The organism is Acerihabitans sp. (genome assembly GCF_036398755.1).
Taxonomy (GTDB): Bacteria; Pseudomonadota; Gammaproteobacteria; order Enterobacterales; family Enterobacteriaceae; genus Acerihabitans.
In genome coordinates this window covers 1-57,671 of record NZ_DASWOM010000020.1, presented here as the reverse complement: position 1 = coordinate 57,671, position 57,671 = coordinate 1, and the positions used below count along the sequence as shown (strand labels likewise).

Below are 57,671 nucleotides of genomic sequence, written 5' to 3'. Positions count from 1 at the left end.
TCCGTTTGTTCGCCCGGTCCACCCGCAGCCTGCGCCTGACGGCCGAAGGGGAACAGTACCTGCCCTTTGCCTGCGAGGCGTTGCGCAATCTGCGCGAAGGCCAGGATCGGCTGCATCAGGAACCGGCCGGCCTGCACGGGCTGCTGCAAATCGCCGCCCCGTCCGATTTGGGACGTAATGTATTGTTGCCCTGGATCACCGGGTTTCGCCAGGATCATCCCCATTTACAGGTACGGCTCTATTTATCCGATCAGGTGGCCGACGTGTTCAAGGATCCGGTGGATGTGGCCTTCCGTTACGGCATTATGGACGACGCCAGTTATGTCGCGCTGCCGCTGGCGGCGGAAAACCGCCGGGTGGTAGTGGCGTCGCCGGCGTATCTGGCGCGCCGCGGCCGCCCGACAATTCCCGCCGATCTGGCCGGGCATGATTGTCTGACGTTTGTGCTGCGCGGCCGCGTGTATGACAAGTGGCGATTTTATCCGGATGGGAAACCGCAGGCGGTAGGCGTAAGCGGCGGCCTGACCAGCGACGACGCGGAAGTGGTACGCCGTCTGGCCATTGCCGGCGAGGGGATCGCCTATAAGTCCTGGCTGGATGTGTGCCATGATGTGCGCGCCGGCAGGCTTGAGGTGGTGCTAAAAGCCTATGGCGGCGATCTTGTGCCGTTACATCTTATCTGTCCGCACCGGCGGCAATTTTCGCCGGCGGTACGCCTGCTGTACGAGCGGCTGAAGCCCGGCTGCGAGGCTTTGCAGCGCGAATATCTTGCCCTGTTTGACGGCGCGCCGAAGGAAAATCCGGCCACGGCCCGCCCGCGCGGGTCGGCGATAGCCGCTCGCCGGAATAATTCAGCCTAGCAGGCGCGCGGCGGCGATCAGCGCCTGGCCCAGCGCCAGCCCGCCGTCGCCGGCCGGCAGCCGGGCGGGTGACAGCACGCGCAGGCCGTGCAGTTCCCGCGCCAGCATGGTGTGAAACAACCGGTTATGCAGCACGCCGCCGGACAGGACCAGGGTGTTGATGCCATGGCGCGTCGCCGCCTGGCGCGCCATGGCGGCGAATCCGCGCGCCAGGGCCAGGTGGAAGCCATAGGCCCGTTCGGCCGGGCCGGCGCGCCAGGCCAGCCATTGCCGCCAGAAGGTCGCCATATCCAGCCGGTCATCCAGCAGCGGTATCGACACCGGGAGCATTACCGCCGGCTGTGCCGTGGCGCCCGGCGGCTGAACCGCCGGATCATCCATCAGCCCGGCGCCACGCCACGCCAGCGCTTCGAGCCGGCAGGCCGCCTCCCCTTCCCAGCTGGTTTCGCCGGCGCACAGCCCAAGCGCCGCCGCCACCGCGTCAAATAACCGCCCGGTGGAGGAGGCCGCGGGTGAGTTGATCCCGCGCGCCACCGCTCTGGCCAGCAGCTCGCCCGCGCCCGTCGGGATATTCGCGGCTTCGGGCAGATCGCGCCATTCGGGCACAAAGCGCAGCCACTGCGCCAGCAGGTTGCGCCAGGGCTGGCGCGCCGCCACATCGCCGCCCGGCAGGGCGACGGCGGGCAGGCCGCCTATCCATTGGCAACGGTGATAGTCCGCCATCAGGCATTCCCCCCCCCAGAGGACGCCCTCCTCCATGACGCCGTCCCGACGCGTAGCGCCGTAGCCCAGCCCGTCCAGGGCCAGCCCGATCACCGGCCCGCCGTCGAGCGGCCAGCCGTGTTCTCCCAGGCAGGCCGCCAAATGGGCGTGATGATGCAGGACCGTCATGACGGGCACCCTTCGCTCCGTCGCCAGCGCCTCACCCCAATGTCGGCCGAGATAGCCCGGATGCGCGTCCACCGCCACCGCCTCGGGGGTGAAATCCCAGATGGCGTTAAACAGCGTCAGCGCCTGTTGCCGCTGGCGCTGGATGCCTGCATCCGCCAGATCCCCCAGATGCTGGCTAAGCACCGCCTGTCCGTCGCGCAGCAGGCAGAAGACGTTTTTCAAATCCGCCCCCATGGCCAGTATGGCCGGCGCCTGGGCAAACCCTGCGGGCAACGCGATGGCGTCGGGCGCATAGCCACGGGAACGGCGCAGCATCTCCACGCCCCCGTCGGCGAGACGCACCAGGGAGTCGTCGGCGCGTTGGACGATATCGCGGTCGTGCAGCAGCCAGACGTCGGCGATGGCGGCCAGTTCCTCCAGAGCCTGCTGGTTATCCAGCGCCGGCGGCCGGCCGTTAAGATTGCCGGAGGTCATCACCAGCGGCCGTCCTGCCCGGCGCAGCAACAGATGCTGCAGCGGATTGGCCGGCAGCATCACGCCGATTTCATGCAGCCCCGGCGCTATGCCGGCGCACAGCGTAAGCGAATCCCCGGACGCTATCCCGGCGGGAGACGGGCCGCCGGGGCCGGAAGACGGGTCGCTCGGCGCGCCGGCAGCGGCAAGCCCGACGGGAAGGCCCGCGTCGGCGGCGGCGATGATCGCATTCGCCGGCGAGCCGGCCGGCAGCGGCGCCAGCACAATGGGCGCGGCGGCGGATTGCAGCAGCGTCACCAGCGCCGGCTCGACGTGACCGAGGCAGCGACGCAGCCAGTCGCTGTCCGGCATCATCACCGCCAGCGGTTTTGACGGCCGCCGTTTACGCGCGCGCAGCCGCGCCACCGCCGCCGCGTTGGTGGCGTCGCAGGCCAGGTGAAAACCGCCCAAACCTTTCACCGCCACAATGTCTCCGGCAAGCAGCCTGCGCGCCGCTTCGGTAATGGCGTCATCCGCGGCGGCCAGCCGCCCGCCGTGGCTGTCCGCCAGCCAAACCCGCGGACCGCAGACGGGGCAGGCGTTCGGCTGGGCGTGAAAACGGCGATCGGCGGGGTTTTGATATTCGGCCAGGCAATCAGGGCATTGGGGAAAGGCATCCATGGCGGTATTGGGCCGATCGTAAGGCATGCGGCGGATCAGGGTAAATCGCGGACCGCAGTGGGTACAGTTTATAAACGGGTAGCCAAAACGGCGGTTGGCGGGATCACGCAGCTCGGCCAGGCAGTCGACGCAGGTGGCCGCGTCCGGCACCACCTGGGTTTTCATGGCGCCGTCACGGCTGGCGATGATGGTAAAGGACCGCGGCCGGCGCAGCCACTGCCAGGGCAGAATTTCAATACTGTCGATGGCCGCAAGCCTGGGGCAGTCCCGGCGCAGCTGTGCGATAAACCGGCCGGCGTCGTCGCCCCACAGGCGCACCTCGACGCCGTCGGCGTTATTGCCGACGTCGCCGGTCAGTCCCAGGCGGTGGGCCACACGCCAAACCGCCGGCCGGAACCCTACCCCCTGAACCTTACCGGTAATGCGTAGCAGTATGCCGTTGTGAGCCATCGTCTTCTCCGCTTAGCAAATCCTCGGCAGCGGTTCGTCGTGCGGCAAATCAAGCAAGCGGCTGACGCCGTAAAGCCCGCGCAGCCGCACCTGTTTATCATCGCTCACCTTGCCGATAACCGCGGCGTCGCGTCCCAGCGGATGCGCGCGCAGCGCTTGCAGCGCCTGCTGCTCCGCCGCCGCGTCCACCACCAGTACCAGTTTGCCTTCATTGGCGAAATTCAGCGGTTCCAGCCCCAGCAGTTCGCACAGGCCGCGCACGGTATTTTTGACCGGCAGCGCCGACTCGTCAATGCTCATGCCGCACCGGCCGCCGCGGGCGAATTCATGCAGGATGGCGGTCACGCCGCCGCGCGTGGCGTCGCGCAGCGCGCGCACGCCGCTGATATCGCGCAGGGCGGCGATAAGCGGCGCCAGCACCGCGCAGTCGCTGACCAGATCCGCCTCCATGCCGAGATGTTCGCGCAGGTTAAGGATAGTGGCGCCATGATCCCCCAGCGTGCCGCTGACCAGGATGCTATCGCCGGCGCGGATGCGGGCGGCGCCCCAGTCGATGCCGGTTGGGATAACGCCCAGGCCGGCGGTATTGATAAACAGTTTATCCACCGCGCCGCGCGGCACCACCTTGGTGTCGCCGGTCACTATCTGGATACCGGCGTCGCGCGCGGTGACGGCCATGGAGCGGACCACCCGTTCCAGGGTCTCCAGGGCGAGTCCTTCCTCCAGGATAAAACCGCACGAGAGCCAGCGCGGGGTGGCGCCGCTGACCGCCAGATCGTTGGCGGTGCCGCATACCGCCAGCTTGCCGATATCGCCGCCGGGGAAAAACAGCGGATCAACCACATAGCTGTCGGTGGTAAACGCCAGCCGGTCGCCCAGGGCGGTCATTTCGCTCAGTTGCAGGCGGGCCTGATCTTCCCCGGTGCACAACAGCGGGTTATCGAATGCGCTGAGAAATACCCCGCTTATCAGCGCCTGCATGGCGCCGCCGCCGTTGCCGTGCGCCAGCGTAATCTGTTTGTTCATGCCTCACTCCGACGATATTGATACCAGGCGGCGCAAGCCCCCTCCGATGACACCATCAGCGCGCCGAAGGCGTTTTCCGGCGTGCAGACGCCGCCAAACAGCGGGCAGTCCGCCGGCTTGCAGCGTCCGGTCAGCACCGCGCCGCAGCAAGCGCGCGGGTCATCCGCCACGGGCTGCTGCGCGGGATGAAAGCGCAGCTCCGCGTCAAACGGCATCCAGTCCGGACGCAGGCTGACGCGGGAATCATCGATAACCCCCAGTCCGCGCCATTCGCTGGCGCCCGCGGTGATAAACACCTCATCCATGGCGCGCTGCGCCAGGTCGTTACCCTGCCCCGGCACCACGCGCCGGTATTGGTTTTCCACCGTGCAGCGTCCCTCGGCGTACTGTTCGATCAGCATCAGCAGGCCCTGCAGGATATCCCCCGGTTCAAAGCCGGTAACCACCACCGGCTTATGGCAGACATCGCTGATGTAGGCAAACGGCTGTTCGCCTATCACCATGCTGACATGGCCGGGGGCGATAAAACCGTCGATGCGCACATCAGGCTGCGCCAGCAGGCTTTTCAGCGTCGGCATCAGGGTGATGTGCTGGCAAAACAGGAAAAAGTTTTCCACCCCCTCGGCGCGCGCCTGTTGCAGGGTAACGGCGGTGGCGGGCATGGTGGTTTCAAAACCGATGCCGAAAAACACCACCTGCCGGTCGGGATGCGCCCTGGCAATGGCCAGCGCGTCAAGCGGCGACCAGACCATGCGCACATCGGCGCCTTGCTGGCGGGCGGTCAGCAGCGATCCGTTGCGGCCGGGCACGCGCATGGCGTCGCCGAAGGTGCAAAAAATGACTTCGGGCCACCGGGCGATTTCCAGACAGGCGTCGATGCGCCCGGCCGGCAGCACGCAGACCGGACATCCCGGTCCGTGGATAAATTCCAGCGACGGCGGCAACAGCTGGTCGAGGCCGAATTTAAAAATGGCGTGGGTATGGCCGCCGCACACCTCCATGATTTGCAGGGGCCGGGCCTGGGTAAAGCCGGTAGCGGGCATACGCTCGGCGATGCGGGCGACCAGGCCGCGCACCAGCTCGGGCCTGCGGTATTCGTCAACGAACCGCATCGGCCTCGCCTCCGCGCAGGAAATAACCGACGTCCGGCTCGACCTCGCCCATCGCCTGGAGCGCCGCCAGGGTTTCCCTGGCTTCGTGCTCGTCAAGCAGGCTCATGGCGAACCCGACATGCACCAGGATCCATTGGCCGGGAAGCGCGGCCATGGCGGCCGCGTCGGCGCAGACCAGCCGCACGTTAACCTGGCGTTTGACCCCGCACACATCGACCCAGGCGTTGCCCGGGCTGTCGTTGGCAAGCGCGATGACCTGGCCGGGGATGCCTATGCACATGGCTGCTCCTCCGCGCCCACACCGGCCCGGCCCCCGGCCAGCTGTTCATTCAGCCAGCCCATCCAGGCCTCCATGCCCTCGCCGGTGGTGGCCGACACCATCAGCACCGCAATCGCCGGATTAACCCGGCGGGCGTTGGCGATACAGGTATCGACATCAAACCGCACCCAAGGCAGTAAATCGGTTTTATTGAGGATCATCAGCCCGGCGGCGGCGAACATATGGGGATACTTCAGCGGCTTGTCCTCCCCTTCGGTGACCGACAGCACCACCACTTTCAGATGTTCGCCCAGATCAAAACCGGCCGGGCACACCAGGTTGCCGACGTTTTCGATAAACAACAGGCTGTTATCCGGCGGCGCCAGACGCTGGAAGGCGTCATGGATCATTTGCGCGTCGAGATGGCAGCCTTTGCCGGTGTTGACCTGGATGGCCGGGGCGCCGGTGGCGCGGATGCGTTCGGCGTCGTTGGTGGTTTGCTGATCGCCCTCGATGACCGCGCAGCTTACCCGGTCCCGCAGCCGCAGCAGCGTTTCGGTCAGCAGGGTGGTTTTGCCCGAGCCGGGGCTTGAGACCAGGTTCAGCGCCAGGATATGCCGTGTCTGAAATTGCGTCCGGTTGCGCGCCGCCAGCCGGTTGTTTTTATCCAGCACGTCAATCTCAATTTCCACCATGCGGCGCTGGCTAAGACCGGGGGCATGGTTGCCCGCCGGGCCTTGGCCGTAATCGAGCAAGCCTTGTGGGCTTGACTGCGGGTGGAACGCCGTACCGTCGGTGTCTCCGGCGTGATAAACCTCATGCCGGTCGCCGGGATCGATGTGATATCCGGCGGCCGGTGACGGCGGCGTTTGCCCCGGCGCCAGGTTGTAATAATGATTATGCACGTCGCCGTGATAGTGATGGTGGATTACCGTCGCGGGCGCGGCGCCGGCCCCGCCCAGGCTGATACGCCGCAGCCCCGGCGCGTCGGCATGGGCGGCGTCATGGCGAGCGTGGCTATGGCCGTGATCGCCATGGGCATGGCTGTGTTCGGCATGGCCGTGATCGCCATGGGCATGGCTATGTTCGGCATGGCCGTGGTCATCATGAGGGTGGTTATGATCATGATAATCCTCGTCGCCTTCAATATGACGTTCGCCTTTGGCGCAACCGCAGGTACTGCACATGGCAAGTCTCCTAACCTCTGGAATAAGTCCAGTATAACGTTACGCCACTTCCAGCCGTTTGATCTGGATGTGGTCATGGGCGTCTGTTTGCAGACGATGGCCGCCGCACAGCGGGCAGACCGGCAGCGGCGCCTCGGGCAGCCGGACCTGGCACAGGCAGCGCTCGCACCAGGCCTCGGCCGGCTGCTGCTCGATATGCAGCACGCATCCCTCGGCCGCCGTGCCCCGGCACACCATATCGAAGCAGAAATGCAGGGATTCGGCCTCCACGCAGGAAAAAGCGCCGATGGACAGCCACACGCCGGTCACGCGCCGCGCGCCGTTTAATCGCGCCTGCTGCTCCAGAATTTCCAGCGTGTTCTGCGCCAGGGTTAACTCATGCATGGATGGCTCCGCTTAAGGGCGCCTGGGCGCCCGGTCAATACCCAGCGCGCGCCGCCGGAGGCGGCAAAACGGGGCGGCGTTCGCCCGCGACGTTGCCGGGCGAAGGACCCGGGCCGGTATATAACAAGTCTATGCAAAGGGGATGCCAGATCTGAAACGTCGATGTGAATAATTTAAGTTTTAAAATCAGATAATTACCTTAGGTCGCGACGGCGTTACCGCCCTCACGGCGACCGGCGCCGGCACGTCGACACTTATGACGACACCCCCGATACCCCGGAGGTCGACACTAATGACGATATTGGCCTCGCCCACGCGTTTTTTTCTTAACCGCTAACCCGCCGATGCCCGCGCCTTGGGCCTTGCCGGCTATAACCCTACCACTGGCATGGATTATGCTTTAGTCGCGGTCATCGATTACGCATGCAGCCTGACTGTCATCCGTTTCTCCTGGAGGAGAGGGTTATGAACCGCTTTGTTATCGCGGAACCACAGCTTTGTATTGGATGTAACACCTGTATGGCCGCCTGTAGCCAGGCGCATAAGGCCGTGGGGTTGCAGTCGCATCCCAGGCTGACGGTGACCCGCACCGATCTGCATACCGCGCCGATGCTGTGTCGCCATTGCGAAGACGCGCCCTGCGCCCGCGTCTGTCCGGTCAACGCCATTACCCATGGCCCGGACGCCATCGAACTCAATGAAAGCCTGTGCATCGGCTGCAAACTGTGCGGGCTGGCCTGTCCGTTCGGCGCCATTACCCCCGCCGGCAGCACGCCGGTGAACATCCCCACGCTGTTCGAGAACTTTATTCCCTCGCGTCAGTTGGCCGACGTGCCGGAAAGCCCGCAGAACATGAATCCGTTCCTGGCCTGGAACGCCGGGGTGAGGAGCGTGGCGGTGAAATGCGACCTGTGCGCTTTCCTGCCCGACGGCCCGCAGTGCATCAAGGTCTGTCCGACCGACGCGCTGGTGCTGGTGGACGACGGCGCGGTGGAACAGGCCAGCCGGCGCAGGCGCAACTACGCGGCGCGCTGGCTGTCGTCCGATCTGGATTTTATTTCCCCCACCACACCGGAGCAGGAATAAACATGGGCGCCTTACAATTACTCAGCGGTTCGCTCGGGCTGTATGTTATCGGCGGCATCCTGTCGCTGCTGCTGGCGCGCCGTGAAGCGCTGGCGATATGGGTCGCCGGCCTGACGGCGATGGCCGGCGGGGTGCTAGGCCTGGCGGCGGCCGCCCCGGTATTGCTTGGCGGCGAAACGCTGACCTGGGCCGCGGCCGGCCCCTTTCCTTTTGCCGCCCTCAGCGTGCGCCTGGACGGCCTGGCGGCGTTTATGCTGCTGGTGATTTCGCTGCTGGTGACCGTCTGCGCCCTGTATTCCATCGCCTATGTACGCGAATATATCGGCCGCGGCGCGGCGGCGATGGGTTTCTTTATGAACCTGTTTATCGCCTCGATGGTCGCGCTGGTGGTGATGGACAACGCCTTCTGGTTTATCGTTTTCTTCGAAATGATGTCGCTGGCGTCCTGGTTCCTGGTGATTGCCGATCAGGACGAGGAGTCGGTTAACGCCGGGCTGCTGTACTTTTTTATCGCCCATGCCGGTTCGGTGCTAATCATGGTGTCGTTCTTCCTGATGTGGCGCCAGAGCGGCAGCCTGGAGTTTGCGTCGTTCCGCGGCCTGTCGCTCTCGCCCGCCGGCGCCTCGGCGGTGTTCCTGCTGGCGTTTTTCGGCTTCGGCGCCAAGGCCGGCATGCTGCCGCTGCACAGCTGGCTGCCGCGCGCGCATCCCGCCGCGCCGTCGCACGCCTCGGCGCTGATGTCCGGCGTGATGGTGAAAATCGGTATTTTCGGCATCATCAAGGTCGGCATCGACCTGCTGGGCGCCAGCCAGCTGTGGTGGGGCATCCTGGTGCTGGCCTTCGGCGCGGTGTCCTCGGTGCTCGGGGTGCTGTACGCGTTGGCGGAGCATGATATCAAACGACTGTTGGCGTGGCACACGGTGGAAAACATCGGCATCATCCTGATGGGGGTGGGCGTCGGCATGGTGGGCATCGCCGCCCATCATCCGGTGCTGGCCGCCCTCGGGCTGCTCGGCGCGCTCTATCATTTGCTTAACCACGCGGTGTTCAAAGGACTGCTGTTTCTCGGCGCCGGCGCCATTATCTGGCGGGTGCACAGCCGGGATATGGAAAAAATGGGCGGTCTCGGCCGCCTGATGCCGCTGACCGCGCTGGCGTTTCTTATCGGCTGTATGGCCATCTCGGCGCTGCCGCCGCTCAACGGCTTCGTCAGCGAGTGGTACACCTATCAATCCCTGTTCACCATGAGTCACGACGGCGGTTTTATCATGCGCCTGACCGGTCCGGTGGCGATGGTGATGCTGGCCCTCACCGGCGCGCTGGCGGCCATGTGTTTCGTCAAGGTCTACGGCATCAGCTTTTGCGGCGCGGCCAGGAGCGAAAAGGCCGCCCAGGCGCGCGAGGTGCCCTGGCAGATGACGGCGGCCATGCTGCTGCTCGCGCTGTTATGCGTAGCGCTTGGCGCCGGCGCCTCCCTGGTGGCGCCGGTGCTGGCCACCGTCGCCGCCGGGCTGAGCCATAGCCATGATTTCACCGTGGTCCAGGGCACGCTGCTGGTGCCGCAGCAGGCCGGACAGGCCATGCTGTCGCCGCTGATGATGTTTATCCTGCTGTTGGCCCTGCCGCTGGTCCCGCTGGTGATTTACCTGCTGCGCAAAGGCGCCCAGCCCGGCTTTCGCCGCGGCGGCGACCCCTGGGCCTGCGGTTACGCCTGGGAGCCGATGATGGCCATGTCCGCCGGCGGTTTTACCCAACCGCTGCGCGTGATGTTCGCCACCCTTTACGGGCTGCGGCGCCGGCTTGATCCGACGCCCCGGCTTAAGCAGGCGCTTGAGCGCGCCACGCTTGGCGCGGGCCGCGTCGAGCCGTTCTGGGATGAGGACATCATCAATCCATTGGTGCGTATCACCCAGCGTCTGGGAGTGCAGGTCCAGGTATTGCAGGGAGGGGACTTTCGCATCTACTGCCTGTACGTGGTCGCCGCGCTGGTCATCCTGCTGCTTGTCACCGCCCTCTGAGGAGAGAGACCATGTTGATACAACCATTGCCGTCGCTGACCATGGGGCTGTTCGCCCTGGTCCAGGCGCTGCTGCTGCTGGCGATGACGCCGCTGCTGACCGGCCTGTCGCGGCAAATCCGCGCCCGCATGCATTCCCGGCGCGGACCGGGCCTGTGGCAGGATTACCGCGATATCGCCAAGCTGCTCAAACGCCAGGACGTGGCGCCGGAACAGGCGGGGCCGGTATTTCGCGTGATGCCCTATGTGCTGCTGGGCAGTATGCTGCTGGTCGCCATGACGCTGCCGGTATTCACCCGATTCTCGCCGTTCGGCGCGGCGGGGGATCTGATCGCCCTGCTGTATCTGTTCGCGCTGTTCCGGTTCTTCTTTTCGCTGTCGGGGCTGGATACCGGCAGCACCTTCGCCGGCATCGGCGCCAGCCGCGAGCTGACGCTGGGCGTACTGGTGGAGCCGACCCTGATCCTGGCGCTGCTGGTGGTGGCGCTGATTACCGGGTCCACCAATATCGGCGCCATCAGCGCCGCATTGTCCGACGGCTGGATCTCCCCCACCGCCACCTTCCTGGCGCTGCTGGCCTGCGGCTTCGCCACCTTTATCGAAATGGGCAAGATTCCGTTCGACGTGGCGGAAGCGGAGCAGGAACTGCAGGAAGGTCCGCTGACCGAGTACGGCGGTTCCGGCCTGGCGCTGGTGAAATGGGGCATCGGGCTTAAGCAGGTGGTGATGGCCGAACTGTTTCTGGCGGTATTTATTCCTTTCGGCAAAGTCACGGAACTGACCGCGCCGTCGCTTCTCTGGGCGCTGGTGGCCGCGGTTATCAAGCTGGTCGTGGTGTTTATCCTCGCATCCCTATTGGAAAACAGCCTGGCGCGCGGGCGCTTTTTATTGATTCCGCGCGTGACCTGGCTGGGGTTCGGCGTCGCCGCGCTGTCCTTTGTTTTTTACCTCACCGGACTTTAAGGAGCCAGGAAATTCATTATGGAGAATATAGCCCTTGCGACTGTTCTGGTCCCGTTTGTCGGCGCGCTGCTGACCGCCTGCCTGCCCCAACGCATGGCGAAATGGCTTTGCACCCTGTTTGCGCTGCTGACAACGCTCGGCACGCTATGGCTGGCGCAGGCGTTTTTCAGCGGCGGCAAGACTGACGCCACCTATACCCTGTTGTCCTACGGCGACGCGGCGCTGATAGGCATAACCGTCGACCGCATCAGCACTCTTATCCTGTTCGCGGTGGTGTTCCTCGGCCTGCTGGTGAGCCTGTATTCGACCGGCTACCTCACCAACGGCAACCGGGAGCATCCGCACGAAGGCACCAATCGTTATTACGCCTTCCTGCTGGTGTTTATCGGCGCCATGGCGGGACTGGTGCTGTCGTCCACCCTGCTCGGCCAACTGCTGTTTTTTGAAATCACCGGCGGCTGCTCCTGGGCGCTTATCGGTTATTACAATACGCCGAAGGCCCAACGCTCGGCCATGAAGGCATTGCTGATTACCCACTTCGCCTCCATCGGCCTGTACCTGGCGGCGGCGACGCTGTTTATCACCACCGGCACTTTCGCCCTCAGCGCCCTGGGCCAACTGCACGGCGCCCCGGCGCTGGTGGTGTTCGGCGGCATCCTGGTGGCCGCCTGGGGCAAGTCCGCCCAATTGCCGCTTCAAGCCTGGCTGCCGGACGCGATGGAAGCGCCGACCCCGGTCAGCGCCTATCTGCACGCCGCGTCCATGGTCAAGGTCGGGGTGTATATTTTCGCCCGCGCCATCTTATCCGGCGGCGACGTGCCGCATATTATCGGCTGGATAGGCATGGTGATGGCGGTGGTCACCATGATCTACGGTTTTATGATGTACCTGCCGCAAAAGGATATGAAGCGGCTACTGGCCTGGTCCACCATTACCCAACTGGCGTATATTTTTTTCGCCCTGTCGCTGGCGATATTCGGCTCGAAGGAGGCCTTTTACGGCGGCATCGCCTACATCTTCAACCACGCCTTCGCCAAGAGCCTGTTTTTCCTGGTGGCCGGCGCCTTCAGCTACAGCTGCGGCACCCGCATGCTGCCCAGACTTAAGGGCGTCATCGGCAAGATGCCGCTGCTGGGCATCGGTTTTTGCGTGGCGGCATTGGCCATTACCGGCGTCCCGCCGTTCAACGGTTTTTTCAGCAAGTTCCCGATTTTCGCCGCCGGCTTCGCCCTGTCAAGCCAGTATTGGGTGCTGACGCCGCTGATGATCCTGGTGTTGATTGAGTCCGTCGCCAGCTTCGCCTGGCTGCTTTTTTGGTTCGGACGGGTGGTTCCGGGCAAACCCAGCGAAGCGGTGGCGCAGGCCGCGCCGCTGCCGCTGGCCATGCGCGCGGTGCTGGTGGTTCTGATCGTGATGTCGCTGTGCTCCAGCTTTATTGCCGTCGCCTGGCTTGGATAAGGAACAAATTTATGACCGGATCGTTGATTGTCAATAATCTCGCGGGGCTGATGATTGTCACCTCGCTGCTGGTGATCGCCGCCAAACGGCCCACCGCCTCGGCCTGGCTGTACGCCCTGCAATCGTTGGTGCTGGTGCTGATTTTCATCACCCTCGCCCGTACCCTGCAGGCGCAGCAGCTCTATCTGTGGGCGATAAGCGCCTTCGTCACCAAAGTGGTGCTGGTGCCGTTTATCATGTACCGGGCTTTTCGCAAGCTCGACGATCCGCGCGCCGATGGCGGCATTATCAGCCCGTCGCTGCTGATACTGGCGGCGGCGGCCATTATCGTGTTGTGTTATTTCATCGTGGCGCCGGTGCGCCTGCCGATGGTGGCGGAGCTGAAACCGGCGCTGGCGGTTTCCCTCGGCCATTTTCTGATCGGGCTGTTGTGCATCGTCACCCAGCGCAACATCCTTAAGCAGGCCTTCGGTTACTGCCTGATGGAAAACGGCGCCCACCTGACGCTGGCGCTGCTGGCCAACCGCGCGCCGGAGCTGGTGGAGGTGGGCATCGCCACCGACGCCATCTTTGCGGTCATCGTCATGGCGGTGCTGGCGCGCAGGATTTTTTACACGCTCAACACGCTGGATGTTAAACAACTGACGGCGCTGAAGGGATGAATGACATGACTAACTCGCAACTGCTGTTCGCCCTGCTGGCAACACCGCTTGCCACCTCCCTGCTGGCGTTCGCCTGCCTGATGCTGGGAAAACAGGCCAGGCGGGCGACCACGCTTATCCATACCCTGGGCATTACGGTGATGTGCGTGCTGTCCCTGCTGATGGTGTACCGCGCCATGGGCGCCGGCACGCTGACCGTAGCGCACCGCTGGCTGTACATCGACGGGCTGACGGTGCCGTTCCTGCTGGTGATCGGCGTGCTGGGATTTATTACCGGCCTTTACTCGCTGGGCTATATGCGCAACGAAGTCGATCACGGCGAGATCACGGTGCCGACGCTGTGCGTTTATTACGGTTTCTTTCATCTGTTCGTGTTTACCATGCTGCTGGCGGTCACCAGCAACAACCTGATCATGATGTGGGTCTCGATCGAGGCCACCACCCTCAGTTCCACGTTCCTGGTCGGCCTGTACGGCCAGCGCTCGTCGCTGGAGGCCGCCTGGAAATACATGATTATCTGCACCGTGGGCGTGGCGTTCGGCCTCTTCGGTACGGTACTGGTGTACGCCAATGCCGCAAGCGTCATGGCCGACCCCGGCAACGCCATTTTCTGGACCTCGGTCATGGAGCGTGCCGACCTGCTGGACCCGACCCTGATGCATCTGGCGTTTATTTTTGTGCTGATTGGCTTTGGCACCAAAAGCGGCCTGTTCCCGATGCACGCCTGGCTGCCGGATGCGCACAGCGAGGCGCCCAGCCCCACCAGCGCCCTGCTGTCGGCGGTATTGCTGAAATGCGCGCTGCTGGTGATCCTGCGCTATTACATCCTGATCAACCGCACCATCGGCAATCAGTTTACCCAGCCGCTGTTCCTGTTGTTTGGTTTTCTTTCCGTGGCGGTGGCGGCGTTTTTCATTATTTCCCAACATGACATCAAACGGAAACTGGCCTACCACAGCGTGCAGAATATGGGGCTGATTGCCGTGGGCATCGGTTTCGGCGGGCCCATCGGCGTGCTGGCCGCGCTGCTGCACGTGATCAACCATAGCCTGGCCAAGGGCCTGCTGTTCTGCGTGTCGGGCAATATCCTGCTGAAATACGGCACCCGCGATATGAACGCGGTGAAAGGCATGATCAAGGTCATGCCGGTAAGCGCCATGCTGTTGGCCGGCGGCGCGCTCGGTCTCGGCGGCATCCCGCCGTTCAACGTGTTCATCAGCGAATTCCTGGTGGTGACCGCCGGCATCCAGGCGCAGCACATCGTCCTGGCGGTGCTGCTGCTGCTGATCCTGACCGTGGTGCTCAGCGGCCTGGTCCGGCTGGTGGCCGCCACGGTGTTCGGCGACGCGCCCAAGGAAATCGCCCGCGGCGAACTGGGGCTGATGACCGTGCTGCCGACCTCGGCGCTGCTGGTGATGATGCTTATCATGGGCATCTATATCCCCCGGCCGGTGGTGACCATGCTGGAATCGGCGACGCGCATCGTGCTGGATTTACCCGCCGGTTCAACCCAACCCATTTTGCATTTACCGTGGTTATCCCCGGCTGCCGTCGCCGACGGCCAGCCTGCGGTGACGGCATCTGCGATCCTATCGACACCGTCAGGAGTAAAAAAGTGACTCACGAATCCTCTGCAGCCGACACGCAATACAGCGGTGAGAAGCTGGGCGCGACCTATGTTGCCAATCTGCGGCAAAAATTCCCCGCCGCTATCCTTGACGATGCCTGGCAAACGCGCGATCAGATAACCGTCACGGTAAAAGTCAACGCCTTGCCCGATGTGGTTGAGTACCTCTACTACAACCAGGGCGGCTGGCTGTCGGTGCTGTTCGGCAATGACGAGCGCACCCTGTGCGGCGATTACGCCGTCTATTACGTGCTGTCGATGGAACAGGGCGAGAAGTGTTGGGTGATAGTCAAGGCGCTGGTGAGCGCCACCACCCTGGAATTCCCGTCGGTGACGCCGCGCGTGCCGGCGGCGGTATGGGGCGAGCGCGAAATCCGCGATATGTACGGCCTGATCCCGGTGGGCCTGCCGGACGAGCGCCGCCTGGTGCTGCCCGACGATTGGCCGGAAGATCTCTATCCGCTGCGCAAGGACAGCATGGACTACCGCCAGCGCCCGACGCCGACCACCGAAACCGAAACCTACCCCTTCGAGAACGACGCCGCCGGCGAGACCCGGGTGGTGCCCATCGGCCCGCTGCATATCACCTCCGACGAACCGGGCCATTTCCGGCTATTCGTCGACGGCGAGCAGATTGTCGACGCCGACTATCGGCTGTTCTACGTTCACCGCGGCATGGAAAAGCTGGCGGAAACCCGTATGGGGTATAACGAGGTGACCTTCCTGTCGGACCGGGTGTGCGGCATCTGCGGCTTTACCCACAGCGTGGCCTATACCAACTCGGTGGAAAACGCGCTGGGCATCGTGGTGCCGCCGCGCGCCCACGCCATCCGCAGCATCCTGCTGGAGGTGGAGCGGCTGCACAGCCATCTGCTGAACATCGGCCTGTCCAGCCACTTCGTCGGCTTTGACACCGGTTTTATGCAGTTCTTCCGCGTGCGCGAGAAAGCCATGACCATGGCGGAACTGCTGACCGGCGCCCGCAAAACCTACGGCATGAACCTGATAGGCGGCATCCGGCGCGATATCCTCAAGGAACAGCGGCAGAAAACGCTGCTGCTGGTGGCCGAAATGCGCGCCGACTTCGTCCAGTTGGTGGATATGCTGCTCAGCACGCCGAACATGGCGCAGCGCACCCAAGGCATCGGCCGGCTTGACCCGAAAATCGCCCGCGACTTCAGCCCGGTGGGACCGATGATCCGCGCCAGCGGCTTTAAGCGCGACCTGCGTTTCGACCATCCCTACGCCAACTACGCCAACCTGCCGAAAACGCTGTTTACCCTGGACGGATGCGACGTCTATTCCCGGGTGATGGTGCGGGTAAAAGAGGTGCTGGACTCGCTGGCGATGATCGAGTACGGGCTGGACAACCTGCCCGGCGGCCCGCTGCTTACCGAGGGTTTTACCTATCAGCCGCATAAGTTCGCGCTCGGATTTTCCGAGGCGCCGCGCGGCGAGGATGTGCACTGGAGCATGCTGGGCGATAACCAGAAGCTGTTCCGCTGGCGCTGCCGGGCCGCCACCTACGCCAATTGGCCGGTGCTGCGCTATATGCTGCGCGGCAACAACATCTCCGACGCGCCGCTTATCATCGGCAGCCTTGATCCCTGCTACTCCTGCACCGATCGCGTGACGCTGGTGGATATCAACAAGCGGCGGGCGAAAACCGTGCCTTACCAAGAGCTGGAGCGCTATGGCATTGAACGCACCCATTCGCCGCTTAAGTAGAGGGTTGAACGATGTTCAAACTGTTTAAAACCATCCTGAAAGCCGGCGAGCCGACGGTTAAATACCCGTTCAAGCCGCTTGAGGTGATGCCGGGATTTCGCGGCAAGCCGCAGTACGACCCCACGCAGTGTATTGCCTGCGCCGCCTGCACCAGCGTTTGCCCGGCCAATGCCCTGACCATGGAAACCGACCTGGCGTCCGGCGAGCGGCGCTGGCAGCTGTTCCTCGGCCGCTGTATTTTCTGCGGCCGCTGCGAGGAGGTCTGCCCGACCCGCGCCATCGTGCTATCGGAAGAGTTTGAAATGGCGGTGGCGCAAAAAGCGGATTTGTATGTCAACGCCACCTTTACCCTGCAGGAATGCCGGGTATGCCATCAACCCTTTACCGCCAGAAAATCCATCGATTACACCCTGGCGCTGCTGGCGCATTCCGGTCTCGACGCCGGGGCGCTGGACGCGCTGCGCCCGCAGTTTGAAACCTGCCCGGACTGTAAGCGCCACCAGAACCTGCAAAGCAACCGCGACCTGCGCCTATCGCGCGACTCGGGGAGGGAAAGCCAATGAGCCAGCAAGACGTCCCGCTGCAACACCATGTCAGCATCCCCGTGACGCCGGACCCGCATACCCTGGCGTTGAAAAAGACGCTGCTCAAGAACATCAAGCGCTCGGCCTACGTCTACCGGGTGGACTGCGGCGGCTGCAACGGCTGTGAAATCGAGATTTTCGCCGCCATTACCCCGCTGTTCGACGCCGAACGTTTCGGCATCAAGGTGGTGGCCTCGCCGCGCCACGCGGATATCCTGCTGTTTACCGGCGCGGTCACCCGGGCGATGCGGGTGCCGGCGCTGCGCGCCTATGCCGCGGCGCCGGATCCGAAAATCTGCATTTCCTACGGCGCCTGCGGCTGCGGCGGCGGCATTTTCCACGATCTTTACTGCGTGTGGAGCGGCAGCGAAAGCATCGTGCCCATCGATGTGTGGATCCCCGGCTGCCCGCCCACGCCCGCCGCCACCATCTATGGTTTTGCCGTGGCGCTCGGCCTGCTGGAACAAAAGCTGAAAGGCGAATCGCACCTGGAGCAGCCGGACGAAAAAGCGGCGCTGCTGCTGCCGGACGTGCCGCTGCATACCCGGGTGCTTATCGAGCGCGACGCGCGGCGCATGGCGGGCTATCGCGCGGGCCGGGAAATCAGCGACACCCTGCTGTCGCTGCTGCCCGGCGCCACGCCCGCGGTATTGGCGCAGCGGGTGGACGATTGGCTGCGGCGCGCCGACGACCCGCGTTTGCGGGATATCGTCGCGCAACTGATGCTGACCCTGAACAGCGAGGCCCATCATGGCTGACGTTTATATGACACCGGACAGCGAGGCCCATCATGGCTGAGGTCTATTTCTGGTCGCTGCGCCAGAAGTTCCTCGACAGCGACGACGATATGCCCCCCCAGGCCAAACAGGTGATGTATTACTCCCTGGCCATCGGCCACCATGTGGGGGTCATTGACTGCCTGAACAAGGAATTTATCTGCCCGCTGGAACAATACGAGCAGTGGATCGCCCTGCTGCCGGAAGGCGAGGCGCGGCGCAAAATGCACGGCCTGCTGACCTTTGGCGAAATCGTTATCGACAGCACCCATACCGACCTGCTGGCCAACGCCTTTGCGCCGCTGCGCGCAAACCAGCCGGCTCCGTTCGGGACATGGAGCGCCCGGTTGATCGGCCTGCTGGCTGAAATAGCGGCCGAGCCGGCCATTTACCTGATTGTGCGGAGAGTGTTATGACCGTTGACGACCACGCCGGCGACAGAAACGGCAAGGCTGTGCCGGCCGGTCGCGGCCACGCCGATGACGTCTGCGACAGCGTAGTGCTGACCGTCGGCAACAGCCTGATGGGCGACGACGGCGCTGGGCCGCTGCTTGCGGACCTGATGACCCGCGCGCCCGTGGCCGGCTGGACGGTGGTCAACGGCGGATCCGCGCCGGAAAACGTGGTCCACCGGGTACGCGCCCTGCGCCCCAAACGGGTATTGGTGGTGGACGCCGCCGACATGTCGCTCAAACCCGGCGAGCTGCGGCTGGTGGATCCCGCCATCATCGCCGATATGTTTATCATGAGCACCCATAATCTTCCGCTGAGCTTTGTGATCGATCAATTAAAGGAAGACGTGGAAGAGGTATTGTTTATCGGTATCCAACCCGATGTGGTGGCGTTTTATTTTCCCATGACCGCGCCGGTGAAAGCGGCGGTCGATCACCTGTACGCACAATTGACGCACTGGCGGGGCGACGGCGGTTTTAGCTGGCTGGCATCCGCGGAAGAAGATGCCTGAGGACCGCGTCCCTTATGGCAGGTTTCCGGGGGCCGATCTGATCCGTTTATCCACCCCGGCTTTTAGCCGCGTCGACGCGGCGGGTTTTGCGCCGCGGCGCGCCTGGGCGCCGGCACGCATTGCCTTCGGGCGAGGATATCGACACCACTCCCGGTCGACACTTTTGTCGAACAGTTCGCCAGCGGATCTGACGATAGCGGCGCCGGCGGACATATCATATTGCCCCTGACGAAATCAGGCCTATTTAATTCGTTATTTTTCAATATCTTAAAAAATAAGCCCGGCCTATGCAAACTGGCATAAACCATGCTTTATATAGGGATATAATCTCGCCCATTCCACCGGGCCGAGAACCATGACCGATGGAACCGCGAGGAGAAATGAATGAACCGGTTCGTAATTGCCGATCCACAAAAATGCATTGGCTGCTTCACATGTGAAGTCGCCTGCGTTATGGCGCACAACGGCGATCGCCCAGGCGCGCTGAATCACGACAACTTTTTGCCGCGCCTTAAGGTGATGAAAGAGTGGAATATCAGCACGCCGGTGCTGTGCCGCCAGTGCGAGGACGCCCCGTGCGCCAATGCCTGTCCCAACGGCGCCATTATCCACGCGGAGGATTCCATCCAGGTACTGCAGGAAAAATGCATCGGCTGCAAGACCTGCGCCGTCGCCTGTCCGTATGGCGCCATGGACATCGTCACGCGGCACGTTTATGACGAGCGTTATCCGCTGTCCGGGCAAAGCGTCAAGGCGGAAGCGCAGAAATGCGATCTGTGCGCGGGCCGCGCCGAGGGCCAGGCCTGCGTTAACGTGTGTCCCACCGACGCGCTGGTGTTGATGACCCATGAAACCGTCGAAATGATGAAACTGAAAAAACGGCAGCGGGCCGCGTTGGAAGGCTTTGGCGCCGTCCTGTCATGACCGCTTATTTTATTAATCCTTGGATGATAGATAAAAATCCTCCACAAGGGGTATGGCATAATGCATAAAGCACTCACCGTATGTCCGTACTGTGGCTCCGGCTGCAAGATCAACCTGTTGGTTGAAAACGGTAATGTTGTCGGCGCGGAAGCGGCGGACGGCGTGACCAATCAGGGTCAGCTCTGCCTTAAGGGGTATTACGGCTGGGATTTCCTCAATGACACCCGTCTGCTGACCCCCCGGCTGCGCAGCCCGATGATCCGCCGCGAAAAAGGCGGCAAACTGGAAGAAGTATCCTGGGACGAGGCGATCGAATACACCAGTTCCCGCCTGCGCGATATCAAGCAGAAGTATGGCGCCAAGGCCATTATGCAAACCGGTTCGTCGCGCGGCACCGGCAATGAAACCAATTACGTGATGCAAAAATTCGCCCGCGCGGTCATCGGCAATAACAATGTCGACTGTTGCGCCCGCGTCTGCCACGGCCCGTCGGTGTCCGGCCTGCAGGTCACGCTTGGCAACGGCGCCATGAGCAACTCCATTTGCGAGATTGAAGATACCAAGTGCCTGCTGGTGTTCGGCTACAACGCGGCCGATTCCCACCCTATCGTGGCGCGGCGCATCCTGAAGGCCAAGCAGAAAGGCGCCAAGGTGATCGTCTGCGATCCCAGGCGCATCGAAACCGCCCGCCTGGCCGACCTGTGGCTGCCGCTGAAAAACGGCTCCAATATGGCGCTGGTGAACGCCTTCGCCCACGTGCTGATTAACGAAGGTCTGTATGACGCCGACTATGTGGCGCGCCATACCGAAGGTTTTGACGAATACCGCGCCATCGTCGCCAAATATACGCCGGAATACGCCGAGGAGATAACCGGCCTGCCGGCGCAGCAGATCCGTGAAGCCATGCGCATGTACGCCGCCGCGCCCACCGCCACCATTTTATGGGGCATGGGCGTGACCCAATGGGGCCAGGCGGTGGATGTGGTGAAAGGGCTTTCCGGTCTGGCGCTGCTGACCGGCAACCTGGGCAAACCCAATGTCGGGGTCGGGCCGGTGCGCGGGCAGAACAATGTACAGGGCGCCTGCGATATGGGCGCGCTGCCGAATATGTTCCCCGGCTACCAGCCGGTTACCGATCCGGCGGCACGGGAAAAATTCGCCCGCGCCTGGGGTGTGGAAACGCTTGATCCGCAACCCGGTTTTACCCTGACCGACGTGCCGCACAAGATCCTCAACGGCGAAATCCACGCCAACTATGTCATGGGCGAGGATCCGTTGCAGACCGAACCGGATCTGTCGGTCATGCGTCAGGCGTTTAAGCAGCTGGACCTGCTGATCGTGCAGGATATCTTTATGACCAAGACGGCGTCGGAAGCCGACGTTATCCTGCCCGCCACGTCCTGGGGCGAGCATGAGGGGGTATACACCGCGGCGGACCGGGGTTTCCAGTATTTTGAGAAAGCCGTCGAACCCAAGTATAACGTTAAGACGGACTGGCAAATCATCAGCCTGCTGGCCACCGCGTTGGGTTATCCGATGCATTACAACAATACCCGGGAAATCTGGGACGAACTGCGCGGCCTGTGCCCGCTGTATGCCGGCGCCACCTACGAAAAGCTGGCCGGATTCGGCTATATTCCCTGGCCGTGCACCGAGGAAAGCAGTCCGGGCACGCCGTGGCTTTACGCGGGCAATAAGTTTGACCGTCCGGGCGGTAAGGGCCTGCTGTTCGCCGCCGAGTGGCGCGCGCCTATGGATCTGGTGGACGGCGATTTCCCGCTGGTGCTCTGTACCGTGCGCGAGGTGGGTCATTATTCCTGCCGCTCGATGACCGGCAACTGTACCGCACTGGCCACCCTGGCCGACGAACCGGGCTATGTGCAGATCAACCCGAAGGATGCCGAGCTGCTGGGCATCCGCGATCAGCAACTGGTATGGGTAACGTCGCGCCGCGGCAAGGTGATTACCCGGGCGTCGGTAAGCGAGCGCATTAACCTGGGCGCGGTGTATATGACTTACCAGTGGTGGATTGGCGCTTGTAATGAGCTGACCATTGATCATCTCGATCCTATCTCTAAAACGCCGGAATATAAGTATTGCGCGGTGAAACTGGAGGCGATTGCCGATCAGCGCTGGGCGGAAAGCTATGTGCAGACGGAATACAGCCAGCTGAAGGCGCGGCTGCGCAATGCGGTGGATGACGCTATCGTTCCCGCCTGATAGCTGGGGGAGGTTGGTGGCGGTGCCGGGTCTGCGTTTAGGATAGGCCGGTGCCGGTGCCGGGTCTGCGTTTGGGGTAGGCCGGTGCCGGGTTTCGCTTGCCATGCGTTGGGGGGGTATAGGTATTGCCGGGTGCCGGCAAGCGACCAGAAGGGGCGCCCGCGCGCCCCTTCTGGACTTCCCCGCGCCCGGCAGGTCGCGCGTCGCTGCGCGATGCCTTCCGCCGCCTATGCCCCCGTTATGCACCGGCCCGGTTAGCGCTCCCTGCGCTACCGGGCCTTTCGCCGCTCCCGGCGGCTCATGCCGGGGTCAGAGGCGACGTCAGCGCGCTTTATGCCGGGACCTATGTCGCTGTTAAAAATGTATTTTATGCGGTAATTGCGACGCTGTTGCTTGAGATAAGGCCTGGCTTGAAAATCCGGTTATTTGTTTTATATACAGTTGGTATAGTGGGAAGCAGATTGCGCCATCACAAAATCATGCAACCCCGTGGTAAGACTGTAAGGCAAAAATAGGCGGTTTCTGGTATCTGGCAACAGACACTGGGTATCAGGCATGTGGGTATCAGGCTTTGGGCTTTGGGCTTTGGGCTTTGGGCTTTGGGCTTTGGGCTTTGGGCTTTGGGTATCAGGCTTTGGGTATCAGGCTTTGGGTATTGGGTATTGGGTATTGGGTATTAGTCATTGAACATTCAGTTTTTTCACTTGGCCCAAAACCAATTCTGCAATTTTTCCCGATTAGCGCATAGCGCGCAGAACCTGAAAAAGTCATTGTGCCAACAGGCGATGGTGTTGACCTTGTGCCGGCATAGAGTGCGCCGGCGGCGCACATCGCGGCTGGATGAGCCGCCGGGAGCGGCGAAAGCCCGGAAGCGCCGGGAGCGCTAACCGGGCGGTCCAACAGCCGGGATGAGGCGCTGCCGGGGACCGCGCAGCGGCGCACGATCTGCCGGACGCACGGGGATCAAAGGGGGCCGGGCGAACGGCTCCCTTTGTCGCTTGCCGGCGCCCGGCGATACATATCACCACCGAACGCATGGCAAGCGAAACCCTCACCGGCGTAACATAAATACCACCGGAACCAACTCCCCCGGCGTAACATAAATACCCCCGGAACTAACCCCCGCCCCGGCGGCGCCAGATCCCGCGCCAGGCCGGCCACCCCTTCGAGCGAGGCCATCTCGCGATGGCCCGTATAAGGTCAGAAATCGTAGCCTAGGGTCACCACCAGCGAACGTTCCGCCCCCCAATAGCAATAGCCGGTGCCGTAACAGGCGGCTACGTATTTCCGGTCGGTGAGGTTATTGGCGTTGAGCTGTACATAGGCCCCCTTCCACCCTGGGTTCCAGGCGGCGAGATCGGCGCGCGCCGAGAGATCCAGCAGGGTTGTCGAGGGTACGCGCAACGTATTTTCATTGTCCGCCCATTGCCTGCCGATATAACGCACCCCGGCCCCCAGGTTAATACCGTAATCGGCCCGATACTGCGCCCACAGCGACGCCATCTGATCCGGCGTGACATAGGGCGTATTACCGTTGTTGCCGTCCACCGCGTCCCTGAACCGCACACGGTTATAGGTATAGCCGGCAATGCCGGCCAGACGCTCGGTAAGCTGCGCGCGCGCCTCCAGTTCAATCCCCTGGGAACGCACCTTGCCCGCCGGCACATAATAGCTGCCCTGCACGATACGATTGGCCACGTCTTTTTGCGTCAGGTCGTAAAACGCCAGAGTATACAGCGAGGACGTCCCCGGCGGCTGGTATTTCACCCCGGCTTCATACTGCTCGCTGGTGGTCGGTTTAAGCAAATTCCCGTCGGCGCCGGACAGCGCCTGGGGAGTAATGGCCTGACTGTAGCTGACATAGGGCGAGACGCCGCTGTCAAAGGCATAGAGCAGCGAACCGCGGCCGCTGACGTGGTCATCCTGGCGCCGGTAGGTGGTATCGGTATTAAGGGTAGTATTTTTCGCCACGATGCGATCGTAGCGTCCCGACAGATCCAGATGCCATTTATCCAGCGTCATTTCATCCTGCAGGTAGACGCCGCTCTGGGAGTAGCGGCGTTTGGCGTCGACGCGCGTGACGCCCGGCACGCTAAGGCCGTAGTCGGTAAACAGGCCCGGCCCGCCGCTGATGCCGGTTAGCGGATTGAGCTGGGTGGCATAGGCGCTGTCGTCCCACAGATCATTGACGTATTCATGGTATTCGGCGCCCAGTACCAGGCTGTGCCGGACCTCGCCGGTGCTGAAGTCGGCCACCAGTTGGTTATCCATGGCGTAGGCGGCAAGCGAAGAGGATTCGCCGGAATAATACCGATTGAGCGCCGAGCGATCGGGGTTCCAGCCAATCTGGTACACCTGCTGCTGGTCGACGTTGGCATGGGTATAGCTGCCGTTGGAACGAAACGACCAAACGTCGTCAAAGCTGTGATCAAATTCATAGCCGTAAATTTGCTGGCGGCGTTTGAATTCATTCAGGCTGCTTTCGCCGTCGAAGAACCCCCGGCTCAGCTTCGAGCCGCTGCTGGCGTACAGGCTGCCGTCCGCCGGCACCGCGCTGTGATAGCCTCCCGAGGGGTCTTTTTGCAGATAGGCTTTCAACAGCAGCGAGGTACTGTCATCCGGCTGCCACAGCAGCGACGGCGCGATGGCATAGCGTTCCTCGCGCTGGCGATCGTACTGGGTGTCGCTATTGCGCGTGATGCCGGTAAGGCGGAAGGCCCACTGATCGCTGAGGGCATCGGTATAGTCGAACGCCGCGCCGGTGGTGGCGTTATTACCGGCCATCAGTTTGACATGCCCTTCGCTGGCGAAGCGGGGCCGTTTGGACGTCATCATCACCAGGCCGCCGGGGATGGTCTGGCCATACAGCGCCGACGATGGACCGCGGATCACATCGATACGTTCCAGGAACCAGGGATCGATTTGCAGATTGTTATAGCTACCGCCGTCGCTCATCAGCCGCAGGCCGTCCAGAAAGGTATTATTGGTATCCCCGCCGTGAAATCCGCGCAGTGACACGGTTTCGTACCGCGTCGCGCCGCCGGCGAAGTTGGTAAACACCCCCGGGGTATAATTCAGGGCGCTGTTTACCGTCAGGGCGCCCTGATCGTCCATTTGCCGACGTGTCACCACCGATACCGACTGCCCGGTGGTGATCAACGGCTTATCGGTCTTGGTGGCGCCGCGGCTGGTTTTGGCGGTGTAGCCGCTGGCCGGCGAATCGGCGGTGTCGGCGGGCTGGGCGGCGGTGACCACCAAGGTCTCGCCGGCATAGGAGAACATCGGTGCCGTAAACGCCAGCGAACACATCAGCGTGGAACGCTTTAAGCTGAATACCCTTCTCATTTTATCTTTCCATTGACAGGTGAATAATGCTGAAACGCAATGAGAATTATTATCTTTATTAATTAGTGATTCAAGAAATAATTTCACACATTTAACTTTTCCAGACTATCGCGCGGCGGGCGGTTTACGGCTCAAGTTTTACGTGGCGGGGGGAACGTATGGGAAACCGGGCGCCATGACGCCCGTCCGAGGTAGTCGGCCGGTAGGCCGAATGACAGGATACCGCTGAGGGATTAACGCCGGTTATGCCGTTCAGAGGCTTTGTTTTTACCTCTTTTCACGGCTTCTTCTCGCAGGTCTTCTTCCAGTTCATCGCGTTTTTCCCGTTCTTCCGCACCTTCATTCGACGCCAGGCGCGTGGTATCCGATGACGAATGGGCGACATAAAGCGCCAGCAGCGCGGCGGCGAACTCATCGTCCAACGTGTAGAAATAGCACTCGGGCACGTTAAGGATGCGGGCGAACGCGCAGCAGGTTTCAAAATTGGGACGATAAATCCCGTTTTCATACTGACTAATCCGGGAACGGGCGGTGGACTCATCGATACCAGCCATGACCGCCAATTTCTCCTGTGTCAGCTTGGCCCTATGCCGGGCTTCTTTCAGGCGTTTTGGAATCATTTCAATACATTAGTAATGTTAACTTGATTATCTGTTTAGCATCACTTAACATCACAGTTGTTTAGAATAACTAAACACTTGCTAAGAACAGAACACACACCAGGGTTAGGGCCGGCAATTGCCGGCTCGTTTTGGTGCGTTTGCTCACACCTCCCGTCCATTGATTAAAAGTTTCACGTGAAGTTAAAAATACTAATTTTCAGTCGCTTATATAAAAAACCTTTTTTCTCTCCCCTTATCCCCGCTGATAGATACATTATTAACTTTAGGCCCGCTGGCGGTTTATGCCAGGCGGCGAAAAATTTTGTCGATCAAATTTTGTGCGCGGGATCAAAAGCCTCAGGGGGCCGGTCGCCCTGGCGCTAATAAGAAGCAGGGCTAAGAGCGCATGCCGACGACTTCCACGATGCCACCCGCCGCCAGCCGCAACGCTTATAATCAAAACAACGTTTTATTTTATTTGATAAAAATATCATTTTTTTAAAATGCATGATGCCGGTCACAACCGGCGACCGGTAAAGTTGGATAGGATTGCCGCTCTTTAAGTCAGTCATCGGTAAGGAATAACCATGAAAAAATTAGCAGGCGCGGCCCTTCTGTCATTATTGTTGAGCGGCAGCTGTTTCGCCCAAAGCGCGGATACCACCGCGGTAGCCAAGGCGGTTGAAACCATGCGCCAGGCCATGGTCAGCGCGAAAAAAGCCGATCTGGAAAAAGTGGGCGCCCCGACGCTGACCTACGGTCACTCCAGCGGTAAAATCCAGAACAATGCCGAGTTTGTCGATGCCATCGTCACCGGCCAATCCAAATTCCTGACGCTGGATCTTAAAGACCAGACCGTGCAGGTCGACGGCGATGTCGCCATCGTCCGGCATATCCTGCAGGCCAAAACCGCGGACGGCGGCAAGCCGGGAGAAGTTAACATCGGCGTGATGCAGGTTTGGCAGAAAAATGCCTCCGGCGCCTGGAAACTCCTGGCGCGCCAGGCTTATACCTTGCCTAAATAATTTTCCTCCTGCGCGGCTCCCAACCATGAGGGCCGCAGCGTGCCTTGTCCCGCGTCACGACTTTTCTCTGTAAAAAAAGTGTAACTTTTTGTCAAAAAAAGGCTACCCATGCCCTTGGCGCAAGGCGGCGGCTAAATTTATTTATTCAATTAAATCAAATTATTATAAATTCCTCTGTATTTTAACGCCCTGCCATTCCGCTTTCCAGCCGGCCCCCGGCGGACCGGACGATCGCGTGTGGTCACAAAATTGTAATGATCCCTCGCGCCGGCGCGGATAAATTGCTATAAAAATACCTATCGAGCACCGCTTACCGGAAGACCGCCTTGAGACGCTGCTGCTTAACCCGGGGGTTTTTCCCTTGTTGCCGGAAGGAGGGAGAACAATGCCTGCGGAAACTTTGTCGATAGCATTATTTTTGGCGTCGGTTATTATTTATTCAGCCAAGGGCAAAAAAAATAAATATTTATTTTCTCTGGTGCTGTTTTTTTTAGGCATTTATATTCTGCTCAATTTAATCCGGGTAGCCAGTAATTATTTTACCGGCGCCGGCATTAATGACTCGGTGTTATATACCCTGACCAGCAGTTTGACCGGCGCCGGGTTGGGCAAATATATTTTGCCTTTTGCCGGCTTCCTGCTGGCGTCCGTGCTGGTGTTCGCCCTCATGTCCTGGCTGCTGCTATTGAGAAAGGCGGGCGGCGGGCGGGCGGCCTACAGCCTGCTGGCCCTGTTGTTGTCCATCGTCGCGGTGATTGCCACGCCGGCCAGCGGAGAAATCGCCGGACTGGTCAAATCCCAGCTGGCAAGCGGCGATACGGATTTCAACACCTACTACAGAACCCCCAGTAAACCTCTGCCGGCCAACAGTCCCAACCTGATTTATATTTACGCCGAAAGCCTGGAAAGAACCTATTTTGACGCGGATACTTTTGCCGGTTTAACCACCGCGCTCAGCGGCCAAAAAGATAACTCCATCGATTTCAGCAATACCAGCCAATTGCCCGGCACCGGCTATACCATTGCCGGCATGGTGGCGTCCCAGTGCGGCATTCCTTTATTCGCCCCCTTCGACGGCAACGCCTCGAGTTCATTATCGACCTTTTATCCCCACGACACCTGTCTGGGGGATATCCTGCACGCTTCGGGTTATGATACCTATTTTTACCAGGGGGCCGACCTGGCGTTTGCCGGTAAAGGCCTGTTCCTGAAGTCCCATGGTTTTGAGCATATATATGGCTTCCAGGAATTGAGGGAACTGGTCAAGGATCCTGATTACCGTAACGAATGGGGCTGGTACGACGATACCCTACTGGACCTGGTGTATGATAAGTTCCTGGCGTTATCACAAAAAAATCAGCGGTTTGCCTTATTCGCGCTGACCGTGGACACCCATCATCCCGACGGATATCTTTCTCAATCCTGCACCAACCGTTCCTATGAATATGATAATACGGAAAACAGCTCGCTAAGCGCGGTGGCCTGTAGTCAGGAGCATATTGCCCGGCTTATCCAACGCATCCGCGAGTCCGGCTATTTTAAAAATACGGTGATCGTGGTGTCTTCCGATCATCTGGCCATGAATAATACCGCCTACGATATTCTGAACCAGCACGACAGAAAGGATCTGTTCTTTATCGTGCGCGGCGATACCGAACAGCGCCAGGTCAGCAATGTTAAACGCAGCACGCTGGATAACGGCGCCACCGTGCTGGATGTGCTGGGAGGAGATAACTATATCGGCCTGGGCAGGAGCAGTTTGTCCTCCACGTCGTTGTCGAGCTATTTTCTCAATATCGACGACAAAATAACCGCATGGATACCCGATGTGATCCGGCAATGGGATTTCCCGACCACGATAAAAAAATATAAAATCGATGTTAATGAGAAAACCATTGGCTTCTCCGGCGTCAAATTCAAGATTCCGCTAATTTTAAAAATTGATCAACATAATATCGAGCCTATGTTTGACGTCTATTTATCCGCGCCGTTAAAACAGCAGTTGGCCAAGCTGAATGCCAAGGATAAATTTTTATGGATTGACGACTGCAATAAAATGGCCGATATCTGGGATCCGTCGCTGAGCGAGGTGACCAACTATTGCGTCGCCGTCGGCAACCTGAGCACCCAGCCGAAAATCGTGCAAATCGATTCCGAAGTGTATCGCGGCAAAGTGTCGTTTAAAAAACTGCCGCCGGGCGACGAGGCGCAGTTTGAACAGACCGTCGGCCGGCTGAACCTATCCAATCCGGTAATCAATTAACCTGGTTACCCATTCGGGCTGTCCCGCGATAACGTTTTACTCACACCGGCTTAATGCTTCGGCAATAAGCCGAGCTGATAAGGTCAGAAGGGTGATTTATCAGCCTGGCTTTTTCAGCGGGTTAATAAACCATCAATAACGTGCGCGATAATATTAATATCCCTCGATTTAAGAAATAATTATTATTCTTATTCACGCCGCGCCTCAACCGCCGGGTTTTGCCCTACTGCGAGGAATAAACGCCCTTGACACGCGGGCCTGAAAAGGTCATAAGTTTTTCTTATGCTTAGCGGTGATAAACATATGCTTTTTTATACGTGGTTAATTATCTTTGCCTATGCAATATTCCTCTTCAGAAAACCACGCTGCTGGAATAACACCAACAAGTGGTTAAATTATATTAAAATTATATCAAGGAAAAGCAAATGGCCTTATTCATTAATAGCCGTCATTCAGCATTATCGCTGTTGACTGTTTTAGCCCTGGGCAGTGTCGCCTCGGTCGCCGCTCACGCCGATCAATTGGCCGATATCAAGCAGGCCGGCGTTATTCGCGTCGCCACCTTCGATTCCAATCCGCCGTTTGGTTCCGTGGATGCCAAAACCCATAATATCGTCGGCTACGACGTGGACTTCGCCAAGGCGCTGGCCTCGTCCCTGGGCGTTAAACTGGAGCTGGTGCCGACCAATCCGGCCAACCGCATTCCGCTGCTGCAATCGGGCAAAGCCGATATTATCGTGGCCGATATCACCATCACCCCGGAACGGGCCAAGGTCATCGATTTTTCCATACCTTATTTTGTGACCGGGCAGCAGTTCCTGGTGCCGGTGAATGCGCCGGATAAACTGGACGGCTATGCCAACGCCCGTATCGGCGCGGTGAAGGGCACTACCGGCGAGCAGGAACTGCATCATCGTTTCCCGAACGCGCGCGTCCTGTCCTATGACGATATCCCGCTGGCGCTGACGGCGCTGCGCAACGGCAACGTTCAGGCCATTACCCAGGACAGTACCATCCTGGCCGGGCTGCTGGACGGCGCGCCGGATAAAGCCAAATACAAGGTGCTGCCGGAGCTGCTGAGTAAAGAGGAGATCGGCGTCGGGGTGAAGAAAGACGAGACCGCGCTGCTCTCGTTCGTTAACGGCGAACTGCTGAAACTGGAAAAAAACGGCCAGGCCACCTCCATTTATAATACGTGGTTCGGTCCCCAGACCAAATCGCCGCAACCACGTTTGTTTACTATTACAGCGAAATAATCGGGCTGAATTAATGCAATCCCAGTACGACAATCCGCAAGCATCCGCCGCCCCGGCGGCGGATTCCCCTGCCCCACCGTTTCCCCCCGCGGTCGAATTTCGCCAGGCAGATAAATATTTCGGGCCGCATCAGGTGATCCATCAGGTGGATTTCCTGGTCGGGCGCGGCGAGGTGGTGGCTATATGCGGCCCCTCGGGGTCGGGCAAATCCACCCTGATTCGCCTGATCAACCAGCTTGAAACCTTAAGCGGCGGTGAAATCCTGATCGACGGGCGTCCCACCTCGGCGTTGACGGGCCGCGCGCTGCGCGAATTGCGCACCCATATCGGTTTTGTGTTCCAGCAATTTAACCTTTACGGCCATCTTGACGCCCTGGACAATGTCGGCATGGCGCTGGTGGCCGTACACGGCTGGACCAGGGCGAAAGCCCATGCCAAGGCGCAAACCCTGCTGGAGCGGGTGGGTTTGGGCGATAAGGCGTCTTTTTTGCCGGCGCAGCTGTCCGGCGGCCAGCAGCAGCGGGTGGCGATTGCCCGCGCCCTGGCCACCGACCCAACCCTTATCCTGTTTGATGAACCGACCTCGGCGCTGGACCCGGAGATGATCGGTGAAGTGCTGCAGGTCATGCAGGAACTGGCCCACAGCGGCATCACCATGATAGTGGTCACCCACGAGATGAGCTTTGCCCGCGAGATTGCCGACCGGGTGGTGTTTATGGACGGCGGCGTGATTCTGGAGCAGGCCGACCCGGAGACCTTTTTCACCGCGCCGGTTCATCCGCGCGCGCGGCGTTTTTTGCAGAAGGTGCTTAATCCGCTGCATGCGCGCCTGGAGGAAAGCTGATGGCCGGGCACCTGGATTGGGCCGGCGTGCTGACCGGCCAGCCCTGGCAATGGATCCTGTCTGGTTTTGCCGCCACCTTGTATGTCACCCTGTTCGGCTGCCTGGCGGCGACGCTGATAACGCTGCTGCTGCTGGCGCTGCGCCTGGCGCCGGGACGGTTAGGCCGCGCCCTGGCGGCGGCGTATGTGTCGGTGTTTCGCAACACGCCGCTGCTGGTGCAGTTATTGTTCTGGTATTTTGCCGCCTGGGGCGCGTTGCCGCAGAGCGCGCGTTTTTATATCGGCGATATGCACGCCTGGTCGGTACTGCCGGGCAACGTTCTGTGGCTGGCGCCGGAGTTCCTTTGCGCCGCCTGGGGCCTGGCCCTGTTCTGCGCGGCGTTTTTGCTGGAAGAAATCCAGGCGGGGCTGAATTCCGTGCCGCGGGGGCAAACCGAGGCCGCGCTGTCGCAGGGGCTCAGCCAATGGCAAATCCTGCGCCGGGTGCTGTTGCCGCAGGGGCTGCTTAACGCCTGGCAACCCCTGGTGGGGCAATACCTGAACCTGATGAAGCTCTCGTCGCTGGCAAGCGGCATCAGCTTTGCCGAACTGACCTATCAGATAGGACGGGTGGAGAGCTATAACGCCCACGCGCTGGAGGGTTTTGCCGTGGGAACCGGGCTCTATCTGCTGCTGGGGGTGGCGATGGGATCGCTGTTGATGTTGGCGGGTCCCAAGCGGGGCGACAAAAGGCAGCCGCTGCTGCCGACCGCCGATGTCGATGCGCCGCCCCCCGGCGGACCGATAAGCGGAGCTCGCCATGACCTTTAATACCGACGTGATCCTCAATAACCTGACCTATCTGCTGTGGGGTCGTTTGGCCGACGGCCAGCCGGGCGGCGTGATGCTGACGCTGATTATGGCGCTGTGCGGCGGCGTGCTGGCGCTGGTCATCGGCGTCGCGCTGGCATGCCTGGCATGGCGCTATCAGGGGTGGACGCGCCGGGCGCTGTTTATCTGGGCCGAAATCATCCGCGGCATTCCGCTGATTTTTGTCATCTTCTGGATGTTTTTCCTGTTGCCCATCCTGTTCGGCGGCTCGATACCCGGTCCGCTGACGGTGATCCTGGCCCTGGCCTGGTTTACCTCGGCGGCGGTCATGCATACCACTCTCGCCGGCCTGAACGCCCTGCCGCCGGGCCAGGTGGAGGCGGGACTGGCCTCGGGACTGGGGGAATGGCAGATCCTGCGCCGGATTCTATTACCGCAGGCAATGCCTAACCTGCTGCCGTCCTATATCGGGCTAATGGTCTCACTGGTCAAGGACACCTCGCTGGCCTTTATCGTTAACGTGCCGGAGCTGACCACCGTGGCCGGCCAGGTCAATAACCGCGAGCAAATCTATCCCACCGAGATATTTGTCTTTATCGGCGTGATTTATTACCTGCTGTGTTACGGCCTGTCCCTGCTGGCCACCAGACTGGGCGCGCCCAGGCCGCTGCCGCGCTAAAGGCCGGGATGCCGCGGCGGCCGCCTCCCCTACCCCCGGCGGGACCGGGAACGTAGGCCGCCGCGCGGCGGCCTACGTTGTTTACCGCATAGAGCGCCGGGCCTCGGTGCGCACCCGGTGCAATACCTGTTGTTTGATATCGCTATAACCGGGGGACTGCGCCAGGGTCTCGATATCCCGATCCGGGCCAAAGGGCAGCGCCACCTCTTCGGCGATTTTGCCCGGCCGCGCCGACATCACCAGGATGCGGTCGGCGAGAAACAGCGCCTCCTCCACATCGTGGGTGACAAACAGGATCGTCGTGCCGGTCTGCTTCCAGGCCTCCCGCAGCAGCTCTTGCATCATCATCCGGGTTTGCGCGTCCAGCGCTCCGAAGGGTTCGTCCATCAGCAGCACCTCAGGGTCGGGCAGCCAGGCCCGCGCCAGCGCCACCCGCTGTTTCATGCCGCCGGACAATTGCCAGGTCGCATGCCGTTCAAAACCCGCCAGTCCGACCCGGTTCAGCCAGGCATTGGCGTCGCCATTGGCCGCCGCTTTTTTCCGCCCGGCCATGCGCGCGCCGAAGGTAACGTTGTCCAGTACCGACAGCCAGGGGAATAAATTGGGCTGCTGGAATACCATGCCCCGGCTCGGATGCGGTCCCTTGACCGGCCGACCCGCGCACAGAACGCGCCCTTGCCGCACCGGGATAAAACCGGCAATCAGGTTCAGGATGGTGGATTTTCCGCAGCCGGAAGGGCCGAGCAACACCACGAATTCCCCTTTGGCAAGCGTCAGGGAAACGTCCTCCAGCACCGTCAGGACGCCCTGTTTCCCGGCAAAGGACAGCGTAATATGGTCAACGTCGATATGCGCCGTCATGCGTTCTTTCCCGCCCAGGGCACCAGCCATTTTTGCAGTCCCACGATCGCCAGATCCAGTAGATAGCCGATGGCGCCGAGCAGCAGGATGCCGATCATCACGATATCGGTGCGCAGGTACGCGCTGGCGTTGATCACCATCCAGCCCAGGCCCGATGTGGCCGCCACCAGTTCGGCGGCAATCAGCGACGTCCAGCCGACGCCGATGGATAACCGCACGCTGGTAAAAAGTTCGGGCAGGGTATCGGGCAGCACCACGCGCCAGAAAATCTGCCGGCGCGAGGCGCCGAGGGTCTGCGCGACAAGGATCCTGGCGTTGCCGATGCGCTCCACCGCGGCGGCGGCGCCCACCACCACGCTCAGGAAGGTGGCGATAAAAATCAGGAAAAATTTTGACGACTCGCCAATCCCCAGCCAGACCACCGCCAGCGGGATCAGGGCAATCTTCGGCAACGGCCGCAGAAACTGCACAAACGGATTAAGCGCGGCGGCGACCGGCTCCGACAGCCCCATCAACAGTCCCAGCGGGATGCCGCAGACAATGGCGACGGCAAAGGCGCTCAGCGCCCGCGCCAGGCTGACCGCGATATGTTGCCAAAGCGGTACCTGGCGATAGCCGTCATGCCACAGCTCAACCGAGGTTTGCGCCAGATCGGATAACGGCGGCAGCAGCAACGGATCGACCCACCGGCGTTCCCCGGCGACTTGCCAGAGCAGAAAAAACAGCGTCACCGAAATGACGCTGATGGCGATATGATTGACAACTTTCATGGCGGTTTTTATTTACCCGCGGCCTGGCGAATATAGCTGGAATCAATCGCATCGTTCCAGGTGGCCGGAATATCGCGTTGACGCACCTCGCCGGTGCTTTCCAGGAAATGAGCGGTTTTATTTACCGCCTGGCCGATGCCGCTGCGATCGGTATCGGTGCCGTCGCCCAACCAGGCGGCGGTGCCCTGTTCGGTGATGGACGGGTATTCCAGGCCCGCCAGGGTATTGGTGGCGGTGGTCACCGGCGCGCCCACTTCCCTGGCGACGATTGCCGCGGCGGCCTCGGGATCGCGGCGGAACTCATCCACTTTTTGCTGATGCACCTTCAGGAAGCTGGTCACCACCTGGGGATATTGCCGGGCAAACGCGGTGCGCACCACATAGTTGTTATAAATCAGATAACCGTCTTTCTGCAGATCCTTGGTGGCAAAAACCTGATGGCCGCCCGAGGCTTCCAGCTCCTGGGCAAAGGGCGCCCAGACATACCCGGCGTCGATATCGCCCCGCTTCCAGGCGGCCACCATTTCCGCCGGACGCAGCGGGATCAGGGTGATCTTGGCGCGGTCGAGCTTATGCACGGCAATCGCCGCTTCCAACGCATACTGGGAGGTAGAGTTAGGCGGATAGCCGACCCGTTTGCCTTCGATATCCTGCAAACCATTAATGCCCTGCTTGCCAATCAGGCGTTCATAAGTGGCAATCACCCCCGAAACGCCGACGATTTTCACCGGCAGCTTGCGCACAATGCCGGCGGTGGCCGGACTGGAGCCAAAATTGGCGATATCGATGGCATCGCTTGCGAAATAGCTCAGCGCGTCGGCGCCCGAAGCGAACTGCACCCATTTCACCTTGGTGCCCAACGCTTTTTCCAGGCTGCCGTCCGCCTTCGCCAGCATTAACACCTGGGAGCCGCCGCTATAGGCTATGCGCACTTCGTCCGGCACCGCCGCGGCCAATGCCGGGGATAATGAAATTAACCAGCTGGCCGCGCCAAGCGCCGCCGTCATTATTTTACGCATAATAATTCCTATAAATGATAACGAGTCATTTTATTGTGAGGGTCTTAGCAAGACGCACAGTATAAAGGCAAAGCATCAATCTCATTTAGCTAATATATGAATGTTTAAAGTGAATAACCGGCAATACGCTTGCCGCTGCGCTAAAGTTCGGCGACATGAACAATAATTCAGCAATCGCGGCCAATAATTGATCGAATTTTTTACCGACATTGAGAAAAACGGTGCGCCACTTTAACAAAATCACGTTATCTATTTGAAATTTAATCTTTTTATATTTACGACTTGGTTATAACCAAATAATGTAACGCCAAAGACCGGGCGGCGGCGCTTTATACCTTCTCTTTGTCATTAATAACCTATTGGCAACAAGGGCGCGGAAATTCACTAAGGTTATGCGCTATTTTCATTTTAAGCTCAAATACAAAGTGGTGTATGGTTTTAAGCCATGCCCTCACGCTACTTATCTCTTTATGAGGTTAATCATGTCCACCGATAACGTGATAAAACGGATTGACGATGCCATCGACCGGCAGCGGGAAAACTATATTGCCGTCAGCAAGGATATACATGCCCATCCGGAAACCGGCAATAATGAATATTACGCCAATAACATCCTTACCGGCCTGCTGACCCAGGCGGGATTTACCGTGACGTCCAGCGTGGCCGGCCATGAAACCGCATTTTACGCCGTCCGGGACAGCGGCAAACCCGGGCCGACCGTAGCCTATCTGGCGGAATACGATGCCCTGATAGGCATCGGCCACGCCTGCGGACACAATATTATCGGCGTGACCAGCGTCGCCGCCGCCATTGCGCTGGCGGAAACCTTGGCGGAAACCGGCGGCAGGATCGTGGTGCTGGGCACCCCGGCGGAAGAAGGCGGTTTAAAAGGGCCGGGCGGCCTTAACGGCAATGTCAAAGCCCGATTTGTCGAACATGGCTTCCTGCGCCAGGTCGATGTCGCCCTGATGATCCATCCCGCCGGCCGCACGCGCCTGTCCGGCCCGTCGCTTGCCAACAATCATCTGTATTTTAATTTTTACGGCAAGCCTTCCCACGCCGGCAGTTCCCCACATCTGGGTATCAACGCCCTGGACGCCGTGGTACTGCTTTATAACGGCATCAGCGTGCTGCGCCAGCAACTGCCCGCAAGCGTCAGGGTGCACGGCATTATTACCGACGGCGGCCAGGCGCCGAACGTCATCCCGGAATTCGCCGCGGCGCATTATTACATCCGCGCCAATACCCGCGAGGAAGTGATAGCCCTGGAACCGCGCATCCGCGCCATTGCCGAGGGGGCGGCGCTGGCCACCGGCACGCGCGTCGAGATTGAACACCAGGTGGGACCGCGCGATTTTCGCATAAACCAGGCCCTTAACACCCTGCTGCTCGACGTGCTGACCGCCCATGGCGAACAGGTGGATCTGACGCCCAAGGACGGACTGGGCTCCACCGACGCCGGCGATATCAGCCATGCCGTCCCGACCGCGCATCCTTATATCAAGATAGGCCCCGACGATCTTATCGGCCATACGGTGGCGTTTCGCGAGGCCGCCAATTCACCGCGGGGCTATCAGGCGCTGGTCACCGGCGCCCGGGTATTGGCTAAAACCGGCTACCGGCTGCTGACCGACGCGGCGCTGCTACAGCGGGTAAAACAGGAATTTGCCCAACAGCAAGCGCAACCGGCGCCGCCGCTAACGGCAAACGTCGCCTGATCGGGCCTCTTTTCCGGCTGCGCATAGGCTAACGGTGGATAGGCTGGGGCCGCTCATGCCCACCAGCACGGTTCGCCGCCTCACTCACTTTTTTGGCAAGGATGATTTGAATGCACACCTCGCGGTTTAACGCTGCCCTGTTGTTACTGTGCGCGGCCCTGCCCGGATACCCCGCGGCGGCGCAGGCCGCCCCGGCCACCGGCGGCGGCACCCTGAATATCGCCTATGGCAACCGGCCCGGCACCCTGGATCCTTATCTGACCACCAATAACGCCACGTCGGATGTCGACCGCCATATTTTCGAAGAGCTGTTTGTGATTAATGATAAATTCGAGCCGGTGCCGGAGCTGGTCGATCATTACCAGCTCAGCGAGGATCGGCTGGTTTATACCTTTACCCTGCGCGACCATATTGTCTTTCAAAACGGCCAGCCGCTGACCGCGGACGACGTGGTCGCCTCAATGAACCGCTGGCTGGCGCTGTCCACCCAGGGAAAAGCCAATCTGCCGGGCGCCGGTTTTGCCAAAATCGACCCGTTAACCGTGCGATTAACCCTGAAAACGCCGTCGCTCATCACGCTCAATATCCTGGCCGATGTGAAGAATATTGCCGCCATCATGCCGAAAAGCATCATCGATAAGGCCAATGAGAGCAAAAGTCCGGTGACCGAGCTTATCGGCACCGGTCCCTATAAGCTGGCGGAATTTAAACAAGGCGAATATTTGCACCTCGCCCGTTTTGACGGCTATGTCTCCCGCAGTGAACCGTCCAGCGGCCTGTCGGGTGAAAAGCACGCCTATGTGAAAGATATTTTTTTCCGCTATGTTACCGATGAATCCACGCGGCTGGCCGGCGCGCTGACCGGCGAATACGACCTGGTATTCAACCTGCCCAAGGACAATATCGACCAGCTTAAACAGGCGCCGGGCATCCAGTTATTCGCCCCGGCATCCGGCGGTTCGCTTATCACCTATTTGTTTAACAAAAAAACCGGTCCGTTTGCCGACGCCAAACTGCGCCAGGCGTTCAACACCGCGCTGGATGTCGACAACGTGCTGCTGGCCGGCTACAGCGACGCGCGTTTCTTCAGCGCCGATTCATCCCTGGGATTTCCGCAGCAGGTGGATTGGTATAGCGGTGCCGGCAAGCCTTTCTATAACATCCATAAGCTCGACGAGGCCCGCAGGCTGGTCAAGGAGTCCGGTTACCAGGGGCAGGAGGTGGTGATCATCGCCACCAAGGAATATGCCGAGCTCTACAACCTGGCGGTAGTCGCCCAACAGGTGCTCAAGCAAATCGGCGTAAAGTCCCGGTTGGACGTCTATGACTGGCCAACGGTCCTGCAGCGCCGCCAGGATCCGAAAAACTTCGATCTCTGCGCCCTGGAATTTTCCATGCGCCAGGTACTACATCAATACCCGTTCCTCGACTCGCGGGCTAATTTCCCCGGCTGGTCCAACAGTCCCGACATCGACCAGGTGCTGGATCAAATCAAGCAGGCCCCTTCGCTGAAACAGGCCAAACCGCTGGTGGACAAACTGCACGTGCTGACCTGGCAATACCTGCCGGTGATTGTGCTGGGCCATACCCAGCCGGAACCCATCGCCATCAAGGACGGCGTCAAGGGCTACGCTGATTTGATCGGCCCGATCCTATGGAATGTGCAGGTAGCGGATAAATAATGTTGGCGCTCCCAGGTTTTGTCGCGGCCCGCCGCCGGCCCGGTAACGGCCGGCAAGGATAAGCAGATGCTATGGTATGCGTTGCACCGGCTGTTGGCGTTGATCCCGGTACTGCTGGTGGTGGCGGTGGTGGTATTCTGCCTGGTGCATCTTGCGCCGGGCGATCCGGTGCTGGTCATTCTCGGCAATGACGCCAGGCCGGACGACGTGCTGGCGATGCGCGACCGGCTTGGCCTTAACCGGCCGCTGGCCGAGCAGTTCTGGCTGTGGTTTTCCCGCATCCTGCAAGGCGACCTGGGCCAATCGCTGTTTATGCGGGAAAGCGTGATGACGCTGTTCACCCAGCACCTTAAACCCACGCTCTCGCTGGCGTTCCTGGCGCAGGCCATGGCCATGCTGCTCGGGATCCTGGGCGGTATCGCGGCGGCGTACCGGCGCGGGCGTTTTACCGATCGCCTGATCATGGCGTTGGCGACCTTTGGACTGTCGATTCCGGGTTTCCTGCTTGGCCTGTTCCTGATTTTCTTTTTTGCCGTCCACCTGCGCTGGTTCCCGGTGATCGGCTATAAATCAGACCCGCAGAGCCTGTGGCAAAATCTGCATTACCTGTTCCTGCCGGCGCTGGCGCTGGCCATCCGCATTGCCGCGCTGTTGGCGCGCATGACCCGGGCGGTGATGCTGGACGTGCTCAATGAGAATTACATCAAGACCGCGCGCGCCAAAGGCGTTCCCGAGCGCTGGGTATTGCTGCGCCACGCGTTTAAAAACGCCTGGATCCCGGTGCTGAATATCTGCGGCGAATCTTTCGGCTCCCTGGTCACCGGCGCCATCGTGATTGAAAGCGTATTCGGCATTCCAGGCGTCGGATTGTTGATTATCGACTCCATCGAGCGACGGGATTTTACCGTGATCCAGGGATCGGTGCTGTTGATTACCACCAGCTACGTGCTGATTAACCTGCTGGTCGACCTGTCGTTTGGGTTTATCGACCCGCGCATTAACGTGGGTGCATAATGCCGGGCCGGCACAGATGTCCGCATCGCACGGCGCCATGCCATGCCATAAGAAGGGGGCCGCGCCATGCCGGGTTTACTGCGCCATAAAATGATGTTGGCCGGCGGCGTTATACTGCTGCTGCTGGTGACGCTGTCGCTGGCCGGAAGCTATTTCAGCCCTTACGATCTTTATGCCCTTGATGCCCTCAGCCGGTTGAAAAGTCCGACCGCGCAGCATTGGTTCGGCACCGATAACTTTGGCCGCGATGTGTTTACCCGGGTAGCCTACGCCATTCGCATCTCCCTGCTGGTGGGACTGTCGGTCGCCGCGGCCGCCGGCGTATTCGGATTGATAACCGGACTGCTGTCGGCCTGGTACCGGCCGGTGGATCTGATTGCCATGCGCATTTGCGACGGCCTGTTCGCCTTCCCTTCGCTGCTGCTGGCCATTGCCATCGTCGGCATCCTGGGACCCAATACCCTTAATGTGGTGCTGGCGCTGTCATTAGTGTACATCCCCTCCATTGCGCGGGTGGTGCGCTCGGCGGCGCTGGTGATAAAGGAAAAGAATTATATCGAGGGACTGCGCGCCCAGGGCGCGACCAGCGGGCGCATTATCTGGCGCCACATTCTGCCGAATGTGATGTCGCCTTTTATCGTGCAGATGACGTTTATCTTTTCCGTGGCCATCCTCACCGAGGCGGCGTTAAGCTTTCTCGGCTCAGGGGTGCCGGCGCCAATCCCCAGTCTGGGCAATTTGTTACTGGAAGGCAAAAAAGTGATCTTTACCTCCTGGTGGATGACCTTTTTCCCCGGCATCTCGATTATCGTCCTGATCTTCGCCCTGAATATTCTCGGCGACGGGATACGCGACCTGCTGGATCCCACCCTCCGCCCCCTGCCACGGCATGTGCTGGCTACATTAAGAACCAGGCGTTAGATTTTATGGAAAACAGTATGATATCCGGCGACGCGTTGCTCACGGTGCATGACCTGGTGGTGAAAATAGCCACTGAACAGGGCATTGTCAGGCCGGTGCGCGGCCTGTCCTTCGCGGTGAAGGCACATGAAACCCTGGGCATTATCGGTGAATCCGGGTGCGGCAAAAGCGTCACCGCCGAAGCCATCATGGGACTGCTGGACCCACGCATTACCGAGACGCAGGGCAGCGTGCGCTTTAACGGCCGTGACTTGCTGGGGTTATCGCTGCGCGAGCGGCGCGCGATCCAGGGCAATACGCTGGCCATGATCTTCCAGGATCCCCTGTCCAGCTTAAACCCGCTGTTCACCATCGGCCGCCAGATAGGCGAAAGCCTCCGGCTGCACGCCGACCTGTCCCGCAGGCAGCGTCAGGCGCGGGTCCTCCGGCTGCTGGATCAGGTGGGCATCAACGACCCGGCGCGCTGTTTCGCCGCCTATCCCCATGAAATTTCGGGCGGTATGCGCCAGCGGGTCATGATCGCCATGGCCGTTGCCTGCCATCCGGCGCTGCTGATTGCCGATGAACCCACCACCGCGCTGGATGTGACGATCCAGGCGCAAATCCTCCAGGTGCTGGAGTCGCTCAAAGCCGCCAACGGCATGGGTATTGTACTGATTACCCATGATTTGTCGGTCGTCGCCCAGATGTGCCAGCGGGTAATCGTCATGTATCTGGGGGAAATAGTGGAGGAAGCCGATGTCATGACGTTGTTTGACCGGCCACGGCACCCGTATACCAGGGGATTGATGGCGGCCATCCCGTCGCTTGGGGGCGCGCGTCAATCCCGCCTGGCGGAAATCAAGGGCAGCGTGCCGCCGTTGAGCGAAAGCCCGGCCGGCTGCGGTTTCGCGCCCCGCTGCCCGTTTGCCGGCGACATATGCCGGCGCCACCCGCCGCTTGCAACGTTGCCGGACCGGCGCGCGGCCGGCGCGGAAGGCCCGCGCCACGCCGTGCGCTGCTGGAAAGCGGAGCAACTTGAGCGGGAATCAGCGTCATGAACCCTATCGCCGGTTATCCGCCGCCCCTGTTAAGCGTCCGCCGCCTGACGAAAAGATTCAAGGTCCGCCAGGGCTTTCGCAGCCGGTGGATTAACGCGGTGGATGACGTCAGTTTTTATATTGACCCGGGGGAAACCTACGCCCTGGTGGGCGAGTCGGGCAGCGGCAAGAGCACCACCGGCAGGACGCTGCTGCGCCTTACCGACGCCACCTCCGGAAGCGCCGACTTTGCCGGACAGGATATGTTCAGCCTGTCGGCCGCGCCGCTGCGCGCCTTGCGCAGGGATATCCAGATGATATTCCAGGACCCGCTGTCTTCGCTTGATCCCAAGCGCACCATTGGTTACAGCGTGGCGGAACCCTTGATTATCCACGGCATCGGCGATCGCGCCGAACGGGAAGCCCGCGTGGGCCGATTGCTTGCCAAGGTGGGCTTCAGCCCGGCGGACGCCAAGCGTTATCCCCATGAATTTTCCGGCGGGCAGCGCCAGCGCGTCGGCATCGCCAAAGCGCTGGTGCTTAATCCCCGGCTTATCGTCTGCGACGAACCGGTGTCGGCGCTGGATGTCTCGATTCAGTCGCAGATCCTCAATCTGCTGCTGGAGCTGCAGCGGGAAAGCGGTTTCGCCTATTTATTTATCGCCCACGATCTCAGCGTCGTGCACCATATCGCCGATCGTATCGGCGTGATGTACCGGGGACGCCTGGTGGAGGAAGCGCCAACGGAGGCGCTGTTCACCGATCCCCGCCACCCCTATACCCAATACCTGCTGGCCTCGATTCCCCCGTCCCACCCGCGCCTGAAAACCACCGCGGCCATCGCGCCCGTCCCGCGCGCCGATACGGGGGCGCACCAGGGCCGGGGCTGCGTTTTCAGCGGCAAATGTCCGCACGCGATGCCGCTTTGCCTTGAGCAAATCCCGGTTGATCGCAGCACTGGCGACAGGCATTATGTTGCCTGCCACCTTGCCGGCTGAACGGTGCGCGGCGAGACGGCCACGCCGCTGACGCCTGTGTGGACAGGCTTTATAATCAACTGGATTGCTATGACCACGGTAAAAGATTCTCAGCCTGAACAGGCTTTACCCCTTGCCGCCTCCGGGCGGAAAGTGCTGGGCGCGGCCAGTCTGGCGCATTTATATCATGACGGCGCAACCGATATGCACTACCTGCTGTTCGCCGTGTGGCAACAGCAGTTCGGCCTGTCCATGATGCAAATCGGGCTGCTCAAGACGCTTTTTTCCGGCTCGCTCGCCGTTTGGCAAATCCCGGCGGGGGAACTGGGCAAATCCTTTGGCGAGCGCAGGCTGTTGATCGCCGGAACGCTGCTGTTGTCCGCGGCGTTGTTTTTATATGGCTTCTCAAGCGGCATCGTCGAACTGATGGCGTTGATTATCGTGGGCGGCATGGGCGCCAGCGTGCAGCACCCGCTGGCATCGAGCTATATTTCACACTATTTTAATGTCCGGCAGACCCGGCTGGCGCTCAGCACCTATAATTTTTTCGGCGACGTCGGCAAGTGCCTGATACCCAGCGCGATTTCCGGTTTGCTGTTGTTTATCGCCTGGGGGTCGTCGGTCCGGGCGATTGCGGTATTGGGCATCCTGGTGGCGGTCGGACTGCTGTTTTTATTGCCGAAAACCGTGGCCGGACAGCCCGGCGCGACGCCGGCGCCGGCGCCGGGCGGCGAAAGCGCCGCCTACGCCACCTCGCCGCGCGTGCCCGAGGCCAAACGCCGGTTCGCCTTTACATCCTTGTGCGTCATCGGCAGCCTGGATAACGCCACGCGCGCCGGCACCCTGACCTTCCTGCCTTTCTTACTGGCGGCCAAGGGGGCCACGCCGGCCGACATCGGTTTTGCCTTGACCACCATTTTCATCGGCGGCGCCTGCGGTAAACTGGTCTGCGGCGCGCTGGCGCCCAGGCTTGGAATTTTACGCACCGTGGCCGCCAGCGAAGTCCTTACCGCCGGCCTTATCATTGCCCTGTTGTTTACCCCGTTAACCGCCAGTTATCTGCTGCTGGTGCCACTCGGAATTGCGCTTAACGGCACCTCTTCCATCCTGTACGGCACCGTGGCGGAACTGGCCAAACCGGGCCAGCAGACGCGCGCTTTTTCCATTTTTTATACCATTTCCCTGGGCTGCGGCGCCTTGATGCCTATCGTCTATGGCGCCATCGGCGATCGTATCGGTATTGTCCCCGCGCTGAACATTGTCGCGCTGATGCTTATCGGCGTTTTACCGCTGTTGCTGCCGTTAAGGGTCATCTCCAAATAAATTTTACAGAGAGGCGCAATGGCAGCGGCCATCACCATTTTCATATTCACTATCCTATTGGTTATCTGGCAGCCCAAGGGAATGGGCATCGGCTGGAGCGCCACCCTGGGCGCCGGGCTGGCGCTCGCGAGCGGCGTGGTGCAGGTGGCGGATATCGCCGTGGTGTGGCAAATTGTCTGGAATGCCACCGCCACCTTTATCGCCATCATCATTATCAGCCTGCTGCTCGACGAATGCGGCTTTTTTGCCTGGGCGGCGCTGCATATCGGCCGTTGGGGAAACGGCCGGGGCCGGCGGCTGTTCAGCTATACCATCCTGCTGGGCGCCGCCGTTTCCGCTTTATTCGCCAATGACGGCGCGGCGCTGATCCTCACCCCGATCGTGATGTCCATGCTGCTGGCGCTGGGGTTCAAGCGCAGCACCACCCTGGCGTTTGTCATGGCGGCGGGATTTATCGCCGATACCGCCAGCCTGCCGCTGGTGGTATCGAACCTGGTGAATATCGTCTCGGCCGATTATTTTAAACTGGGTTTCAACGCCTATGCCTCGGTCATGGTGCCGGTCGATATTGCCGCCGTGACCGCCACCCTTATTACGCTACACCTGTTTTTCCGGCGCGAGCTACCGGCAAAATATGACGTCGCGCGTCTGCCGGCGCCAAGAGATGCCATTCGCGACCCGGCAACCTTCCGTACCGGATGGGTGGTGCTCCTGATGCTGCTGGGCGGTTTTTTCGGCCTGGAGCCGCTGGGCGTGCCGGTCAGCCTGATATCCGCCGTCGGCGCGCTAATCCTGTTGGTTGTGGCGAAAAAGGGCCGCGCCATCAACACCGGCAGAGTCTTGCGCGGCGCTCCCTGGCAAATCGTTATTTTTTCCCTCGGCATGTACCTGGTGGTGTATGGCCTGCGCAACGCCGGGCTGACCCACGCCCTGTCCGATCTGTTCAGCCGGTTCGCCGGCCATGGCCTGTGGATGGCAACGTTCGGCACCGGCTTGCTGACCGCGTTTTTATCCTCCATCATGAATAACCTGCCGAGCGTGCTGGTCGGGGCGCTCTCCATTGAAGGCAGTACCGCCACCGGCGTGATTAAACAGGCGATGATTTACGCCAATGTGATCGGCTGCGATCTTGGGCCTAAAATCACCCCCATCGGCAGCCTGGCGACATTGTTATGGCTGCATGTGCTGGCAAAAAAGGACTTGAGCATTTCCTGGGGATATTATTTTCGCGTGGGGATAGTGATGACATTGCCGGTACTGCTGGTGACGCTGGCGGCATTGGCCCTGCGCCTGTCGCTGCCGTTTTAACCACCGGCGCGGCCGGGAAACGTTTCGAAGCCGCGCCGGAAGATCAGTTTTTCATGATGGCATATCTGCCCGGCCCCACCAGCATGATAATCAGGCCGCCGAAGAAATAGAGCGCTTCCGTTTCCAATGCCCAGGCGCCGACGTCCGTCAGTTTATAAAAATGTCCCATGCCGACCAGCAGGGTGGCCACCAGCAGGTTAACGGCGACAATCAGTCCCGCCGGACGCGTTATAAACCCGAAAATGATCATGATTGGCGCGATAATTTCGCCGATATACGCGCCGTAGGCGATAAAGCCGGGCAAACCGTGGCTTTGCAATAAATCGGCAATCCAGCCGACGCCGTGCTGGGTTTTGGCATAACCATGAAACAGCAGCAAAATGCCAAAGGTCAGGCGTAGCAGCAGCTTACCCGCGTTGGGGCCATCCACGAAACGTGCAAATCCATTATTAAAAGCAGTAAGCATAAGGGTTATCTTCAATAATCGTTTAACGTAAGGCTACGTTACGCGTTATTACTTCCGGCATCTAATCAAATAAATTGACAAAGATAGTCAAAAAAGGACGTTGCGCCGGCATTCTTTGATCAGCCAATCCCGGCCTGATGCAAATCGTGCAGATTAAGCGCGCCGACCAACCGCCCCTCCGCGTCCACCACCGGCGCGGCGGTGATATGGTGCTGGTGCAGCGCCGCCAGCGCGGCACCGGCTCGCCACTCCTGCGGCAACCGATAGCCCGGCTGGGTCATGGCCTGCCCGACGGACTCGCCCAGTCCATGGCCTTTAACCAGCCAGCGGCGCAGGTCGCCGTCGGTAAATACGCCCGCCACCCGATTTCCGGCATCGCATACCGCCACCAGGCCCAGGCCGGTGCGGCTCAGTTCCAGCATGGCGTCCAGCACGCTGTCCTGCCGGTTGATCCTGGGCAAGCGGTCGTCGCGGCGCATCACATGCTGCACGCGGTTTAACAGACTGGCGCCCAGGCTGCCGCCGGGATGCGAGCGGGCAAACTGCTCGGCGTCGAACCCGCGGTAACGCATCAGCGCCATGGCCAGCGCGTCGCCGATCATCAGGGTATTCACCGCGCTCGAGGTGGGCGCCAGCCCCATCGGGCAGGCTTCCCGCTCCACGCCGATATCCAATACGCAGGCGGCGGCCTGCGCCAGCGGTGAATCTGCGTTGCCCGTGATGGCCACCACCGGGATGCCGCTTTCGGCCAGCAGCGGCAAAATCAGCCGCAGCTCCTGGGCTCGGCCGGAATAAGAGATAAACACCACCACATCCTGGCTGCCTATCATGCCCAGGTCGCCATGCAGCGCCTCGGCGGGATGGACAAAAAAGGCCGGCGTGCCGGTGCTGGCCAGCGACGCGGCAATTTTTTTGCCGATATGCCCCGATTTTCCCATGCCGGAAATCACCACCTTGCCCCGGCAGTCGAGCAATAGCCGGCAGGCGCGCGTCACGCTGCCGTCCAGGCGGTCGCGCATGCGCCGCGCTTCGGTTATCTCGATATCAAGCGTTTCCCGCGCATACTCCAGCAAGATGTCACTCATCCTCTTCTCCCACCAGCATCACCTCGATGCCCCTATCCCGCAGCGCGGTCAGATAAACCGGGTTGATACCGCGGTCGGTGATCAGCATATGCACGGCGCCCAGCTCGCAGACCACATTAGGACTTTTACGGCCGAATTTCGAGGAATCCACCAGCAGGATCAGCTGTTGCGCCGCGCGGCACATCGCCTGGCTGACCGTATGGACTTCGTTGAAGGTGGTCACGCCCGCGTTCAGGTCCACCCCATCCGCGCCGATAAATAATTTATCGAAACTGAAATGGGAAAACGCCGCTTCCGCCAGGCTGCCATGAAACGACGCCGAGTTTTTACGGTAGGTCCCCCCGGGCATCAGGATGGTCTGATCGTTATCCAACTCCACCAGTTCATTGACTATCGTCAGGCTATTGGTCATCACGGTAATATTGTTGAACTGCGCCAGGTAGGGCACCATCTGCAGCACGGTGCTGCCGGCGTCGAAGATCAGTGAATCGCCGTCGTTAATCAGGCCGGCGGCCCGGCGGGCAATCTGTTTTTTCTTGGCGGTATTGATATGCGTTTTGCGGTCGATGGGCTGATCGCCCTCCTCCCGGCTTAATACCACCCCGCCATAGGTGCGGATAACCGCCCCTTCCTTTTCCAATAAGGTTAAATCCTTGCGAATGGTGGTGCCGGTGGTGGCAAAACGGCTGGCCAGTTCCTCCACGGCCGTTTTACCGTGCGTTTGCAAGTGTTCCAGAATGGCCGCGCAGCGTTGCTTTGGTTTCATAACGATTTCCGAACCGACAGGTGAGATTACGTCCTGCCGAACATTATACCTTGAATATCATTCCAAATAAAAGGCGTTAGCTTTTAAAATGAAAATATCATAATGTCGGTTTTATCGCTAATGACAGCGCGATTTGCAATGCCGGATCTTTCGGGAACACCACATAGGGGATAAGCTGTTCTTTTGACAGGCCGATGAGCGCCGTCAGCCGCCGTGGCCGGGCAAATACCGTAATGCCGCGCAGCACAAAACCGTCGCACACCCGCTGTTCGCCATCAAAGACCAACGCCAGCACCACCCTGGCCTTAAAACGGCCGGCGGAGCGCCCCACGCCCACCGCGCCTTGCAGGCACAGGGCGTCAAAGGCGCGGTTAAAGCAGCGGATTTGCCATCCGCCCAGGATAATTTGACCCACCCAGGCCAGTACCGCGATGGACACCAGCAGCGCCGTTGCACTCATCCGTGGTTCTCCTCCAGGAATCATTGCCCCGCCGGAGGCTTCCGGCGGGGGCCGTCCAGTCAGAACATCACCTGCCCGCCGGTAATATTGATGGATTGCCCGGTACAGTAGGACGCTTTGTCACTGGCGTAAAACAGCAGCGTATTCAGCACATCCTGGTACTCGCAGCCGCGTTTCAGCGGGACTTTGTCGATATAATACTGTTCGACCTGATCCGCGCGCAGGCCGAGCTTTTGCGCGTACTGCGGCAACAGTGACTGGAACATGGGCGATTTAAGCAGATTACCCAACATCAGCGAATGAACGGTGATGCCGTACTCCGCCAAATCCAGCGCCAGCGATTGGGTCAGCCCCACGCCGCCGAACTTGGCGGCGCTATAACCCGAATTATGTTTACTGCCCACTTTGCCCGATTTGGAATTTATCTGGATAATCCGTCCGGCGATGCCGTCACGGATCATCAGTTTGGTAAACTCGCGCGCGCACAGGAAATAGCCCACCAGATTAACCTGCAATGATAAATCAAAATCCACCAGATTAAACTGGGTAATGGGCGCGGCCTTGGCCAGACCCGCGCTGTAGACCAGCAGGTTCAACTGGCCGAACTGCTGGTCGACCTGTTGCGCCAACCGCGTTACGCTCTCTTCATTCGTCGCGTCGACGCCAAAACCGAATGCCGTATCCTCACCCAGACGGGTGTTGATATCGGACGCGACCTGCCAGGCATGCTGCGCATTTAAATCGGCCACCGCTACCTTATAACCGGCCGCCGCCAATCCCGCGCATAAAAAAGCGCCGAGGGTTTGACCACCACCAATGACTACCGCAACCTGCTTCATAAACTGCTCCTGCATAGTAATAAATTAAGACAGAATGGCTAATACGCTGCCGACGGGAATATCTGTTGGGGTCGGCCCCGCGACATGGATGGTGCCGGGATATTCGGCCCGCGCCGCGCCATCAAACCGTATGGTGATATGGCCCAGTTCTCGCAGGTTGCTGGTCGCCACTTCGCCCACCGCCGTGATGGGGAACACCGCGTTCGCCAGGGTCAGGGTCTCACCGGCCCGCAGTTCCCCCTGCATATCGCCGTGACGATGGATAAAACAATAGGCTTCGATATCCTCCGGCGCACCTTCACGGAAGGTGATGAGCATATGGTCGGCCAGCGATTCGCGCGCGTAATCACCGACACGCGTAAAGGTGGTCTGGTAAATCGTCTGCATAAATACTCCCTGATTCGATAACTTTATTGATAAATAAACCCGGATACCGCCCAGGCCAGCAATACGGTGGGCGCGCCGGTCAGGAAGCGGCCGACCAGCACCGAAGGCACGCCAACCCTGACCGTATCCTGCTTGGCTTCGGCCAATGACAACCCGACCGGGATAAAATCGGCGGCCGCCTGGGCATTAATGGCGAACAGCGCCGGCAGCGCCAGATGAGGAGGAATATGACCCTGGCCGATCTGCACGCCGACCAGGACGCCGATAACCTGCGCGATAACCGCCCCTGGACCGAGAAAGGGTGACAACAGCGGAAAGGAGCAGATCAGCGCCAGCGTCACCAGGCCGATGGGACTGTTGGCCAGCGGCGTCAGGCCGTGGGCGATAAAATCCCCCAGGCCCGAGGCGATGATGATGCCGATAAGCGCCGAGACAAAGGCCATAAAAGGCAGGATGGTTTTCAGTACGGTATCAATGGTTTCACGCCCGGCCTGGAAAAACACCGCCACCACCGATCCCATGCCCATCCCGACTTTCGCCAGCAGCCCGTCGCTTTGTTCGGTGATCTTTTTACTGGTGTCGTAATCACGGCCGGCGGCTTTTGCCTGCGTCCCTTTGTCCTGGGCGCTCTCGCCTGTGGTCTGGGCACGGGGCAACCCGTCAACCGGCTGGGGATCTTCATCCGACAGCAGTTGGATATTCTGCTCACGCACGCCGGAGACATAAATGTCTTCCAGGATAAACTGCGCCAGCGGACCGGAGCGGCCGGTGGCATGGATATTGACCGTGGGAATGCGCCGTTTGGGGTAGATGCCGCAGCGCAGCGTGCCGCCGCAGTCTATGACCACCACGCCGATTTCGTCCACCGGCGGTTCACCCTCCTTGAACGCGTCCACGGTCGGCCAGCCGGTGAGCTGGCTGAGGCGATCGACAATCGCCGGACGCGTGCCCGCCGTGATGTACACCACTTTTTTGTCCGGCACGGCCTCAATCACCAGGGGCCCGCCCCAGCCGCTTTCGCCTTTCTCGATACGAATAAATTTATTCATCGCCCTCTCCTGGGATTACAAGCGAACCTGTTGATCAAGTTGGATATGCATTTTGCGTTCAAATATCGAGGTGGTCAGATCGGTTATCCACCCGCGGAAAAAATTGGTGAACATGCCGACCAGAAGGTAACTGACCGCCAACGGCCCCAACGGCAGGTTCAGGGTGGTCAGCCCGTTGGCGATGCCGAGATAGACAAACAGTTCGCCCGGGTTGATATGGGGAAACAGGCCGTTCATGGAGTGGCAGCTGTACGAGGCGGCGGCGTAATAGCTGGGTTTATATTTTTCCGGCATAAAACGCCCGAGACTCAAGGTCATGGGGTTGCAAAAGACAAAGGTGCCGATAACCGGCAGCAGCAGATACCGCGAGACCGGATTACCCGCGCAGCGCTGGGCCAGGCGTTCAATTCTGCTCTGGCCGACAAAGACGATCAGGGCGTTCATAATGACCAATAAACTGATAAGCAGCGGGAGGATGCCGGTCACCATGCCGACAAACACCGAACCGCCTTTTTGAAACAGGCCGATAAACCACTCGGCGCCGTGGGCGATCACGTCAATCATATTTTTCTCCATTTCAGGGTAAGAACCAGGGAAAGCACCTTTGTCGATACCGACGTCGACGTCTTTCACTGCCTAAGATAGGCGACTCACGTTATGGTTTGTTAGATATACATCACGTTTTGAAAGTTATTTCTTTTGAAATGAAATATTATCGATTGTTTTTGCGTTTCCAATGAAATATTTGCGGATGCTTTGCTGGAAAAGAGGGTCTGGTAAGACGCGGCGGCTCAAGGGGGAATGCGGCAAACATCCGCGTTATGAAGTAAAACCGATATTAGCGTCGCCCATCGACCGCGATGCGCAATGCAAGCCCCGCCAGCACGCTGGCCATTACCCAGCGCTGCAGGGTAAGCCATAGCGGCCGGGTGCCGAAAAAGGCGGCGATATGGGCCGCCGATAGTGCAATCAGGGCATTCACGCTGACGCTGATGATAATTTGCGTGAAACCGAGCAGCATCGACTGGCTCAGAATATGGCCGTTGGCCGGAATGATAAACTGCGGCAGCAGCGAAAGATAAAGTATGGCCGCCTTGGGATTTAATAAATTCGTCAGCAACCCCATGGTAAACAGCCGGCGGGCGCTGTCGCGTGGCAACCGCCTGACCTGGAAGGGAGACGATCCGCCGCGCCTTACCGCCCGCCAGGCCAGATAAAGCAGGTACAACGCCCCGGCAAAGCGCAATACATCATAGGCAAAGGGGACGGCCATTAATAACGCCGTAATGCCCAACGCGGCGAACAGCATATAGAAAACAAACCCCAGCGCCACGCCGCCCAGCGAAATCATGCCTGCTTTCGGCCCCTGGCAGACGGATCGGGAAATCAAATAAATCATATTCGGCCCCGGCGTCAATACCAGGCCCAGGGCGATGGCGGCAAAAGGCAGCAGTTGAGTATCCAGCATAAGGATGTCCGTCCGGCACAGTGGGGTTAATGTCCTGGTCATGATACGCAACAATGATCAGCGAAAACAGGGATTTCGTGGACGATCGCCGCCTGAAGGGCGTGTAGGCCGCCGCCTCTTGCCGACCGCCATAATCACGCGGCAAAATCCCCTTTTTAGGTAAAGATAACGAAAAGAGTGTTAATCGGACGTTACCGGGTTCTTCACAATGCGGCTATTACATGTAAAACTGAATGCGCTGAATTCATCAAAAAAATATAATCAATCCGGTCTGGTTTCGGAGGTGTCAATCCGGGAGAGGGCCATAGACAATTTTTCTTGGGCTTATTAATTTAACTCCAACCCTTTGGCGTAATCATGAATACTTCCAGCATTAAGGTGTTACTGGTTGAAGACGACGAACCCATGCGCATGGAGTTCGAGTCCATGGTATTAAGCCATCCCCGCCTGACACTGGCGGGAAGCGTCGCCACTCTCGGCGATGCATCGGCGTTGCTGCGCCATACCGTTGCGGACGTCGCCATTATCGATTTGGGCCTGCACGACGGCGACGGTATTGAGCTTATCAAATCATTGCAGCAGCAGGGATCGCGCACCGCGGTGCTGGTCGCCACCATCTTCGGCGACGAAGCCCATGTTATCCGCGCCATCGAGGCGGGCGCGCGCGGATACCTGCTCAAAGATACCTCCATTGATGAATTCGCCCGGGCGGTTGAACTGGTGCACGCCGGCGGCGCCCCCCTGTCACCGCAAATCGCCCGTCATCTGCTCAAAAGGTTCGAACCGGCGGAAAAATCCAGCGCCGCGCTACGCCCCGACGGCCTGACGGCGAGGGAAATCGATATTCTCCGGCATATTTCGCAGGGATTTACCGTGGCCGAATCCGCGCGCATGCTGAATATTTCAACCCATACCGTCGCCACCCATATCAAGAATATCTACAGCAAACTGGCCGTTCATAACCGCGTGGAAGCCCTTATCCAGGCACGGAATCAGGGCCTGATTTAATGGGCGCACGCCAACGGCGGCGATGGGCATGGCTGGCGCTGGCGCTGCTGCTGGGCTCCGCCTGGCTTGGCTGCGCCGCTGCCCAGCCCGCCACCGCGGCGGCGGCGGCGGAGAAAATCCTGCTGCTGGATCGCGCGGAATTTATCTACAGCCGCGATGCCACGCCACCCACGCGGCATGGCGCCACGGTGGCGTTGCCGGATAACTGGCGCCTGCGGCTGCCGGCGTTTAGCGGCATTGCCTGGTATCGGCTGGACTTTCATCTTGACGCGCCGCCGGCGCGGCCGCTGGCCTTATACCTGCCGCACCTTTCCGTGGCCGGCGAAGTCTGGCTTAACGGATCGCTGCTTAACCCCGGCGTGCGTTTTAACGATACCAGCGGCCGGCACGTGGTGCCGATGAAGGAATCGCCATTATATATCGTGCTGCCCGCCGGGTTATTCCACAGCGGCGACAACCAGCTGGCCGTCAGGCTGGAAGGAGACAGCGCGCTGCGCAGCGGCCTGTCCGCCATCCGCCTGGGGCCGGCGCTACCCCTGCGCGACCAGTGGTTTGAACGCTATCTGCTGCAGGTGATTGTCCCCTATGTCCTTCTGGTGCTGATTGCCGGTTCGCTGTGTTTCCTGGTGGCCTACACCTGGCGGCAAAAACGCCTGTTTATCATTCAGTTTGCCCTGTTGGCATCAATGACCACGCTGCTCGCCTATCTCGCCGACCTGACTATTCCGCTGGGCGCACAGGAAGCCCTGCGGGTTATCATCACCACCGTCATGTACTGGGCGCTGTGCGTGGCGGGTTATCGCCTGTGCGGCGCGCGGCTGCGCTGGTTTGGGCCGTTGTTGCACGGGGTTACCCTGCTGACGGTGGTTGTTGTGCTGGCGCTGATGATTCTCGGCGAGGCGACCGATCGCGCCTGGCTGATAACCTGGCCCCATGTGCTGCTGCGGCTGGTGCCCATCGCCCTGCTGCTGGCGCGGGGCTGGACGACCCGATCCGTTAAACTTATCGCGCTGTCGCTGACCGCGCTGATATGGACGCTGAGCGTTGCCCAATCCTACCTGATTATTATGGAATGGCTGCCTTGGGACAGCTTTCGCTGGAGTTTTGTCGGCGCCCTGCCTTTTTGTTTTGTCATGATCTATTTCTTTGCCGAGAGGTTCATCATCGATCGCGAAGGCAGCCAGATTGAAAAACGCGCGGCGATTATCGCCGAACGCGCGCGTATATTGCAGGACATGCACGACGGCATGGGCGCGCAGCTGATTACCGCGCTGCGCCTGGCGCGCCGCAGCGATACCGACCCCGAGGAGCTGGCCCGCCATATCGAGGAGTCGCTGCAGGATCTGCGCTTGATTATCGATTCGCTGGATCTGACCGAGCACGATCTGCTGCCGCTGCTGGGCAATCTGCGCTTTCGGCTCCAGCCGCGCCTGAGGGCGCTGGGGATTACGCTTGAATGGGATGTGGCGCCCATCCCGCCGTTGAATTACCTGACGCCGGCCTCCGCGCTGTCCATACTGCGCATTGTGCAGGAAGCCATCAATAATGCGTTGCAGCATGCCCAGGCTTCCCGGATCCGGATCGAGGTCAAACCGCTGGGCGAGGAGGTGCTGGTCCGGGTGTCCGACGACGGCCACGGCATGCTGCCCGATATCATCCGCCCCGGTTCGCGCGGGCTGGCGGGCATGCGCGCGCGCGCCGGCAAGCTGGGCCTGCGCCTGACGATAAGGGGGGGACCGGGCGGCACCGAAATTGTGTTATATCTCCCTTTTTTGGGCTAGCATCTTTATTATACTTTAAATAATACCGTAAACAGGGGATGCATACCCGCCGATAGATGCGTACACTTTGCGTCAGTAGGATGCTGGCCGCCGCGCATTTCGCGGGGTATTAGGGGCATGCTGCGTATTCTGCACGTCATATTAATAAACACACAGCATAGTATATTACGTTATTATTGCACTAGGTGATAAAATGCAAATCATTTTACCAGTAATAGGGTTGATCTTGTTAATGGCCTTAATGGTATTTTCATTATTAATGCATCAAAAAAATAAAAGTAAAACAAGATTGCCTAACAGATATACTGAAATCAAAGCCAGGAAAAGACTGCGCTTATTTCATTAAATATAGGATTATCCCTATTAATAAAAAGCTATTTCACCCGTCAAAGCCACAGGGTGAAATAGTTTTTTTATCGGGCCTCCGCCCGCCGTCATTGCGCATTGCGCCGTCCCCTCCCCCAACCCGCGTCCCTAGTCATCCGCCACCGCCATAGATCCAGTGCATTGCAGGGTAGCGTTTGCGCTTCAGTTTCCTTAAGATGAGGGTATCTGCTGATGGCACATTATGCTGTACATTTCTTATAGGGCTTAATTAATGGAAACGATTCTCAGGCACCTTCCGGTCAACCAACGTGTGGGTATTGCCTTCTCGGGAGGCCTGGACACCAGCGCCGCGCTGCTGTGGATGCGTCAGAAAGGCGCGGTGCCTTATGCCTACACCGCCAATCTGGGCCAGCCGGATGAGGATGATTACGACGCCATCCCGCGCAAGGCGCTGGCCTACGGCGCGGAAAAGGCCCGCCTTATCGATTGCCGCCGGCAGCTGGTGGCGGAAGGCATCGCCGCGCTGCAGTGCGGCGCCTTTCACAACAGCACCGCCGGGGTGACCTACTTCAACACCACGCCGCTGGGCCGCGCCGTGACCGGCACCATGCTGGTGGCCGCCATGAAAGAAGACGGGGTCAATATCTGGGGCGACGGCAGCACCTATAAAGGCAACGATATCGAGCGCTTTTATCGTTACGGTTTATTGACCAACGCCGAGCTCAAAATCTATAAACCCTGGCTGGACACCGACTTTATCGATGAGCTGGGCGGACGCCATGAAATGTCTGAATTCATGGCCCAGGCCGGCTTCGATTATAAAATGTCGGCGGAAAAAGCCTACTCGACCGATTCCAATATCCTCGGCGCCACCCATGAGGCCAAGGAACTGGAGTTCCTGAACTCCAGCGTAAAAATCGTCAATCCCATCATGGGGGTCAAATTCTGGGACGAGGCTGTGCGCGTGCCTGCCGAGGAAGTGACGCTGCGCTTCGAACGCGGCCTGCCGGTGGCGATTAACGGCGCCACCTTCAGCAACCAGGTTGAGCTGATGCTGGAAGCCAACCGGGTTGGCGGCCGCCACGGCCTGGGCATGAGCGATCAGATTGAAAACCGCATCATCGAGGCCAAGAGCCGCGGCATCTACGAAGCCCCCGGCATGGCGCTGCTGCATATCGCCTACGAACGCCTGCTGACCGGCATTCACAACGAAGACACCATCGCGCAATACCATGCCAACGGCCGCCAGCTGGGCCGCCTGCTTTACCAGGGGCGCTGGTTCGATTCCCAGGCGCTGATGCTGCGCGACGCGTCGCAGCGCTGGATTGCCAGCGCGATTACCGGCGAAGTGACGCTGGAACTGCGGCGCGGCAACGATTATTCCATCCTTAATACCGTCTCCGATAACCTGACCTATATGCCGGAGCGCCTGACCATGGAAAAAGGCGATTCCGTATTCTCGCCGGAAGACCGTATCGGGCAGTTGACCATGCGCAACCTGGATATCGCCGATACCCGGGAAAAACTGATCGACTACATGAGCACCGGCCTGCTGTCCGCCAGCGACAACAGCGGCTTGCCGCAGCTACAGGATAAAACCGGCAAATAAATCATGATTTTTGCTGATAACCGGCGCTGTATTATCAGCGTTGGTTATCAATCGTAGCGCCGGCCGCCGTCAATACTGACGGTAAAACGCCTTTAACCGATTATTATTTTTTAATTACCCCGCTATTTTATTTACAGTTAATTAAGTTTCCATAAAACCCGATTTATTTTACTTAGCGTCTTTTTTCGCGTATTAAAGCCATGGTTTATTATTCGAAGAAACAGGCGCCATGACGACAGAATTCAATCCCATTACATCACACCGGTCAATATGTGAAAATACGGCTGGCATGAGTCGGGCCAGTACCCCGTTAACCCACCGGTTAGCCGCTATCAACAACGTCAATACCCATTCAGGTATTAATGGCACCTCGCACACGAGCACGCGTCCGCCGGTCCTTGCCGCTACTGCCCGCGGTTTGGCCACCGCAAGTCTCGCGAGTTATGCCCCATTATCAAACGTCCCCGACCCAGACGCCGTATTTTGCGAAACTGGCGAGGCATGGTTGGATCAGGCCGTCGCAAAACCGGTTAAAAACCTCTACCGCAATCCCGTGGCGAAGAATGGAGCCTGCCCTCCCACCTATCAGGGCGGCACCGGAAGCCATGTCATTTATAACATCAAGCTGAAAACCTATATCCGTGACACGCTGCTGACGGAAGTTAACCGTCACGGCAGT

Annotated in this window: 51 protein-coding genes and 1 pseudogene (1 of these 52 running past the window's edge); 32 read left to right on the top strand and 20 right to left on the bottom strand. The window is 60.0% G+C overall.

From position 1 onward, the window contains the following. Window positions 1-860, top strand: partial view of a LysR family transcriptional regulator gene (locus VGC33_RS04215; RefSeq protein WP_331119376.1) — the 3' portion only. It extends 136 nt beyond the left edge of the window; only the last 860 of its 996 coding nucleotides appear in the window; the start codon falls outside the window, past its left edge; it ends in the stop codon at window positions 858-860. On the opposite strand, the gene VGC33_RS04210 is transcribed toward VGC33_RS04215, so the two are convergent. Genes VGC33_RS04210 through hypA form a run of 6 tightly spaced genes read right to left on the bottom strand, consistent with a single transcriptional unit; the run spans window position 852 to window position 7,303 of the window. Next, window positions 852-3,335: a carbamoyltransferase HypF gene (locus VGC33_RS04210; protein WP_331119374.1), complete on the bottom strand. Its 2,484-nt coding sequence runs from the start codon at window positions 3,333-3,335 to the stop codon at window positions 852-854. The genes VGC33_RS04215 and VGC33_RS04210 overlap by 9 nt on opposite strands. 12 nt (window positions 3,336-3,347) lie before the next feature. Next, window positions 3,348-4,361, bottom strand: coding sequence for a hydrogenase expression/formation protein HypE (hypE, locus tag VGC33_RS04205; protein WP_331119372.1), 1,014 nt, complete (start codon window positions 4,359-4,361; stop codon window positions 3,348-3,350). After that, window positions 4,358-5,473: a hydrogenase formation protein HypD gene (gene hypD / locus VGC33_RS04200; protein ID WP_331119370.1), complete on the bottom strand. Its 1,116-nt coding sequence runs from the start codon at window positions 5,471-5,473 to the stop codon at window positions 4,358-4,360. The genes hypE and hypD overlap by 4 nt, the downstream gene beginning before the upstream one ends. After that, the gene (locus VGC33_RS04195) at window positions 5,460-5,753 is read right to left on the bottom strand and encodes a HypC/HybG/HupF family hydrogenase formation chaperone (protein ID WP_331119368.1); all 294 of its coding nucleotides are present in this window, start codon (window positions 5,751-5,753) and stop codon (window positions 5,460-5,462) included. Before VGC33_RS04195 ends, hypD begins: the two co-directional genes overlap by 14 nt. Next, the gene (hypB, locus tag VGC33_RS04190; protein WP_331119366.1) at window positions 5,744-6,919 is read right to left on the bottom strand and encodes a hydrogenase nickel incorporation protein HypB; all 1,176 of its coding nucleotides are present in this window, start codon (window positions 6,917-6,919) and stop codon (window positions 5,744-5,746) included. Before hypB ends, VGC33_RS04195 begins: the two co-directional genes overlap by 10 nt. A 39-nt stretch (window positions 6,920-6,958) precedes the next feature. Further along, entirely contained in the window at window positions 6,959-7,303 is a 345-nt protein-coding gene (gene hypA, locus VGC33_RS04185; RefSeq protein WP_331119364.1) for a hydrogenase maturation nickel metallochaperone HypA, read from the bottom strand. Between the two features lie 465 nt (window positions 7,304-7,768). On the opposite strand from hypA, the gene VGC33_RS04180 reads away from it, so the two are divergent. The 13 genes from VGC33_RS04180 to fdhF all read left to right on the top strand — a co-directional run bounded on the left by VGC33_RS04180 (window position 7,769) and on the right by fdhF (window position 22,312). Next, window positions 7,769-8,389, top strand: a complete 621-nt coding sequence (locus tag VGC33_RS04180; RefSeq protein WP_331119362.1) for a 4Fe-4S dicluster domain-containing protein — start codon at window positions 7,769-7,771, stop codon at window positions 8,387-8,389. A 2-nt stretch (window positions 8,390-8,391) separates the two neighbouring features. After that, window positions 8,392-10,407, top strand: a complete 2,016-nt coding sequence (gene hyfB, locus VGC33_RS04175) for a hydrogenase 4 subunit B (RefSeq protein ID WP_331119360.1) — start codon at window positions 8,392-8,394, stop codon at window positions 10,405-10,407. 11 nt (window positions 10,408-10,418) lie between these two features. Then, complete coding sequence (locus VGC33_RS04170; RefSeq protein WP_331119358.1) at window positions 10,419-11,369, top strand: respiratory chain complex I subunit 1 family protein; 951 nt, start codon at window positions 10,419-10,421, stop codon at window positions 11,367-11,369. A gap of 18 nt (window positions 11,370-11,387) precedes the next feature. After that, window positions 11,388-12,827, top strand: a complete 1,440-nt coding sequence (locus tag VGC33_RS04165) for a hydrogenase 4 subunit D (RefSeq protein WP_331119356.1) — start codon at window positions 11,388-11,390, stop codon at window positions 12,825-12,827. An 11-nt stretch (window positions 12,828-12,838) separates the two neighbouring features. Continuing rightward, complete coding sequence (gene hyfE / locus VGC33_RS04160) at window positions 12,839-13,489, top strand: hydrogenase 4 membrane subunit (protein ID WP_331119354.1); 651 nt, start codon at window positions 12,839-12,841, stop codon at window positions 13,487-13,489. A gap of 5 nt (window positions 13,490-13,494) precedes the next feature. Next, window positions 13,495-15,108, top strand: a complete 1,614-nt coding sequence (locus tag VGC33_RS04155) for a hydrogenase 4 subunit F (RefSeq protein WP_331119352.1) — start codon at window positions 13,495-13,497, stop codon at window positions 15,106-15,108. Beyond that, entirely contained in the window at window positions 15,105-16,844 is a 1,740-nt protein-coding gene (locus VGC33_RS04150; RefSeq protein WP_331119350.1) for a hydrogenase large subunit, read from the top strand. Before VGC33_RS04155 ends, VGC33_RS04150 begins: the two co-directional genes overlap by 4 nt. An 11-nt stretch (window positions 16,845-16,855) precedes the next feature. Further along, window positions 16,856-17,407: a hydrogenase 4 subunit H gene (gene hyfH / locus VGC33_RS04145; RefSeq protein ID WP_331119348.1), complete on the top strand. Its 552-nt coding sequence runs from the start codon at window positions 16,856-16,858 to the stop codon at window positions 17,405-17,407. Then, window positions 17,404-18,186, top strand: coding sequence for an NADH-quinone oxidoreductase subunit B family protein (locus VGC33_RS04140; protein ID WP_331119346.1), 783 nt, complete (start codon window positions 17,404-17,406; stop codon window positions 18,184-18,186). Before hyfH ends, VGC33_RS04140 begins: the two co-directional genes overlap by 4 nt. A 32-nt stretch (window positions 18,187-18,218) precedes the next feature. Beyond that, window positions 18,219-18,620: a formate hydrogenlyase maturation HycH family protein gene (locus VGC33_RS04135; protein ID WP_331119344.1), complete on the top strand. Its 402-nt coding sequence runs from the start codon at window positions 18,219-18,221 to the stop codon at window positions 18,618-18,620. 107 nt (window positions 18,621-18,727) lie between these two features. Beyond that, on the top strand, window positions 18,728-19,168 hold the full coding sequence (gene hycI, locus VGC33_RS04130) for a hydrogenase maturation peptidase HycI (RefSeq protein ID WP_331119491.1): 441 nt from the start codon (window positions 18,728-18,730) through the stop codon (window positions 19,166-19,168). 384 nt (window positions 19,169-19,552) lie between these two features. Then, window positions 19,553-20,092 (top strand): 4Fe-4S dicluster domain-containing protein, encoded by a 540-nt coding sequence (locus VGC33_RS04125; RefSeq protein ID WP_331119342.1) that lies wholly within the window; start codon window positions 19,553-19,555, stop codon window positions 20,090-20,092. A gap of 60 nt (window positions 20,093-20,152) precedes the next feature. Then, window positions 20,153-22,312 (top strand): formate dehydrogenase subunit alpha, encoded by a 2,160-nt coding sequence (gene fdhF / locus VGC33_RS04120; protein ID WP_331119339.1) that lies wholly within the window; start codon window positions 20,153-20,155, stop codon window positions 22,310-22,312. A 1,200-nt stretch (window positions 22,313-23,512) separates the two neighbouring features. Here the strand turns inward: fdhF and VGC33_RS04115 are convergent. Both VGC33_RS04115 and VGC33_RS04110 read right to left on the bottom strand, forming a co-directional pair. Continuing rightward, window positions 23,513-25,657 (bottom strand): TonB-dependent siderophore receptor, encoded by a 2,145-nt coding sequence (locus tag VGC33_RS04115; protein WP_331119337.1) that lies wholly within the window; start codon window positions 25,655-25,657, stop codon window positions 23,513-23,515. A gap of 368 nt (window positions 25,658-26,025) precedes the next feature. Next, window positions 26,026-26,277 (bottom strand): annotated as a pseudogene (locus VGC33_RS04110) (helix-turn-helix transcriptional regulator); the annotation flags it as partial. Between the two features lie 569 nt (window positions 26,278-26,846). Here VGC33_RS04110 and VGC33_RS04105 point away from each other — a divergent pair. From VGC33_RS04105 to VGC33_RS04080, 6 genes are all read left to right on the top strand, one after another. Next, window positions 26,847-27,284, top strand: coding sequence for a nuclear transport factor 2 family protein (locus VGC33_RS04105; RefSeq protein WP_331119335.1), 438 nt, complete (start codon window positions 26,847-26,849; stop codon window positions 27,282-27,284). 385 nt (window positions 27,285-27,669) lie between these two features. Further along, window positions 27,670-29,547, top strand: a complete 1,878-nt coding sequence (gene opgB / locus VGC33_RS04100) for a phosphatidylglycerol--membrane-oligosaccharide glycerophosphotransferase (protein ID WP_331119333.1) — start codon at window positions 27,670-27,672, stop codon at window positions 29,545-29,547. A 425-nt stretch (window positions 29,548-29,972) separates the two neighbouring features. Then, window positions 29,973-30,803, top strand: a complete 831-nt coding sequence (locus VGC33_RS04095) for an ABC transporter substrate-binding protein (protein ID WP_331119331.1) — start codon at window positions 29,973-29,975, stop codon at window positions 30,801-30,803. A gap of 13 nt (window positions 30,804-30,816) precedes the next feature. After that, window positions 30,817-31,647: an amino acid ABC transporter ATP-binding protein gene (locus VGC33_RS04090; protein WP_331119329.1), complete on the top strand. Its 831-nt coding sequence runs from the start codon at window positions 30,817-30,819 to the stop codon at window positions 31,645-31,647. Beyond that, a complete protein-coding gene (locus VGC33_RS04085; RefSeq protein WP_331119327.1) occupies window positions 31,647-32,456 on the top strand; it encodes an amino acid ABC transporter permease in 810 nt (269 codons plus the stop codon). The genes VGC33_RS04090 and VGC33_RS04085 overlap by 1 nt, the downstream gene beginning before the upstream one ends. Continuing rightward, the gene (locus VGC33_RS04080) at window positions 32,446-33,135 is read left to right on the top strand and encodes an amino acid ABC transporter permease (RefSeq protein ID WP_331119325.1); all 690 of its coding nucleotides are present in this window, start codon (window positions 32,446-32,448) and stop codon (window positions 33,133-33,135) included. Before VGC33_RS04085 ends, VGC33_RS04080 begins: the two co-directional genes overlap by 11 nt. A gap of 81 nt (window positions 33,136-33,216) precedes the next feature. On the opposite strand, the gene VGC33_RS04075 is transcribed toward VGC33_RS04080, so the two are convergent. From VGC33_RS04075 to VGC33_RS04065, 3 genes are read right to left on the bottom strand one after another with little or no spacing between them, the layout of a single operon-like run. Then, complete coding sequence (locus VGC33_RS04075; protein ID WP_414636885.1) at window positions 33,217-34,026, bottom strand: ABC transporter ATP-binding protein; 810 nt, start codon at window positions 34,024-34,026, stop codon at window positions 33,217-33,219. After that, entirely contained in the window at window positions 33,993-34,766 is a 774-nt protein-coding gene (locus VGC33_RS04070; RefSeq protein WP_331119323.1) for an ABC transporter permease, read from the bottom strand. The genes VGC33_RS04075 and VGC33_RS04070 overlap by 34 nt, the downstream gene beginning before the upstream one ends. Window positions 34,767-34,774: 8 nt before the next feature. Next, window positions 34,775-35,785, bottom strand: coding sequence for a taurine ABC transporter substrate-binding protein (locus VGC33_RS04065; RefSeq protein ID WP_331119321.1), 1,011 nt, complete (start codon window positions 35,783-35,785; stop codon window positions 34,775-34,777). 482 nt (window positions 35,786-36,267) lie between these two features. Between VGC33_RS04065 and VGC33_RS04060 the strand changes: the two genes are divergently transcribed. From VGC33_RS04060 to arsB, 8 genes are all read left to right on the top strand, one after another. Next, window positions 36,268-37,503, top strand: a complete 1,236-nt coding sequence (locus tag VGC33_RS04060) for a M20 family metallopeptidase (protein ID WP_331119318.1) — start codon at window positions 36,268-36,270, stop codon at window positions 37,501-37,503. A 110-nt stretch (window positions 37,504-37,613) separates the two neighbouring features. Next, the gene (locus tag VGC33_RS04055; protein WP_331119316.1) at window positions 37,614-39,185 is read left to right on the top strand and encodes an ABC transporter substrate-binding protein; all 1,572 of its coding nucleotides are present in this window, start codon (window positions 37,614-37,616) and stop codon (window positions 39,183-39,185) included. A 66-nt stretch (window positions 39,186-39,251) separates the two neighbouring features. Next, entirely contained in the window at window positions 39,252-40,199 is a 948-nt protein-coding gene (locus VGC33_RS04050) for an ABC transporter permease (protein WP_331119313.1), read from the top strand. Window positions 40,200-40,265: 66 nt separating this feature from the next. After that, the gene (locus VGC33_RS04045; protein ID WP_331119311.1) at window positions 40,266-41,120 is read left to right on the top strand and encodes an ABC transporter permease; all 855 of its coding nucleotides are present in this window, start codon (window positions 40,266-40,268) and stop codon (window positions 41,118-41,120) included. Between the two features lie 5 nt (window positions 41,121-41,125). Then, window positions 41,126-42,160, top strand: a complete 1,035-nt coding sequence (locus VGC33_RS04040; RefSeq protein ID WP_331119309.1) for an ABC transporter ATP-binding protein — start codon at window positions 41,126-41,128, stop codon at window positions 42,158-42,160. After that, window positions 42,157-43,137 carry an ABC transporter ATP-binding protein gene (locus VGC33_RS04035; protein WP_331119307.1) on the top strand — a complete coding sequence of 327 codons (981 nt, stop codon included), beginning with the start codon at window positions 42,157-42,159 and terminating at the stop codon, window positions 43,135-43,137. Before VGC33_RS04040 ends, VGC33_RS04035 begins: the two co-directional genes overlap by 4 nt. A gap of 69 nt (window positions 43,138-43,206) precedes the next feature. Continuing rightward, window positions 43,207-44,439: an MFS transporter gene (locus tag VGC33_RS04030; RefSeq protein ID WP_331119305.1), complete on the top strand. Its 1,233-nt coding sequence runs from the start codon at window positions 43,207-43,209 to the stop codon at window positions 44,437-44,439. 18 nt (window positions 44,440-44,457) lie between these two features. After that, on the top strand, window positions 44,458-45,747 hold the full coding sequence (arsB, locus tag VGC33_RS04025; RefSeq protein WP_331119303.1) for an arsenic transporter: 1,290 nt from the start codon (window positions 44,458-44,460) through the stop codon (window positions 45,745-45,747). A gap of 43 nt (window positions 45,748-45,790) precedes the next feature. Here arsB and VGC33_RS04020 read toward each other — a convergent pair whose 3' ends face one another. The 9 genes from VGC33_RS04020 to VGC33_RS03980 all read right to left on the bottom strand — a co-directional run bounded on the left by VGC33_RS04020 (window position 45,791) and on the right by VGC33_RS03980 (window position 52,267). Beyond that, window positions 45,791-46,213, bottom strand: a complete 423-nt coding sequence (locus VGC33_RS04020; protein WP_331119301.1) for a DoxX family protein — start codon at window positions 46,211-46,213, stop codon at window positions 45,791-45,793. A 119-nt stretch (window positions 46,214-46,332) separates the two neighbouring features. Beyond that, window positions 46,333-47,298 (bottom strand): arabinose-5-phosphate isomerase GutQ, encoded by a 966-nt coding sequence (gutQ, locus tag VGC33_RS04015; RefSeq protein ID WP_331119299.1) that lies wholly within the window; start codon window positions 47,296-47,298, stop codon window positions 46,333-46,335. Further along, window positions 47,291-48,064, bottom strand: a complete 774-nt coding sequence (srlR, locus tag VGC33_RS04010; protein WP_331119297.1) for a glucitol operon DNA-binding transcriptional repressor SrlR — start codon at window positions 48,062-48,064, stop codon at window positions 47,291-47,293. The genes gutQ and srlR overlap by 8 nt, the downstream gene beginning before the upstream one ends. A 97-nt stretch (window positions 48,065-48,161) precedes the next feature. Beyond that, window positions 48,162-48,524: a transcriptional regulator GutM gene (gene gutM, locus VGC33_RS04005; protein ID WP_331119295.1), complete on the bottom strand. Its 363-nt coding sequence runs from the start codon at window positions 48,522-48,524 to the stop codon at window positions 48,162-48,164. Between the two features lie 59 nt (window positions 48,525-48,583). Then, window positions 48,584-49,363, bottom strand: coding sequence for a sorbitol-6-phosphate dehydrogenase (gene srlD / locus VGC33_RS04000; RefSeq protein ID WP_331119293.1), 780 nt, complete (start codon window positions 49,361-49,363; stop codon window positions 48,584-48,586). Window positions 49,364-49,387: 24 nt separating this feature from the next. Continuing rightward, window positions 49,388-49,750, bottom strand: a complete 363-nt coding sequence (gene srlB, locus VGC33_RS03995) for a PTS glucitol/sorbitol transporter subunit IIA (protein ID WP_331119290.1) — start codon at window positions 49,748-49,750, stop codon at window positions 49,388-49,390. A 23-nt stretch (window positions 49,751-49,773) separates the two neighbouring features. After that, entirely contained in the window at window positions 49,774-50,799 is a 1,026-nt protein-coding gene (gene srlE, locus VGC33_RS03990) for a PTS glucitol/sorbitol transporter subunit IIB (RefSeq protein WP_331119288.1), read from the bottom strand. A gap of 15 nt (window positions 50,800-50,814) precedes the next feature. Then, window positions 50,815-51,363, bottom strand: a complete 549-nt coding sequence (gene srlA, locus VGC33_RS03985) for a PTS glucitol/sorbitol transporter subunit IIC (RefSeq protein ID WP_331119286.1) — start codon at window positions 51,361-51,363, stop codon at window positions 50,815-50,817. Between the two features lie 274 nt (window positions 51,364-51,637). Further along, window positions 51,638-52,267, bottom strand: a complete 630-nt coding sequence (locus tag VGC33_RS03980; protein WP_331119284.1) for a LysE family translocator — start codon at window positions 52,265-52,267, stop codon at window positions 51,638-51,640. A 357-nt stretch (window positions 52,268-52,624) separates the two neighbouring features. On the opposite strand from VGC33_RS03980, the gene VGC33_RS03975 reads away from it, so the two are divergent. From VGC33_RS03975 to VGC33_RS03960, 4 genes are all read left to right on the top strand, one after another. Continuing rightward, complete coding sequence (locus tag VGC33_RS03975; protein ID WP_331119282.1) at window positions 52,625-53,275, top strand: response regulator; 651 nt, start codon at window positions 52,625-52,627, stop codon at window positions 53,273-53,275. Continuing rightward, window positions 53,275-55,056, top strand: coding sequence for a sensor histidine kinase (locus VGC33_RS03970; RefSeq protein ID WP_331119279.1), 1,782 nt, complete (start codon window positions 53,275-53,277; stop codon window positions 55,054-55,056). The genes VGC33_RS03975 and VGC33_RS03970 overlap by 1 nt, the downstream gene beginning before the upstream one ends. 598 nt (window positions 55,057-55,654) lie before the next feature. Next, on the top strand, window positions 55,655-56,992 hold the full coding sequence (gene argG, locus VGC33_RS03965) for an argininosuccinate synthase (protein WP_331119277.1): 1,338 nt from the start codon (window positions 55,655-55,657) through the stop codon (window positions 56,990-56,992). A gap of 229 nt (window positions 56,993-57,221) precedes the next feature. Further along, on the top strand, window positions 57,222-57,671 hold a 450-nt coding region (locus VGC33_RS03960), incomplete at its 3' end, for a hypothetical protein (RefSeq protein ID WP_331119275.1).

Bases quoted from the DNA above. Each gene is read 5' to 3' on its own strand.
- opgB (WP_331119333.1), top strand. From the start codon at position 27,670: ATGCCTGCGGAAACTTTGTCGATAGCATTATTTTTGGCGTCGGTTATT.
- hypA (WP_331119364.1), bottom strand. From the start codon at position 7,303: ATGCATGAGTTAACCCTGGCGCAGAACACGCTGGAAATTCTGGAGCAG.
- gutQ (WP_331119299.1), bottom strand. From the start codon at position 47,298: ATGAGTGACATCTTGCTGGAGTATGCGCGGGAAACGCTTGATATCGAG.
- VGC33_RS04125 (WP_331119342.1), top strand. From the start codon at position 19,553: ATGAACCGGTTCGTAATTGCCGATCCACAAAAATGCATTGGCTGCTTC.
- srlA (WP_331119286.1), bottom strand. From the start codon at position 51,363: ATGATTGACGTGATCGCCCACGGCGCCGAGTGGTTTATCGGCCTGTTT.
- VGC33_RS04165 (WP_331119356.1), top strand. From the start codon at position 11,388: ATGGAGAATATAGCCCTTGCGACTGTTCTGGTCCCGTTTGTCGGCGCG.
- VGC33_RS04050 (WP_331119313.1), top strand. From the start codon at position 39,252: ATGCTATGGTATGCGTTGCACCGGCTGTTGGCGTTGATCCCGGTACTG.
- VGC33_RS04040 (WP_331119309.1), top strand. From the start codon at position 41,126: ATGGAAAACAGTATGATATCCGGCGACGCGTTGCTCACGGTGCATGAC.
- VGC33_RS04170 (WP_331119358.1), top strand. From the start codon at position 10,419: ATGTTGATACAACCATTGCCGTCGCTGACCATGGGGCTGTTCGCCCTG.
- srlE (WP_331119288.1), bottom strand. From the start codon at position 50,799: ATGAATAAATTTATTCGTATCGAGAAAGGCGAAAGCGGCTGGGGCGGG.
- hycI (WP_331119491.1), top strand. From the start codon at position 18,728: ATGGGCGACGACGGCGCTGGGCCGCTGCTTGCGGACCTGATGACCCGC.
- arsB (WP_331119303.1), top strand. From the start codon at position 44,458: ATGGCAGCGGCCATCACCATTTTCATATTCACTATCCTATTGGTTATC.
- VGC33_RS04075 (WP_414636885.1), bottom strand. From the start codon at position 34,026: ATGGCTGGTGCCCTGGGCGGGAAAGAACGCATGACGGCGCATATCGAC.
- srlR (WP_331119297.1), bottom strand. From the start codon at position 48,064: ATGAAACCAAAGCAACGCTGCGCGGCCATTCTGGAACACTTGCAAACG.
- VGC33_RS04055 (WP_331119316.1), top strand. From the start codon at position 37,614: ATGCACACCTCGCGGTTTAACGCTGCCCTGTTGTTACTGTGCGCGGCC.
- VGC33_RS04045 (WP_331119311.1), top strand. From the start codon at position 40,266: ATGCCGGGTTTACTGCGCCATAAAATGATGTTGGCCGGCGGCGTTATA.
- VGC33_RS04140 (WP_331119346.1), top strand. From the start codon at position 17,404: ATGAGCCAGCAAGACGTCCCGCTGCAACACCATGTCAGCATCCCCGTG.
- VGC33_RS04080 (WP_331119325.1), top strand. From the start codon at position 32,446: ATGACCTTTAATACCGACGTGATCCTCAATAACCTGACCTATCTGCTG.
- VGC33_RS03970 (WP_331119279.1), top strand. From the start codon at position 53,275: ATGGGCGCACGCCAACGGCGGCGATGGGCATGGCTGGCGCTGGCGCTG.
- VGC33_RS04155 (WP_331119352.1), top strand. From the start codon at position 13,495: ATGACTAACTCGCAACTGCTGTTCGCCCTGCTGGCAACACCGCTTGCC.
- VGC33_RS04070 (WP_331119323.1), bottom strand. From the start codon at position 34,766: ATGAAAGTTGTCAATCATATCGCCATCAGCGTCATTTCGGTGACGCTG.
- VGC33_RS04030 (WP_331119305.1), top strand. From the start codon at position 43,207: ATGACCACGGTAAAAGATTCTCAGCCTGAACAGGCTTTACCCCTTGCC.
- hypD (WP_331119370.1), bottom strand. From the start codon at position 5,473: ATGCGGTTCGTTGACGAATACCGCAGGCCCGAGCTGGTGCGCGGCCTG.
- argG (WP_331119277.1), top strand. From the start codon at position 55,655: ATGGAAACGATTCTCAGGCACCTTCCGGTCAACCAACGTGTGGGTATT.
- VGC33_RS04135 (WP_331119344.1), top strand. From the start codon at position 18,219: ATGGCTGAGGTCTATTTCTGGTCGCTGCGCCAGAAGTTCCTCGACAGC.
- fdhF (WP_331119339.1), top strand. From the start codon at position 20,153: ATGCATAAAGCACTCACCGTATGTCCGTACTGTGGCTCCGGCTGCAAG.
- VGC33_RS04180 (WP_331119362.1), top strand. From the start codon at position 7,769: ATGAACCGCTTTGTTATCGCGGAACCACAGCTTTGTATTGGATGTAAC.
- hyfH (WP_331119348.1), top strand. From the start codon at position 16,856: ATGTTCAAACTGTTTAAAACCATCCTGAAAGCCGGCGAGCCGACGGTT.
- gutM (WP_331119295.1), bottom strand. From the start codon at position 48,524: ATGAGTGCAACGGCGCTGCTGGTGTCCATCGCGGTACTGGCCTGGGTG.
- hypE (WP_331119372.1), bottom strand. From the start codon at position 4,361: ATGAACAAACAGATTACGCTGGCGCACGGCAACGGCGGCGGCGCCATG.
- VGC33_RS03980 (WP_331119284.1), bottom strand. From the start codon at position 52,267: ATGCTGGATACTCAACTGCTGCCTTTTGCCGCCATCGCCCTGGGCCTG.
- VGC33_RS04020 (WP_331119301.1), bottom strand. From the start codon at position 46,213: ATGCTTACTGCTTTTAATAATGGATTTGCACGTTTCGTGGATGGCCCC.
- VGC33_RS04115 (WP_331119337.1), bottom strand. From the start codon at position 25,657: ATGAGAAGGGTATTCAGCTTAAAGCGTTCCACGCTGATGTGTTCGCTG.
- VGC33_RS04065 (WP_331119321.1), bottom strand. From the start codon at position 35,785: ATGCGTAAAATAATGACGGCGGCGCTTGGCGCGGCCAGCTGGTTAATT.
- hyfE (WP_331119354.1), top strand. From the start codon at position 12,839: ATGACCGGATCGTTGATTGTCAATAATCTCGCGGGGCTGATGATTGTC.
- VGC33_RS04085 (WP_331119327.1), top strand. From the start codon at position 31,647: ATGGCCGGGCACCTGGATTGGGCCGGCGTGCTGACCGGCCAGCCCTGG.
- hyfB (WP_331119360.1), top strand. From the start codon at position 8,392: ATGGGCGCCTTACAATTACTCAGCGGTTCGCTCGGGCTGTATGTTATC.
- srlD (WP_331119293.1), bottom strand. From the start codon at position 49,363: ATGAAGCAGGTTGCGGTAGTCATTGGTGGTGGTCAAACCCTCGGCGCT.
- VGC33_RS04210 (WP_331119374.1), bottom strand. From the start codon at position 3,335: ATGGCTCACAACGGCATACTGCTACGCATTACCGGTAAGGTTCAGGGG.
- VGC33_RS03975 (WP_331119282.1), top strand. From the start codon at position 52,625: ATGAATACTTCCAGCATTAAGGTGTTACTGGTTGAAGACGACGAACCC.
- VGC33_RS04090 (WP_331119329.1), top strand. From the start codon at position 30,817: ATGCAATCCCAGTACGACAATCCGCAAGCATCCGCCGCCCCGGCGGCG.
- VGC33_RS04035 (WP_331119307.1), top strand. From the start codon at position 42,157: ATGAACCCTATCGCCGGTTATCCGCCGCCCCTGTTAAGCGTCCGCCGC.
- VGC33_RS04095 (WP_331119331.1), top strand. From the start codon at position 29,973: ATGGCCTTATTCATTAATAGCCGTCATTCAGCATTATCGCTGTTGACT.
- VGC33_RS04105 (WP_331119335.1), top strand. From the start codon at position 26,847: ATGAAAAAATTAGCAGGCGCGGCCCTTCTGTCATTATTGTTGAGCGGC.
- VGC33_RS04195 (WP_331119368.1), bottom strand. From the start codon at position 5,753: ATGTGCATAGGCATCCCCGGCCAGGTCATCGCGCTTGCCAACGACAGC.
- hypB (WP_331119366.1), bottom strand. From the start codon at position 6,919: ATGTGCAGTACCTGCGGTTGCGCCAAAGGCGAACGTCATATTGAAGGC.
- srlB (WP_331119290.1), bottom strand. From the start codon at position 49,750: ATGCAGACGATTTACCAGACCACCTTTACGCGTGTCGGTGATTACGCG.
- VGC33_RS04060 (WP_331119318.1), top strand. From the start codon at position 36,268: ATGTCCACCGATAACGTGATAAAACGGATTGACGATGCCATCGACCGG.